General features: G+C 28.2%; 42 protein-coding genes. 38 read left to right on the top strand and 4 right to left on the bottom strand.

Translation table 11 applies throughout. From position 1 onward, the window contains the following. The 19 genes from ACRDDE_RS13030 to galE (ACRDDE_RS12940) all read left to right on the top strand — a co-directional run. On the top strand, positions 1–1,305 hold a 1,305-nt coding region (locus tag ACRDDE_RS13030), incomplete at its 5' end, for a sensor histidine kinase (RefSeq protein WP_438627913.1). A gap of 121 nt (positions 1,306–1,426) precedes the next feature. Beyond that, positions 1,427–2,338, top strand: coding sequence for an LCP family protein (locus ACRDDE_RS13025; RefSeq protein ID WP_438627911.1), 912 nt, complete (start codon positions 1,427–1,429; stop codon positions 2,336–2,338). Positions 2,339–2,628: 290 nt separating this feature from the next. Further along, entirely contained in the window at positions 2,629–3,348 is a 720-nt protein-coding gene (locus tag ACRDDE_RS13020) for a YveK family protein (RefSeq protein ID WP_438627909.1), read from the top strand. Then, the gene (locus ACRDDE_RS13015; RefSeq protein WP_438627907.1) at positions 3,326–4,000 is read left to right on the top strand and encodes a CpsD/CapB family tyrosine-protein kinase; all 675 of its coding nucleotides are present in this window, start codon (positions 3,326–3,328) and stop codon (positions 3,998–4,000) included. The genes ACRDDE_RS13020 and ACRDDE_RS13015 overlap by 23 nt, the downstream gene beginning before the upstream one ends. 123 nt (positions 4,001–4,123) lie before the next feature. Beyond that, positions 4,124–4,825: a hypothetical protein gene (locus tag ACRDDE_RS13010; protein ID WP_438627905.1), complete on the top strand. Its 702-nt coding sequence runs from the start codon at positions 4,124–4,126 to the stop codon at positions 4,823–4,825. 19 nt (positions 4,826–4,844) lie between these two features. Next, a complete protein-coding gene (locus ACRDDE_RS13005; RefSeq protein WP_438627903.1) occupies positions 4,845–5,669 on the top strand; it encodes a stalk domain-containing protein in 825 nt (274 codons plus the stop codon). 344 nt (positions 5,670–6,013) lie between these two features. Next, a complete protein-coding gene (locus ACRDDE_RS13000) occupies positions 6,014–6,706 on the top strand; it encodes a YveK family protein (RefSeq protein WP_438627901.1) in 693 nt (230 codons plus the stop codon). Between the two features lies 1 nt (position 6,707). Continuing rightward, entirely contained in the window at positions 6,708–7,421 is a 714-nt protein-coding gene (locus ACRDDE_RS12995) for a CpsD/CapB family tyrosine-protein kinase (protein ID WP_438627899.1), read from the top strand. 181 nt (positions 7,422–7,602) lie between these two features. Continuing rightward, on the top strand, positions 7,603–9,498 hold the full coding sequence (locus ACRDDE_RS12990) for a polysaccharide biosynthesis protein (protein WP_438627897.1): 1,896 nt from the start codon (positions 7,603–7,605) through the stop codon (positions 9,496–9,498). Positions 9,499–9,506: 8 nt separating this feature from the next. Further along, positions 9,507–10,142: a sugar transferase gene (locus tag ACRDDE_RS12985; RefSeq protein WP_438627895.1), complete on the top strand. Its 636-nt coding sequence runs from the start codon at positions 9,507–9,509 to the stop codon at positions 10,140–10,142. Positions 10,143–10,156: 14 nt separating this feature from the next. After that, positions 10,157–11,293 (top strand): DegT/DnrJ/EryC1/StrS family aminotransferase, encoded by a 1,137-nt coding sequence (locus ACRDDE_RS12980; RefSeq protein ID WP_438627893.1) that lies wholly within the window; start codon positions 10,157–10,159, stop codon positions 11,291–11,293. 13 nt (positions 11,294–11,306) lie between these two features. Further along, entirely contained in the window at positions 11,307–12,305 is a 999-nt protein-coding gene (locus ACRDDE_RS12975; RefSeq protein WP_438627891.1) for a glycosyltransferase family 2 protein, read from the top strand. Positions 12,306–12,318: 13 nt separating this feature from the next. Further along, a complete protein-coding gene (locus tag ACRDDE_RS12970; protein WP_438627889.1) occupies positions 12,319–13,623 on the top strand; it encodes a nucleotide sugar dehydrogenase in 1,305 nt (434 codons plus the stop codon). A gap of 91 nt (positions 13,624–13,714) precedes the next feature. Next, positions 13,715–14,512 carry a glycosyltransferase family 2 protein gene (locus ACRDDE_RS12965; RefSeq protein ID WP_438627887.1) on the top strand — a complete coding sequence of 266 codons (798 nt, stop codon included), beginning with the start codon at positions 13,715–13,717 and terminating at the stop codon, positions 14,510–14,512. 16 nt (positions 14,513–14,528) lie between these two features. Then, on the top strand, positions 14,529–15,719 hold the full coding sequence (locus ACRDDE_RS12960; RefSeq protein WP_438627885.1) for a hypothetical protein: 1,191 nt from the start codon (positions 14,529–14,531) through the stop codon (positions 15,717–15,719). A 14-nt stretch (positions 15,720–15,733) separates the two neighbouring features. Then, the gene (locus ACRDDE_RS12955) at positions 15,734–16,831 is read left to right on the top strand and encodes a glycosyltransferase (RefSeq protein ID WP_438627883.1); all 1,098 of its coding nucleotides are present in this window, start codon (positions 15,734–15,736) and stop codon (positions 16,829–16,831) included. A gap of 22 nt (positions 16,832–16,853) precedes the next feature. After that, the gene (locus ACRDDE_RS12950; protein ID WP_438627881.1) at positions 16,854–17,390 is read left to right on the top strand and encodes an acyltransferase; all 537 of its coding nucleotides are present in this window, start codon (positions 16,854–16,856) and stop codon (positions 17,388–17,390) included. A gap of 355 nt (positions 17,391–17,745) precedes the next feature. Further along, positions 17,746–18,774, top strand: coding sequence for a UDP-glucose 4-epimerase GalE (gene galE / locus ACRDDE_RS12945; RefSeq protein WP_438627879.1), 1,029 nt, complete (start codon positions 17,746–17,748; stop codon positions 18,772–18,774). 263 nt (positions 18,775–19,037) lie between these two features. After that, complete coding sequence (gene galE, locus ACRDDE_RS12940) at positions 19,038–20,039, top strand: UDP-glucose 4-epimerase GalE (RefSeq protein ID WP_438627877.1); 1,002 nt, start codon at positions 19,038–19,040, stop codon at positions 20,037–20,039. A 126-nt stretch (positions 20,040–20,165) separates the two neighbouring features. Here galE (ACRDDE_RS12940) and ACRDDE_RS12935 read toward each other — a convergent pair whose 3' ends face one another. The 4 genes from ACRDDE_RS12935 to ACRDDE_RS12920 all read right to left on the bottom strand — a co-directional run bounded on the left by ACRDDE_RS12935 (position 20,166) and on the right by ACRDDE_RS12920 (position 23,371). Beyond that, positions 20,166–20,699 carry a VanZ family protein gene (locus tag ACRDDE_RS12935; RefSeq protein ID WP_438627875.1) on the bottom strand — a complete coding sequence of 178 codons (534 nt, stop codon included), beginning with the start codon at positions 20,697–20,699 and terminating at the stop codon, positions 20,166–20,168. 415 nt (positions 20,700–21,114) lie between these two features. After that, complete coding sequence (locus tag ACRDDE_RS12930) at positions 21,115–21,858, bottom strand: amino acid ABC transporter ATP-binding protein (protein ID WP_438627873.1); 744 nt, start codon at positions 21,856–21,858, stop codon at positions 21,115–21,117. Positions 21,859–21,869: 11 nt separating this feature from the next. Then, on the bottom strand, positions 21,870–22,538 hold the full coding sequence (locus tag ACRDDE_RS12925; protein ID WP_430080458.1) for an amino acid ABC transporter permease: 669 nt from the start codon (positions 22,536–22,538) through the stop codon (positions 21,870–21,872). Positions 22,539–22,549: 11 nt separating this feature from the next. Next, entirely contained in the window at positions 22,550–23,371 is an 822-nt protein-coding gene (locus ACRDDE_RS12920; RefSeq protein WP_438627871.1) for a transporter substrate-binding domain-containing protein, read from the bottom strand. 373 nt (positions 23,372–23,744) lie between these two features. Here ACRDDE_RS12920 and ACRDDE_RS12915 point away from each other — a divergent pair, with 373 nt between their 5' ends. From ACRDDE_RS12915 to ACRDDE_RS12825, 19 genes are all read left to right on the top strand, one after another. After that, positions 23,745–24,371 (top strand): YveK family protein, encoded by a 627-nt coding sequence (locus ACRDDE_RS12915; RefSeq protein WP_438627869.1) that lies wholly within the window; start codon positions 23,745–23,747, stop codon positions 24,369–24,371. A 38-nt stretch (positions 24,372–24,409) separates the two neighbouring features. Beyond that, positions 24,410–26,242: a polysaccharide biosynthesis protein gene (locus tag ACRDDE_RS12910; RefSeq protein WP_438627867.1), complete on the top strand. Its 1,833-nt coding sequence runs from the start codon at positions 24,410–24,412 to the stop codon at positions 26,240–26,242. An 18-nt stretch (positions 26,243–26,260) separates the two neighbouring features. Next, on the top strand, positions 26,261–26,863 hold the full coding sequence (locus tag ACRDDE_RS12905; RefSeq protein WP_438627865.1) for a sugar transferase: 603 nt from the start codon (positions 26,261–26,263) through the stop codon (positions 26,861–26,863). Between the two features lie 11 nt (positions 26,864–26,874). Continuing rightward, complete coding sequence (locus ACRDDE_RS12900) at positions 26,875–27,510, top strand: acetyltransferase (RefSeq protein WP_438627863.1); 636 nt, start codon at positions 26,875–26,877, stop codon at positions 27,508–27,510. A gap of 2 nt (positions 27,511–27,512) precedes the next feature. Beyond that, positions 27,513–28,646: a DegT/DnrJ/EryC1/StrS family aminotransferase gene (locus tag ACRDDE_RS12895; RefSeq protein WP_438627861.1), complete on the top strand. Its 1,134-nt coding sequence runs from the start codon at positions 27,513–27,515 to the stop codon at positions 28,644–28,646. 10 nt (positions 28,647–28,656) lie between these two features. After that, positions 28,657–29,763 carry a glycosyltransferase family 4 protein gene (locus ACRDDE_RS12890; protein ID WP_438627859.1) on the top strand — a complete coding sequence of 369 codons (1,107 nt, stop codon included), beginning with the start codon at positions 28,657–28,659 and terminating at the stop codon, positions 29,761–29,763. 21 nt (positions 29,764–29,784) lie between these two features. Next, positions 29,785–30,936 (top strand): glycosyltransferase, encoded by a 1,152-nt coding sequence (locus tag ACRDDE_RS12885; RefSeq protein ID WP_438627857.1) that lies wholly within the window; start codon positions 29,785–29,787, stop codon positions 30,934–30,936. Between the two features lie 30 nt (positions 30,937–30,966). After that, a complete protein-coding gene (locus tag ACRDDE_RS12880) occupies positions 30,967–31,512 on the top strand; it encodes an acyltransferase (RefSeq protein ID WP_438627855.1) in 546 nt (181 codons plus the stop codon). A 20-nt stretch (positions 31,513–31,532) separates the two neighbouring features. After that, a complete protein-coding gene (locus ACRDDE_RS12875; protein WP_438627853.1) occupies positions 31,533–32,873 on the top strand; it encodes a nucleotide sugar dehydrogenase in 1,341 nt (446 codons plus the stop codon). A gap of 2 nt (positions 32,874–32,875) precedes the next feature. Beyond that, positions 32,876–33,850, top strand: a complete 975-nt coding sequence (locus ACRDDE_RS12870; RefSeq protein ID WP_438627851.1) for an SDR family oxidoreductase — start codon at positions 32,876–32,878, stop codon at positions 33,848–33,850. A 15-nt stretch (positions 33,851–33,865) separates the two neighbouring features. Beyond that, positions 33,866–35,197 carry an O-antigen polymerase gene (locus ACRDDE_RS12865; protein ID WP_438627849.1) on the top strand — a complete coding sequence of 444 codons (1,332 nt, stop codon included), beginning with the start codon at positions 33,866–33,868 and terminating at the stop codon, positions 35,195–35,197. Next, entirely contained in the window at positions 35,194–36,726 is a 1,533-nt protein-coding gene (murJ, locus tag ACRDDE_RS12860; RefSeq protein ID WP_438627847.1) for a murein biosynthesis integral membrane protein MurJ, read from the top strand. Before ACRDDE_RS12865 ends, murJ begins: the two co-directional genes overlap by 4 nt. 197 nt (positions 36,727–36,923) lie before the next feature. Beyond that, a complete protein-coding gene (locus tag ACRDDE_RS12855; protein WP_438627845.1) occupies positions 36,924–37,364 on the top strand; it encodes a hypothetical protein in 441 nt (146 codons plus the stop codon). A gap of 235 nt (positions 37,365–37,599) precedes the next feature. Further along, positions 37,600–38,574, top strand: coding sequence for a methionine ABC transporter ATP-binding protein (locus ACRDDE_RS12850; protein ID WP_438627843.1), 975 nt, complete (start codon positions 37,600–37,602; stop codon positions 38,572–38,574). Between the two features lie 2 nt (positions 38,575–38,576). Next, positions 38,577–39,242, top strand: a complete 666-nt coding sequence (locus tag ACRDDE_RS12845; protein WP_438627841.1) for a methionine ABC transporter permease — start codon at positions 38,577–38,579, stop codon at positions 39,240–39,242. Between the two features lie 13 nt (positions 39,243–39,255). Then, entirely contained in the window at positions 39,256–40,092 is an 837-nt protein-coding gene (locus tag ACRDDE_RS12840; protein WP_438627839.1) for a MetQ/NlpA family ABC transporter substrate-binding protein, read from the top strand. A 10-nt stretch (positions 40,093–40,102) separates the two neighbouring features. After that, positions 40,103–40,885: a DUF169 domain-containing protein gene (locus tag ACRDDE_RS12835; RefSeq protein ID WP_438627837.1), complete on the top strand. Its 783-nt coding sequence runs from the start codon at positions 40,103–40,105 to the stop codon at positions 40,883–40,885. 230 nt (positions 40,886–41,115) lie between these two features. Continuing rightward, complete coding sequence (locus ACRDDE_RS12830) at positions 41,116–41,943, top strand: DUF169 domain-containing protein (protein WP_438627835.1); 828 nt, start codon at positions 41,116–41,118, stop codon at positions 41,941–41,943. Positions 41,944–42,212: 269 nt separating this feature from the next. After that, positions 42,213–45,799 (top strand): collagen binding domain-containing protein (locus tag ACRDDE_RS12825; protein ID WP_438627833.1); only part of this gene is annotated, 3,587 nt, incomplete at its 3' end.

Below are 45,799 nucleotides of genomic sequence, written 5' to 3'. Positions count from 1 at the left end.
TTTATATCTATAGTAGTAATATTTTTAATAACTTATATATCTCAATTTATAGTATTTAGAGTTTGGACTATAAAATATGAAAAAGAAGAAATTCAATCAAGAGCCAATGAATTAGAAATTTTACTTAATAACAACAGCTCGGATGAAGTGCAAAAAGAAATTTTAGAATCTATGAATTTAAACGCTATTATATATAATTCAGATAACAAAGAAATTTTAAATACAATGGATGAAAAACCTAAACATTTCAATTATCAAAAACCAAGTTCATATATTATAGATACATCTTTGAGCGTAAATAATGACAAGGTAAGCTTAATAACTCCTGTGCATATAGGAAATCAAAAATACTATATGTATTTAGAGCGAGAAAGTGAATTATATGATGATTTCCTGGAAAATACAATCCTTATAATTGTTTTTATGTTGATAATAGGATTAATAATAAGTTTAATAGCAGGAATATATATATCAAGACAGTTTATAAAAAAATTAAACAACTTAAGCAACACTATGAAAGAGGTACAAGAAAAAGGAATAACAAGTAGAGTATATATACAAAACCCAAAAGATGAGTTTGATAAAGTTAATATAATATTTAATGAAATGATGGACTCAGTTGAACATTCATTTGGAGTTCAAAGACAGTTTGTTCAAGACGCATCACATGAACTTAGAACGCCTCTAACCATATTAAAAGGACATTTAAAGATGTTAGATAGATGGGGAAAAAATGATCCTGAAACACTAAATAAATCGCTTAAAATAAGTTTAGATGAAGTTGATAGATTAACAAAACTTGTAAATGACTTATTAGAACTCGGGAAATTGGACAACAAAACAATAGTTGATGAAGAAATAGAAAAAATAAACTTAGAAGCTTCAATCGATCAAGTTATATATGACTTTGAAGTCATAAGAAAAGATGTTGATTTTAAATTTGAGTGTGAAAAAGATGCTTATATTTATATGAACAAGAAACATTTTAAGCAACTTTTCATAATATTTATAGATAATGCTATAAAGTACTGTGAAAAAGATGAAAAGGAAATACAAATAAAAGTGTACAGAGAAAAAAGGAAAATGTATATATCTATAAAAGACAATGGCATAGGAATAGAAAAAGAAGAAATTCCAAAGATAACAGATAAATTCTATAGAGTTGATAAATCAAGAAAATATAACAATAGCTTTGGAATAGGACTATCTATTGCAGCTCAAATAATTAATTTATACAGCTATAAATTGAAAATTAAAAGTGAAGTTGGAATAGGTACAGAGATAATTATAGAATGTAATCAATAAACCAAGGATGAAAAGTAAATCCTTGGTTTTACTTTTTGCTAAAGAAAAATAAGTAGCAACCGATATTTATATGTGCTAATATATGGATATCTAAATTAATAATTAGTATAGGGAGGATTTTATGAGTACTTTCAAAAAAATAGTCATAGGATTAGTTATTTTCATTGTAGCTGTTCCGATGGTGGCTTTTGGATATTTTTATTTTAAGCTAAACTCTATATATGATAGTAGTGCAGCTAAAGATGTAAAAGAAAAGGTTGAAAAAGCTGATGATAAAGATGGTATAACTAATATATTATTAGCTGGAGTTGATGGAAATAATTTAGACAAGGGAAATAGATCTGATTCTATGATGGTTTTAACTATCGATGAAAAAAATAATGATATTAGAATAACTTCTCTTGCACGTGATACTTATGTTCAAATTCCAGGTTATGGAGAAGAAAAATTAACGCATGCTTACGCTTATGGAGGGCCTGCACTTTTACTTCAAACTATAGATAAAAACTTTGGACTTAAAATTGACAAGTATGCTGTTGTAAGTTTTAGCTCTTTTGAAAAAATTATAGATGCTTTAGGTGGAGTTGAAATAGATGTATTACCTAAAGAGGTAAGTTATATTCCAGGTGTAAATAGTGCTGGCAAACAAACTTTAAATGGAGCAGAAGCTCTAGCATACAGTAGAATAAGATATGCAGATGATGCTTATCAAAGAGATAATAGACAAAGAACTGTTATGCAAGCTGCATATAACAAATTATCAAGTAACCCTGGAGACCTTATGGAAATAGGAAACACTATATTAGGATATACAAAAACTAATATACCTCCAATGGAAATATTTAAATTAGCTAATAAAGTTATAAAAATGAAATTTAGTGAATTCCCACAACTTGAATTCCCACTTGAGGGACATAGAGATGGAAAAATAGTAAGTAAAGAAAAAGGATGGGTAATTCTTTGGGATAAAGAATACAATAACGAACAACTTAAAAAATTCATATTTGATTATAAAAATTACACTCAACAATAAGTGAGGGAAAATAAAGCTATCTAAAATATATAGTGGATATGAATAGAAAATATTAAAGTTTTGCTTCCAAAGCTGAAATAATGCTTTAAAGGTAGCTGCAATTTTAATATTTCCTATTCAATTTGATATTTACTATATTTTTAGATAGCTTTTTGCGTTTAGTGAAAATAAAATTTATTTTGGCGAAACGTGTAAAAAAATTGAAAAATTTAGCTAAAAGGTGTAAAGTTTTATAATAAGGCGTCGATACATAAATCGTATGGGGAAAAAAACACCAATAGGAGGGCCAAATGGAAGAAACGATAGACTTAAGGGAATATTTCCAAATAATTAAAAAACGAGCGTGGATAATCGCACTAATAACTGTAATAGCAATGATAATAAGCGGACTTATAAGTTTCTTTGTATTAAAACCAGAATATCAAGCAAGTACAACTTTAATAGTTAATGCAGAACAAAGTGCTGCAACTAATAATATGATAACAGGAGACCAGTTAAATGTTACTCAAAAGTTAACGTTAACATATGGTGAAATAATAAAATCAAAATCAGTACTAAATTCAGTAATAAATAAATTAGATTTAAACATGACTTATGATGAGTTACTTAATAGTTTGAAAGTAGAGACAGTTAAGGATACTCAAATATTATCTATAAGCGTAACAAGTACAAGTCCAAGTAAGGCAATGAAAATAGCTAATGCTATACCTACAATATTTTCTAAAGAAGCAAAAAGGATAACGAATGCAAACAGTGTTGAAGTAATAGACAAGGCAAGAGTACCTGAAAAACCAGTAAAACCTAATAAGGTTATGAATGTAGCAATAGCTGGAGTTTTAGGGTTTATGATAGGACTATTTATAGTATTCTTATTAGAATTTATGGATAGAAAAATGAAAACAACTCAAGATATCGAAAAATATCTAAACTTACCTACACTAGGAGTAGTACCTAATGAAAATATAGAAAAGAAAGGTAGAAAAAAGCATGCTAAAAAGACTAATAACTAAAAGAAATCCAAAATCACCAATATCAGAAGCATATAGAACTATAAGAACTAATATAGAATATTCAAATGTAGATAAAGAAATAAAATCAATACTAGTAACAAGTTCTCAGCAAAATGAAGGTAAAAGTACAGTAATAGCTAATTTAGCAGTAAGCTTTGCTGCTATGGAAGGTAAAAAAATACTAGTAGTTGAGGGAGACTTAAGAAACCCAACAGTACATAGAATGTTTAATATAAGCAACACTCATGGAATTACAGATGTTTTAACTGGACAAAAATCATTTGATGAATGTGTTAACAAAACAGAAGTAAATGGCTTAGAAGTATTAACTTGTGGTAAAATACCTCCAAATCCAGCAGAGATGTTAGCATCAAATAAAATGAAAATATTCTTAGAATCATTGAAAGATTATTATGATTATATATTTATAGATGCACCACCAATAGGAATCATAACTGATGCAGGAATACTATCTACATATACAGACGGAAGTATATTAGTAGTTGCATCAAAAGAAGTAGATATAGAAATGGCACAAATAGCAAAAGAAAGATTAGATAAAGTAGGTGCTAACATACTAGGTGTTGTACTTAACAAGTTTGAAGACACTAATGGATCTTACGGATACTATAACTATTACTATGGAGCATAAAACTTTAAAAAAGTTACCTATTTTGAGGTAACTTTTTTATATTGCGTTCGACAGGTTTAGGCAAAAAAATAAATAAGTAAATGTTATATTATATCAGAGAGTGAAAATTAGGAGGAAATAATGATGAAGTATAAGAAAAATGAAAAACTTGTTATAGTTATAGCTTGTTCTTTAACTGCAGTTGTAGTAGTAGGGTTTACACTCATGGGGGGATCTTTTAAATCAAAAGAAGAACATTATGTATCTAGAGTATCTAGTTCTAAATCAGAAATAAACATATCTAAAGATGATTATGAAATTATAAAACAAGAAGAAAAAGATGGAGTAAACACATTTGTAGTTTTAGAAAAAAAGGACTTTAATAAAGAGGAAATTGGACAGCTTTCAAAAAATATAATAAAGGATATGAATAAAAACTTTAACATATACATATTCGATGATAAAGAAAAAGCACAAGATTTCAACTATGAAGCAGCTAAAACTCAAATTCTTATAAAAGCAGTAGATCAACAACAAGTAGAAATTCAAACATACCACACAATAAAAGAAGAATCTAAAAGCGTACCACAATATTATGCAGTAGAATCTATAAAAGATGCAAACGGGAAAACTCAAATATCATTAAGTCTTGAAAGTATAAAACAACCTGAAAAAGCATTAAGTCAAATGAAGTTTTTAGGAGAAACAATAAAGGATTTAAATAAAGATAAAAAGATAGAAGAATTAGAAATAAAAGCATTTAGTAAAGATAGTCAAGCTCCAAATTGGGAATACACATCAGAAAATAAAAACTTAGTTATACAAAATGAATTAGTAGAAATATAAAATTAGAAAGGAGTACACTATGAAAAATAAAAAAATACTAGCTCTAACAACAGTAATAGCATTATCTACAACAACACTTGCATTTGCAAATGAAATAAAAATAGTTGAAAAAAATGGACAAGATTACGTTCCCTTTAAAACATTAGTAAAAAAACTAGGTGGAGAAGTAAAAGAATCTAAAGAAGAATTAAAAGTAAGTGTAAATTCAAAAGAAGTAATAATTCAAAACAAATCATCTTTTGCAAAAGTAGATGAAAATTACTATCCATTAGAAGAAAAAGAAATAAACGGATACAAAATTCCAATAGATACAAAACCAATATACGAAAACAAAGAGTTATATGTATCTCCGGAATTTTTAAAAAGCGCTAACTTATTAAATTTTGATATTGAAGATGGAAAATTAATAATAAATAACAAAGTTGAAAAACAAACTGTCTCAACAGTAAAGGAAGAACCTAAAAAAGAAATGCTTCAAAGTAGTTCTGAAGTAAAAAAAGAAGAACCTAAAAAAGAAGAACCTAAAAAAGAAACTCAAGAAAAGCCTCAAACAACAAAGCCTAGTAAGCCAAGTAGACCGAGCAATAATCACAGTAATAGTAATAATAATTCGAATAATAACACTACTAGTAAACCGGATAACAATAATAGTTCAAGTAACAACTCAAATAATAATAATAGTAACAATAATAACTCAAATAACAATAATACTGGTTCAAATAATGGATCTAGTGAAGACAACAATAATAATACTGAAAGTAATAACGGAAGCAATACAAATGGGGGAAATACTGGTACTGATAACTCACAAAATAATGATTCTCAAACTAGTACAGGAGAATAAAAAATTCGCTTCGCTTGAGCGACTACGTCTGCGAACCACTTCATGTCGCCAACGACTTCGTCCGTTGCTCAAAATGTCATTTTTTACTTTCACTAATATTTTGATGTGACTATACTTCATAAGTTATCAACAAATATTCGTTAATCATAAATTATTTAAGCATAAAAAATAAGAAATGTCGAAAAAACACTAAAGAATATTCTGAAAAAGTCGATATATGTAAAATAAAGAGAGCCTTTGTAGAAACTATATACAAATATAGCATAAAATGCTAATATATAGCACGTAAAATAGATCAAAATAGGCAGAAAAACGAAGAAAATAAGCAGAAAATGGAGGCAAAAATGGAAGAGACTATCGACTTAAAAGAGTATTTTCAGATTATCAAAAAAAGAGCATGGATAATAGTTTTAATAACATCAGTAGCGGTAATCATAAGCGCAATCATAAGCTTTTTTGTACTAAGTCCAGTGTATGAATCAGATACAACAATTTTAGTAAATAGCGATAAAGCACCTGGAACGGATGTCATAACAACTGACCAGATAAATGTTTCTGAAAAGCTGGCAGTAACTTATGGAGAAATAATAAAGTCAAAGGCCGTATTAGATGAAGTAACAAAATCACTAGGCATAAAAGGTGGTTACGAAGAAATAGCCGATAAAATAAACGTCTCGTCAGTTAATGAAACTCAAATAATTTCAGTATCAGTCCAAGATACAAATCCTCAAAGAGCAGCTGATATAGCAAACGCTATACCAAAAGCATTCACTAAGGAAGTTAAGCGAATAACAAAAGCTAACAGTGTAAAGGTTATAGACAAAGGAATTGTTCCTAAAACACCTATAAAGCCAAATAAAATAATGAATATCGCAATTGCTGCAGTACTAGGAATAATGATATCTTTATTTGTTATATTCTTACTTGAGTATCTAGACAATAAAATAAAAGTACCTCAAGATATAGAAAAACACTTAGGATTACCACTACTAGGAGTAATACCTCATGAAAATAAAGGTAAGAAAGGTGGTAAATAAGATGATAAATATAACAGCATTTAATGATCCCAAATCACCAATAGCAGAAAGCTATAGAAGTATTAGAACTAATATACAATTTTCTAAACTTGACAATGAAATGAAAACGATAGTAATAACAAGTTCTAAACAAGATGAAGGAAAAACAACAGTTGCATCTAATTTAGCTGTTAGTTTTGCTTCTTTAGAAGGAAAAAGAGTTTTATTAATAGATGCAGATCTTAGAAATCCAAGTGTTCATAAAATGTTTAGTAAACCTAATGCATTAGGTTTAACTGATGTTTTAACAGGAAAAAAAGAGTTAAAACAATGTGTTCAAAACACAGAGTTAGAAAATTTACAAATTATAACAGCGGGAACTATTCCTCCAAATCCAGCGGAGATATTAGAATCAAAAAAAATGAGAGAATTTATAAATGGCTTAAGAGATCACTATGATTATATATTTATAGATACACCACCAATAGGAATTATTATGGATGCAGGGGTTGTAGCTAACTATGCAGATGGAACGATTTTTGTAGTTGGAGCTAAAGATGTAGAAACAGAAAGAGCAAAAATAGCTAAAGAAAGACTAGAAAAAGTTAAAGCTAATGTAATTGGTGCCGTACTTAATAAATATATAGAAAAAAATGGTTCGTATGGTTACTATAGCTATTATTATGAACAAAGTGATTCAAGCAGAACTTCTAAACATAAAAAGAAGAAACGCTAAAAATTTATGCACTAAAATCGGCGAAAATTTTAGTGCACCAAACAAGTTTAACATTATGAAAATTTGAAATTTATTGCTTAGGGGTTATGGTAGCACCCTTGTAAATATATATTACGGATGCTACCTAAGAAACTTTATATTAAAATTAAAAAAATTTATATTAAAAAGGGGGATTAGTTTTATGGAGACTGAAATCGCAGCCCCAGAGAAGGAAAGTGTATTAGAAAATTTATTAGGTAAGTACAAGACGAGACAACTAATTTTAGTTGGAACAGATATTGCATGTATAGTGCTATCATTTATAGTTTCTACTTGGATAATCTACTCACAATACGAACTAGAGCATATAGCTATGGGAGCAATTTTAATTTATATATTTGTAAGTATAGTAACTTTATCGATATGTAGATGTTACCACAGCTTATGGAGATATGCAGGAGAAGAAGAACTACTTGCAATAGTAGTTGCGTGTACATTATCAGTAATAGCAACTTGTTTAATACACCTATTAATGGGAATGAAATTTTCAATAACTTTTTACATTTTAAACACCATATTAACTATATCATTAACAGGAGGAACAAGACTTCTTTATAGAACAGGTAGAAGAGTTTTAATAAGAAGTGGTTTGAAAGAAAAATCATCAAATGTACTTATTGTAGGAGCAGGAAGTGCAGGAGATATGGTAATCCAAGAACTTAAAAATAATCCTCAACTTTTAAAAAAACCTATAGGAATATTAGATGATGACGTAAGTAAAAAAGGTAGAAGAATACATAATATACCGATTTTAGGAAATATAAAAGATGTACATGACCTAGTAGAAAAATATGATATTGATGAAATTATAATAGCAATCGCTAAAATAAGTAAACATGAAAAGAAACATATTATAGAAATTTGTAAACAGACAAAATGTAAATTAAGAACAATACCTGGTGTATATGAAATTATTGATGGAAAAGTAGATATAAAAAAAATCAGGGATGTTCAAATTGAAGACTTGCTAGGAAGAGAACCAATAAAAGTAAACTTAGCTGAAATGAGTCAGTATTTACAAAATAAAGTAGTTTTAGTAACAGGTGGTGGAGGAAGCATTGGAAGCGAACTATGTAGACAAGTAGCAAGCTTTAATCCAAAACAACTCATAATACTCGATAACTACGAAAATAACGCATACGCAATTCAACAAGAGTTAATAAGAAAATACGGTAGCAGTTTAAATCTTAAAACAGTAATAGCATCAATTAGAGAAGAAAAGCGTATGGATGAAATATTTAATAAGTATAGACCTGATGCAGTATTCCATGCAGCAGCGCATAAGCATGTTCCGCTTATGGAAAAAAGCCCAAGTGAGGCTATAAAAAATAACATATTTGGAACAAGAAACGTAGCAACACTTGCAGATAAATACAAAGTAAAAAGATTTGTACTTATATCTACAGATAAAGCTGTTAACCCAACTAATATAATGGGAGCAACAAAAAGAGCAGCAGAAATGATAATACAAACTATGAATGAAAAAAGTGAAACAGAGTTTGTAGCAGTTAGGTTTGGAAATGTACTTGGAAGTAACGGAAGTGTTATTCCATTATTTAAAAAACAAATTGAAGAAGGTGGACCAGTAACTATAACTCACCCAGATATTATACGATACTTTATGACAATACCAGAAGCCGTTCAACTGGTTATACAAGCAGGAGCTATGGCAAAAGGTGGAGAGATATTTGTACTTGATATGGGAGATCCAGTTAAGATAGTTGATTTAGCGGACAATTTAATTAGACTTAGCGGATTTGAACCAAATATAGATATAAAAATCAAGTTTACTGGACTTAGACCAGGAGAAAAGTTATATGAAGAATTACTTATGTCAGAGGAAGGTTTAACTAACACTAATCATAAGAAAATATTTATTGGAAAGCCAATAGATTTTGATTCAGAAAGATGCAAGATGCATTTAGAGATTTTAAAGTCTATTGTTGATAAAGAAGAGGTAGAGCTAATTGATAACGTAATGAGAGAGTTAGTTACTACATATATAAGACCGGAAGAAGTGAATAGAAATATAGGGTAGGTGAAGTGATGGAGTATGGAAAAGCAAAAACCTTGCCAGTTAAATTAAGTTTAGAAAAGCGTTGTGCAAAAAGACTATTTGATATAGTTGTTTCGCTTGTAGGATTGATAGTTGCGATTCCAGTAATATTAATAGCGGCATTTTTGGTACGAGTAAAATATAAGGAGAGTGGATTTTTCGCTCAGAGTAGAATAGGTAAGGATGGTAAAGAATTTAAGATAATTAAAATTAAAACAATGTCATCTAAAATAGATTTTAATACAACAGTTACAACAAAATTTGATCCTAGAATAACAGAATTAGGAAAAATTTTTAGAAAAACTAAAATAGATGAATTACCACAACTAATAAATGTATTCAAAGGAGATATGAGTTTTGTTGGACCAAGACCAGATGTTAAGGAATTAGTATACACTATACCAGAAGAGGTAAGAGAAATATTCTTATCTATAAGACCTGGCATAACAGGACCAGCAACGTTAAAATATCGAAATGAAGAAGAAATATTAGCCTCAGTAGAAGATCCTCAACTGTATAATGAGGAAGTTATATTTCCTGATAAAGTAGAAATAAACTTAGAATATATAAGAGGATATAGCTTTATAAAGGATATAGGCTATATACTAAAAACCGTTTTTAAATAGAGGGGGAATTATCAATGACTAAAAGAATATACCTTGCATCACCTCATATGGGAGGAGAAGAAATAAATTATATAAATGAAGCATTTGATACTAATTGGATTGCACCACTTGGGCCAAATGTTAGTGAATTTGAAAAATCAGTATGTAATTATACAGGTGCACAATCTGCTACAGCATTAATTAGCGGAACAAGCGCTATACATCTAGCACTTAAATGTTTAGGAGTAGGACAAGGAGATATTGTATTTTGTTCAACATTAACTTTTTCAGCTACTGCAAATCCTATAATATATCAAGGTGCGGAGCCTGTATTTATAGATTCTGAGTATGAATCTTGGAACATGAGCCCAATTGCACTTCAAAAAGCTTTTGATGATGCAGAGAAAAACAACAAAATGCCAAAGGCTGTTATAGTAGTTAATTTGTATGGACAAAGTGCAGATTACGATAAGTTAAAAGATATATGTAATAAATACAATGTTTCTATTATAGAAGATGCGGCTGAGTCTTTAGGTGCAACTTACAAAGGAGCTCAAAGTGGAACTATAGGCGATATAGGTATATATTCATTTAATGGAAACAAGATAATCACTACTTCTGGTGGTGGAATGATAGTTTCCGATAATAATGAATATACTAAAAAAGCTCTTTTTTGGGCAACTCAATCTAGAGAAGCTGAAAGACATTATGAGCATAAGGAACTAGGTTTTAATTATAGAATGAGCAATATTGTAGCTGGAATAGGTAGAGGTCAGATGAAAGTTCTAGATAATAGAATTTTTAAGAAAAAAGAAATTTATGAAGCTTACAAAGAAGCTTTTAGCGATATAGATGAAATAGAAATGATGGCTATATGTGATTTTGGAGAACCAAATTATTGGTTATCAGTAGCAACTTTAAAGGAAGATTGTAAGGTTAAGCCATTAGATATAATGATGGCCTTAGAAAAATCAAATATAGAGTCAAGACCAGTATGGAAACCAATGCATATGCAGCCAATTTTTAAAAAATTTAAGTTCTTTAGTTCATTAGTCGAAGGAAGTATATCAGAAGATTTATTTAATAGAGGAATATGTCTACCTTCTGATACTAAAATGAATAGCTATGATATAAAAAAAGTAGTTAATGTAATACTAGGATTATTTAAGTAGATAGGAGTTTAGGATGAATGTAATTGTTAGTATAGTTATACCAACCTTGAATGAAGAAAAATATATAGAAAAATGTATAAATTCTATATTAGAAATGGATTATCCTAAGGATAAAATAGAAGTACTATTTGTTGATGGAAGAAGCAATGATAAAACTCGAGATTTAATAAATCTATATGCTAGTCAATATAAATTTATAAGGATTATAGATAATCCAGAAAAAATAGTGCCTATTGCAATGAATAAGGGAATAAGAGAATCTAGAGGGAAATATATAATGAGACTTGATGCACACTCAGAATATCCCAAAAATTATATAAGTAAGCTTATATATTGGAAAGAAAAGTTAAATGCAGATAATGTTGGAGCTGTTTGTGAATCAGATGTTATAAATAAAAATAAAATTTCAAGTTCTATAGCCAAAGTTTTAAAAAATAAATTTGGAGTAGGAAATAGTTTATTTAGAGTAGGCGTAGATAAACCTATGAAGGTTGACACAGTTCCATTTGGGCTATATAAAAGGGATATATTTGAAAGAGTAGGATATTATGATGAGAGGTTAGAGAGAAATCAAGATATAGAACTTAATAAGAGAATTTTAAAAAATGGAGGTACAATATATTTAGTACCTGATGTAAGATTTAAATATTTTGCAAGAGATAATTTAAAATCACTATGGAAAAATAATTACTTAAATGGTAAGTGGAACATATTAACAATTATTTATACAAAAGACTTAAGATCTCTTAGTATTAGACATTTTATTCCGCTAATATTTGTACTATCGATATTAATACCAATTTTACTATCATTTTTTTATGAAAAATTAATAATTATAAGTATCATTTCTTTTATAGCTTATAATTTTTTAGTTTTTATTATTTCATTTAGAATTAATGATAGAACATCATCATTTTGGAATTTAATTAAATCATTTTATATATTGCATATTTCTTATGGAATTGGATCAATAGTTGGAATTTTAAAAGGCACATTCAAAGGTAAAAACTAAGGAGGAAATAAAAATGAACTTATATGAAAAAATTTTAAAAAAAGAGGAAAAAATATCAGTTGTTGGATTAGGTTACGTAGGAGTACCTTTAGCTGTTGAATTTGCAAAGTACGTAGATGTTATTGGATTTGATATAAATAAGTCTAAAGTAGAGGAGTATGTAAATGGGAAAGATGCTACTAAAGAAGTTGGAGATGAAGAACTAAAGAAGAGCAAGGTTGAATTTACAACAGATGAGACTAAGTTGAAAGAAGCTAAATTCCATATTGTTGCAGTACCAACTCCTATAAATAGTGATAAAACACCAGATTTAAAACCTGTAATAGGAGCAACTAAGACAGTTGCACGAAATTTAACAAAAGGATCTGTTATAGTATATGAGTCAACTGTTTATCCAGGTACAACAGAAGAAATATGCATACCTATATTAGAGGAAGTGTCGGGCTTAAAGTATGGTGAAGATTTTAAGGTGGGGTATTCACCAGAACGAATAAATCCAGGAGACAAAGTAAATAGATTAACAACTATAATAAAAATTGTTTCGGGTTGTGATGATGAAACATTAGATATAGTAGCAAAAGTATATGAGATAGTTATAGAAGCTGGAGTATATAGAGCAGAAAGTATAAAAGTAGCAGAAGCTGCTAAAGTTATAGAAAACTCTCAAAGGGATATAAATATAGCATTTATGAATGAACTAGCTATGGTATTTAACAAAATGAACATAGATACTCAAGCTGTTTTGGAAGCAGCTGGAACTAAGTGGAATTTTTTAAACTTTAGACCTGGATTAGTTGGAGGTCACTGTATAGGAGTTGATCCATATTACTTTATATATAAGGCTGAGGAGCTAGGTTATCATTCTCAAATAATACTTTCAGGAAGAATGATAAATGACGGAATGGCGAAATATATAGCAGAAAATACTATAAAAAGTCTTATAAAAGCAGAAAAACAAATAAAAGGATCTAAAGTAGCTATGATGGGATTAACATTCAAGGAAAACTGTCCGGATACTAGGAACACTAAAGTTGTAGATATAATACGTGAGCTAGAAGATTATGGAGTTGAAGTGATAGTATATGACCCTGTTGCGGATAAAGAAGAAACAAACAAAGAATATGGAATAAAATTAACAAATTTAAGTGAAATTAAAAATATAGATGCTATTATTTGTGCTGTAGCTCATGATGAAATTAAAAATATAGATACAAATATTCTAAACAAACTATATACTAATGGCAAAAAAGTTTTAATAGATGTAAAAGGAATATTTGAAAGAGATAAATTAAAAGAATTTTTATATTGGAGATTATAATTTAAGAAATATTTTGAATGAAAAGGAGGATTTTTAGATTCTCCTTTTTAATCTTAAAAAGTTATTAAGTCGTGTATAAAGGAGCATAAAAATGATAAGTATTATATTACCAACTTTGGGGAATAGAGAATATGAATTAAAAAGATTAATCAAAAGTTTGAATCAACAAGACAAAGAGAGCTTTGAACTTATAGTCGTTTCACAAGGTAATCATGAATTGGTATCAAATATCCTAAAAGAAGGTAATTTTGATTGTAAGCATATAAAAATGAATAGTAAGGGATTATCCAAAGCTAGAAATGAAGGGCTAAAATATGTAAATGGAAACATAGTAACACTTGGAGATGATGATTGTTGGTACCCAAATAATATTTTTAAACAACTAGAGAATATTATAAAAAAGGAACAGATTCAAATAGGCTGTTTCAGGATTTTAGATTTAGAAAAGAATGAAATGTATAAAAACTATAGAGATGAGATAAAAAAATCAATAAGTGAGTTAGACATTTTTAAGGTTAGTTCAATTGAAATTTTTATAAATTTAGATATAGTTTCAATTGAGTTTGTGAAGTTTGATGAGAAATTTGGGTTAGGGGCAATTTATAAAACTGGAGAAGAAAATATTTTATTAAATGATTTATATAAAAAAAGGTATAAAATTTCATACATGCCTATAACAGCTGTGTACCATCCTAAAAAAGAATCAAACAATTCATTCAATGAAGAACTTTCATTTTGTAGAGGTGCAGTTTTTAAAAGGATGTTTGGAAATTTTAAAGGGTTAACTTATATAAATTTATTATTAATTAAACATATAAGAGATACAGATAATTTATTAAAATGTATATTATCTGCAAATAAAGGATTCTTGCAATTTAAGAATATATAGGAATGAGGTAAGGATTATGGAAATTAAGCTCACAGAAAAAAATAAAAAGAGTATAAACTCTATATTATTAATATTTACTTTGTATATAGGGATACTAACTTACCCATTAACAAACCTAATTGGAAATAGTGCATTTCTATGGACTTCAATTGCTGTAGTAATATTTACATCAATTTATGTTAATAAAAATATAAATCTGAAATTTACATTTATAGTCATTAGTTTTACTATATTTTTTATTTTGAATTATATAAGTGTAGAATATAAGAACTTAGTATTAGAAGAATTTCTAAATTTTTTTAGATCAGGGATTTTAATATTATATTTAGCTAGTAAAGAATTGGACTATAAGGATTTAATTAAGTATTGGTATAGAACAGCTATTATAAGCTTTATAGTTTGTAATTTAATGTTAAGTTTTTTTGTGAAAAGAAATCTGTATATGGATTTTGGAATTTTTATGACATATAACTTTATTATATTTTGTACATATGTATATAAAAAATACAATAAAAAGAAAATTTTTAATTTAATTCTAGTTAGTATATGCTTTGTAGAAATAATAATATTTGCTAATAGAAGTTCTATTTTAATTTGTATATTTACAATTGCTTATTATGAAATAATAAAAATTAAAAAAAATAAAATTTATATATCTATATTAAAGTTATTTTCTATATTTGGATTAAGCATTATTACATTTATGAATTTAGGTAAAGTTTTAAATAGATTAGTATACATATTAAACAATATTGGAGTATACTCATACTCTATTAATAAGGCTATACTGTCTTTACAAAATGGCTTTATAGCTGAATCTTCAGGTAGAGATGATATACTCAGCTTAACTATGGATATAGCTAAAAATTCATATTATATGCCAAAAGGAGTTCGATATCTAGATTATATAACGCACGGAGAATATTTATATACTCATAACATATTTACAGATATATTACTTACATTTGGAATTTTAGGATTGATTTTATTTGTTTTATATATGACTTATATAACATACAAAATGTGTGTATACTCAAGATTTAACTGTGAATTCAAGTATATAGCATCGATTATATATATATATACATTTACAAGGCTGATTCTTAGCTCTACTCTTTGGAAGGAAAGTTTATTCTGGATGTTGATAGGTATAGTTATTTTTTATAATAAAGATTTAAAAGGCGAAACTAAAAAAGTTATAGTATGAAAAGGAAGGTACAAATGAATATTTTATATATGGGATTTATAGATATAAAAAATGAGGGGCATATAGGAGTAAGGAAGAAAATTTTAAGTCAAATAAAGGCTATGAAAAAAAATGGAATGAATGTTGACTATGTACTTCATGATAATGAAAAACTTATTTATAAAACTTCAGATGAAGAAGTTTTTTTATCCTGCTATAGAAATGGAATAGAGAGAAGATATAATATGCTTCACAGTAGAATAGTAGGAATTGCAAAAAAAAGAAATATAGATACAATTTATATTAGATATCCAATTTCGGATATACTTTTTATAAAGTTTTTAAAAGAGGTTAAAAAAAATGGGATTAAAATTTACTTAGAAATTCCTACATACCCTTATGATAAAGAATTAAAAAGCACAACTTTGATAATAGATAAAATTTTTAGGAAAAAACTAAAACGATACGTAGACTATATGGTTACATCATCAGATAGATATAAAAATATATTTGAAACTCCATGCAAATTTGTAGATAACTGTGTGAGTGTAGATGATATAAAATTAAAAAAGCGCTGTGACTATAGTAAAAATAATCAAATAAATTTAATTGCAGTAGCCTTTTTAAATAATTGGCATGGATATGATAAGGTTATAGAAGGTCTAAAAGAATATTATAGTAGAGAAACTAGAAAGTTTAATATAAAATTTAAAATTATAGGTATAGGAAATGATTATAATTATTTGAAGCAATTAACAGATAAATATAATTTAGCTAGTAAAGTTGAACTTGTAGGATCAAAAAACGGTGAAGAGCTTGATGAAGCTTTTGAGGAAGCTGATATAGCATTAAGTTCATTAGCTATACATAGAAAAGACCTTCAATCAGTATCATCATTAAAATCAAGGGAGTATTGTGCTAGAGGTATACCTTTTGTATATGCAGGAAAAGATCCTGGATTTTCAGGAAAAGAGGATTTCGCACTTAAGATAGAAAGCAATGATGATTATATAAATATGGACAATATAATTGAATTTTATAAGGGTATATCTTCTAAAAATAGCATATGCAATGATATGAGAAGTTATGCAAAGAAAAATTTTGAATGGGAAGCATATTTTAAAGAACTGTAAATTAAAAGTAAGGATGAATTTTATGAGATGGATTGACTATAAGATAAAAAGATACATATATATATTGTTTAAAAAAGATTGTATGAAATTAGATTTAAAATATTATAAGTCATTAGGAGTTAAATTCGGAAAAAATATGAGAGCTTTTTCACCTTTGATTTCGTCTGAACCGTATTTATTAGAGTTTGGAGATAATGTAACTATTTCAGGTGGAGTTAATTTTATAACCCATGATAACTCGGTTATAAAATTATTTAAAGATGCAACAGATGTTATAGGCAGTATAAAAATAGGTAACAACTGTTTTATAGGATATGGAAGCATAATTTTGCCTGGAGTTGAGTTAGGAAATAATATAATAGTGGCGGCGGGTAGTGTAGTAACAAAAAGTTTTAATGAAGACGGGATTATAATTGGAGGCAATCCAGCAAAAAAGATTTCTTCTACAAAAGAATATAAATTAAAAATTAAAAATAACTTATTTGATATGAGAGGGTTATCATACGAAAATAAAAAAAGATTAATACAAAATAATGAAAATAAATATTTAAAGAAATAGAAAAACTTATAATTATTAAATAAATACAGCGGTAAATAAGATTAAACTTTAGGTATAAACATTTATTAAAATCATGTGAATTAACCTTTAAGTAATAATAGTGAACAATTTTCACTTAAGATTTAAACTTAATTATAATGTTTAATAAGTTTGTTAAAAAATTTTAATTAAGGTAAATAGAGAAAAATATAACTAAGTGATAAATTTGAATTTTCAGGATATATAAGTATCATTTTTAGCTTAATAATATAAAATGGAAAGCAAAAGTTAATTTTTCTACATTGAAGATACAATATGCAAAATATAAAAGAGAAACTAAGTTAGTACTAAAAAATATAAGTGGGGAGGTTAGACTATGTCAGTTTTAGTAACTGGTGGAGTTGGATACATAGGTAGCCATACTACAATAGAACTTATACAATCAGGTAGAGATGTAATTATAGTAGATAATTTATCTAATAGTAATGTAGTAGTACTAGATAGAATATCAGAAATAACTGGAGTAAAACCTAAGTTTTATGAGCTAGATGTTCAAAATAGAGAAAAATTAGAAGTAGTATTTAAAGAAAATGATATAGATTCGGTAATTCATTTTGCAGCATCTAAAGCAGTTGGAGAGTCTGTTGAAAAACCATTAGAATATTATTCTAATAATATAAAAAATACGTTAGTATTATTAGAGACGATGAGAAAATATAATGTGAAGAATTTTGTATTTAGTTCTTCAGCTACTGTATATGGAGATCCTCATACTTGTCCTATACTAGAAGATTTTCCATTATCAGCTACAAATCCTTATGGACAAACTAAACTTATGATAGAAAATATGCTAAGAGACATATGTAAAGCAGATAAATCTTTAAATGTAGCTATACTAAGATACTTCAATCCTGTTGGAGCTCATAAGAGTGGGAAAATTGGAGAAGAACCAAATGGAATACCAAATAATTTAATGCCATATATAACTAAGGTTGCTATTGGTCAATTAAAAGAACTTAGTGTATTTGGAGATGATTATAATACTCCTGATGGAACAGGTGTTAGAGATTACATACACGTATTAGATTTAGCATGTGGACATGTTAAGGCATTAGAAAAGTTAGAAAGTAAGCCTGGATTAATAACATATAATTTAGGAACAGGAAACGGATATAGTGTATTAGAAATGGTACAAGCATTTAGTAAAGCAAGTGGAAGAAATATTGCTTATAAAATAGCTCCGAGAAGACCTGGAGATATAGCTATGTGTTATGCAGATGCTAGTAAAGCAAAAAAAGAATTGGGCTGGGAAGCTAAATATAATCTTGATGAGATGTGTGAAGATTCTTGGAGATGGCAAAGTTTAAATCCAAATGGATATGAGAAAGAATTAGAATATGTGTAATATATATTAAAATTTATATGAAATTATAAATAGAAGAAAGATAGCCAAAGTAGTTAGAATATATTAAAAATGTAAGTTGTAGTTACCATTTTTATTTAAATCCTAACGAATACAGGTTATCTTTTTTTGTATACTTTATGATATAATCTTCTATGTCTATAAAGATTAAATATTCTGTAAACTTAAATTTGATAAGCTAATTATCAAATTAGGTAGCAAGAGTATAATTAATTTAATAGTATTATAAATTAGGAGGAATAGAGATGAGTATTCTTATAATTGGGGGGGCAGGATACATAGGAAGTCATACAACTAAATATTTTATTGAACAAAATGAAGATGTAATAGTAGTAGATAACTTATTAACAGGGCATAAAGGGGCTTTATCAACTGATAAGTTTTATAACTGTGATATAAGGGATAAAGAAAGTTTAGATAAAGTATTTAAATCAAATAAAATAGAAGCTGTTATACATTTTGCAGCTAACTCATTAGTTGGAGAAAGTATGAAAAAACCATATGAGTATTATCATAATAATGTATATGGAATGATGTGTTTACTAGATGTTATGAAAGAAAATAATGTAGACAAAATAGTATTCTCATCAACAGCAGCTACATATGGAGAACCTAAAAATATACCTATAATGGAGTCTGATGAAACAAATCCAACAAACACTTATGGGGAAACAAAATTAGCAATGGAAAAAATGATGAAATGGTTTGATAATGCTTATAAAACTAAATATGTATCATTAAGATATTTTAATGCAGCAGGAGCCTATTTTGATGGAAGCATCGGTGAAGATCATAAAACAGAAACTCATTTAATACCATTGATACTTCAAGTTCCTTTAGGTAAAAGAGAATATATAAGTATATTTGGAAATGATTATGATACAAAAGATGGTACCTGTATAAGAGATTATATCCATGTTATGGATTTAGCAGATGCACATTATAAAGCATTAGAGTATTTAAGAAAAGGAAATGAAAGTGATATTTTCAATTTAGGAAATGGTAATGGATATTCAGTTAAAGAAGTTATAGATATAGCTAGAAAGATAACTGATTTTAATATACCTGCAATAGCGGAAGAAAGAAGAGGTGGAGATCCAGCTGTTCTTATTGCTTCTAGTGAAAAAGCTAAAGATATACTTAAATGGAATCCTAAGTTTGATTCTTTAGAAAAGATAATAGAGGATGCTTGGAATTGGCACAAAAACAATCCTAATGGATATTCTAAGGAAAAGTGTAGCATATAAATAATTTAAACAATAAAAAAGAGATGACTAAATAGTTAGCGAAGAACATAAATATAAGTTGCAGCTACCTTTAAAGCTTTATTGTAGCTTTGGTAGCAAAACTTATATTTGTGTTCAAGCGCCCAACTAAGATTGGTCATCTCTTTTTAAATTTCTAAAATAGTTTACAAATTTAATATATATATAAGATCCTAAAAATCCGCCTAAAGTATTTAACCAAACATCATCTATTTCACAAAATCTATAAGGGATAAATCCTTGAATAGATTCTATAAATAAGGTCAATGCCAAACTAGCAAAAACTACCTTTTTAGTATTACAGTTAGTTTTTGCACAAGCAAAGAAACCAAATGGCATAAATAAAACTAGATTTCCTACATTTTGATATAAGAAGTACATTAAGCCACGAGTTAAATATGTACTTATAGGAACTTTTAAAGGTATTAAATTAAAAATCTCAAACTTAGAAAAAGGAACGTCTAATCTAATTGGAAATAATGTCATAGAAATTACTGCAACTATAGACATATATAAACCAAGATTAATGCCTTCATTTTTGAAATTAAAACTTTTACTATTTATAAAACATAAAAGACTTCTAAAAAATACATAAGCCAATAAAAAACATAGTAAAACTACCAAATTAAACCGTATTACCAAAATTACACCCCCTATGTAATAAAATTTAAAACAACTTAAATATTATAACATAACAAAAATCAGTTAGAGAAGAAAAAGCTATAACTGAAAATAGCAACAAACCTCATAGGTTTGGATATATTTAAAATATTTATACCAGTTATGCCACAAGGTGAATCAAGAAACTCTAAGATATTAGAATTCTTAGAATTAAAAGATAGAAAAAATTTGATGAAGAATATATTGCAACAAAAGTTGACAACCGTATAAAAAACAATAAAATTATATGAAATCAAAAAAGATAACCAAAATCAGTTAGCGAAGAATAAAAAATATAAGTTACAGCCACCTTTAAAGATTTACTGTAGCTTTGGTAGCAAAACTTATATTTTTATTCGAGCGCCCAACTAGAATTGGTTATCTTTCATTTTGCTATTTAAGCATACTCATGAGCACTTATATTAGCAAATTGACTTATTCTACTGTTTTTACTAGATTTAAAAAGTTGATCGGGAGAATAATCTTCTACGATAGTTCCATTCTCCATAAATATTATTCTATCTGCAACTTGTTTTGCAAAGTTCATCTCATGAGTTACTATTAACATAGTTATATCAGATTCAGATAACGATTTTATAACCTGTAAAACTTCTCCTACAAGCTCTGGATCAAGTGCTGATGTAGGTTCATCCATAAGTATTATTTCTGGATTAACAGCTATAGCCCTAGCGATTGCAACTCTTTGTTTTTGACCTCCGGATAGTTTAGATGGGTATTCATAAAGCTTGTCAATTAACCCAACTAACGATAACTTTTCAATTGCTATTTTTCTTGCATCTTCTTTTTTTAATTTCTTAACAACTAACAGAGGTTCCATTACATTTTCTATAACTTTTTTATTATTAAATAGATTAAAATTCTGAAAAACCATTGCAGATTTTTTTCTTATTTTAAAAATATCCATCTTAGATAAATTATTTAACTTTACGCTAATATCACCTATATGTAATTCTCCTTTATTGGGCATTTCTAATAAGTTAATGCATCTAAGTAAAGTCGATTTTCCGGTACCAGAGGGACCTATGATAGCAACAACTTCTCCCTTTTTAACTTCTAAATCTACATTATTTAAAACTATATTTTTATTAAACTTTTTAGTCAAATTAGTTATTTTTAGCATATATATCTCTCCTAATAGGCCTTACTCATTTTTACTTCTAATTTACTTTGTATAAATGATAATAATAAACTTAGACTCCAATAAATTATTATTATACATGTAAATGCTTCTAAATATTTATATGAAGCAGCTGCCTCAGATTGTGCGGTTGCCATAATTTCAGTTACCCCTATAGTAAAAGCTAATGCGGATCCTTTTATTATATCAGCGAATGTATTCATCATAGCCGGGATGGCAACTCTTATGGCTTGAGGTAAAATTACTCGTATCATAGCTTGAGTATAAGTCATACCAAATGCATAACAAGCTTCCAATTGACCTTTATCTACAGAGGATATAGCACCTCTTAAACTTTCAGAAAAATATGCAGATGAATTTAGCCCTAGAACTATAACTGCTGCTGTAAAAGAGTCTAACTCTTTCAATGATGGAATTACTTGTATTAATCCAAAATATATAAAAAACATTTGTGCTACTAGCGGTGTTCCTCTAAAAAATGATACATACACTTTTGATAGTTTGTTTAAAATAGGAACTTTACCATCTACAACTAAAGCTATTATTATACCTAATACTAATCCTAGTAACAATGCAAGAAAAGACATTTTTAAAGTTACAGATAGATATTTCAACATAATAGGTACTAAGTTAGTAATAAAATTTAAATCGAAAATTTCCATATTGGCACCTATTAATTTTCTTTAGTTGTATCTAATTCAAACCATTTATTAGATAACTCTGTAAATGTACCATCTTCATGCATCTCTTTTATTGCTTTGTTGACTTTATCTATTCTTTCTTTGCTAGCTTCTTCTTTTCTAAATGGATACTGATTTATTTCATATACACCAGTATCTATATCTGCAACTTTTAAGTTTAAATTTCCTTGTTCTATAGTTGTTTTAGCTTTTACTTCTGAAAGCCAAGCTGCATCTAATCTTCCATTTTCAACGTCTTTTTCCATAGGAACACCGTCAAATGTAATAATTTCTAGACCTAGATTATGCTTTTCGTTTAAATCTTTTAGAGTTTTTTCTCCATTTCCACCTAATACACAACCAACTTTCATACCTTTAAAATCTTCAAAACTATTTAATTGACTATCTTTTTTTACTATAAACTTATATTTGCTGTAGGCATATGTATCACTAAAGTCATATTTTAATCTTCTTTCCTCATTTGTAGACATCTGATGAGCTACAGTATCTACTTTACTTGAATCTAACATTCCCATAAGACCACTAAACTTAGCTGTTTGGTACTCGATTTCAAAATTAGCCCTTTGCCCTATTTCATTCCATACGTCCACTTCAAATCCCTTATTTTTATCATTTTCCTTAAAACACCATGGAAAATATTCAGTTGAAACCCCTACAACCAACTTTTCTTTTCCTTCTGATTTTACAGCAGTTTGTCCTTTTTCATTTTTATCATTTGAACATCCTGTTAAAAATGTCATACAAAGTACTAAACTAAATATGACTGTTAATAATTTTTTCCCCTTAAGTTTCATTATTTTCCCCCATTTTTGATAAAATTTTTACATTAGTAACATGATATCATATATAGAAAATCTTATCTTATCGGAATTTTCTATATATATTATACATATTATTTAAAATTTCTATTTTATATAAAATTAAAAAAGACAACCAAAATCAGTTAGCGAAGAATAAAAACATAAGTTGTAGCTACCTTTAAAGCTTTACTGTAGCTTTGGTAGAAAAACTTATATTTTTATTCAAGCGACCTACTAGAATTGGTTATCTTTTTTAAAATGAAAAAAATAGTCACATAAAATAAATCAATTTAATAAGATAAAGAGGGTAGAAAAAATATGTAGAATAAACAATAAAATTGCAAAATAAAGTCAATGGAGGTCAAATATGGAGGATAATATTGGCATAAAAGGATACTTACAAATTATAAAAAGAAGATCATGGATAATGTTTTTAATAACATTTATAGCAATACTTGTAAGTACAGGTGTAAGCTTCTTTGCAGTAAATCCAGTATATGAAGCAAATACAACTCTTTTAGTAGATATTAACAAAAAACCTGGAGCTGAAATAGTAACAAGTGAACAGCTCAGTGTTTCTGAAAAATTAGCAGTAACTTATGGAGAAATAATAAAATCAAAATCAGTATTAAATGAAGTAGAAGATTCACTAGATTTAAACTGTGGATATGAAGAACTTTCAGATAAGGTAAACGTCTCATCAATTAATAAAACGCAAATCATTTCAGTATCAGTTCAAGATACAAATCCAAAAAGAGCAGCAGAAATAGCTAATGCAATTCCAACAGCATTTCAACAAGAAGTAAAAAGAATAACAGAAGCTAATGACGTTAAGGTCATAGATAAAGCTGTAGTTCCAAGCAAACCTACAAAACCAAACAAAGCAACAATCATAGCTATATCAGCAATACTAGGAATCATGATATCCCTATTTGTTATATTCTTACTTGAATATCTAGGACCTAAGGAAGGTGTCAAAGAAAATGATAAATAAAAATTTATATAAAACTATATTGGTAGTTGGATATAAGTATGTGCAAAATTAGGCAACTAATTTTAATTGCAACAGACATAGCATGTATAGTATTAGCCTTTATAATTTCTAACTGGATAATATATTCTAAATATAATTTACGAGATATAGGGTTATATGAAATTTTAACTTTTATTATTGTAAGTATAGTGATTTTATCTATCTGCAAATGTTATAGAAATCTATGGAGATATGCAGGAGAAGAAGAATTAATAGCAATAGTATTTGCATGTATATTATCAATAATTACAACCTATTCAATCCATTTATTGATAGGCATACAATTTTCACAAACTTTTTATATACTATATTTAATAATAACAACCTCGCTAATCAGTTGGGCAAGACTTACCTACAGAACAGGAAGGCGAGTTTTAATAAGAAGTAGATTAAAAGAAAAACCATCTAAGGTCCTTATTGTAGGAGCAGGAAGTGCAGGAGATATAGTAATACAAGAACTTAAAAACAATCCTAAACTTTTAAAAAAGCCTATAGGTATAGTAGATGATGATATAAAAAAACAATGCAGAAGGATGCACAACGTACCTATTATAGGTATGGTGAAAGATATAGATATTATAGTAGATAAATATGAAATTGATGAAATTATAATAGCTATAGCTAATATAAATAGAAAAGATAAAAAGAATATGATAGAAGTTTGTAAGAAAACGAAATGTAAATTAAAAACTATTCCAGGTATATTTGAAATTATAGATGGGAAAGTAGATATAAAAAAAATTAGAGATGTTCAAATTGAGGATTTACTAGGTAGAGATCAAGTAAAAGTAAACCTAGATGAAATAAGTGGATATTTACAAAATAAATTAGTATTAGTTACGGGTGGAGGCGGAAGCATAGGTAGCGAACTATGCAGACAAGTATCAAGCTTAAACCCAAAACAACTTATAATACTTGATAATTATGAAAATAACGCATACGCAATTCAACAGGAATTAGTAAGAAAATATGGTACGAGCCTAAATTTAATTACAGTAATAGCGTCAATTAGAGAAGAAAAGCGTATGGATGATATATTTAAGAAGTATAAACCAGATGTAGTATTTCATGCAGCTGCTCATAAACATGTTCCACTTATGGAAAAAAACCCAAGTGAAGCTGTAAAAAATAATATATTTGGAACAAAGAATTTAGCAGTTTTAGCAGACAAATACAAAGTTAAAAGGTTTGTGCTTATATCTACAGACAAAGCTGTTAATCCAACTAATATAATGGGAGCAACAAAAAGAGCTGCAGAAATGATAATACAAACTATGAATGAAAAAAGTGAAACCGAGTTTGTGGCTGTTAGATTTGGAAATGTCCTAGGAAGTAATGGAAGTGTTATTCCGTTATTTAAAAAACAAATTGAAGAAGGCGGGCCAATAACTATAACTCATCCAGAAATTACGAGGTATTTTATGACAATTCCAGAAGCTGTACAACTTGTTATACAAGCAGGAGCGATGACAAAAGGTGGAGAGATATTTGTCCTTGATATGGGAGAACCCGTTAAGATAGTTGATTTAGCAAAAAACTTAATAAAACTTAGTGGGTTCGAACCAGATGTTGATATATGTATTGAATTTACAGGACTTAGGCCAGGAGAAAAGTTATATGAAGAGTTGCTTATGAGCGAGGAAGGACTGACTGATACAAGTCATGAAAAAATATTTATAGGAAAACCAATCAATATTAACGTAGAAAAATGTAAGATGAATTTAGAATTTTTAAAAGCTATAGTAGATAAAGAAAAAGTAGAGCTAATTGATATTATTATGAGAGAGTTAGTTCCAACTTATATTACACCTGAAGAAGCAAACAAAATGTAAAAGAGGTGAAAAGAATTTATGCAGAAGTTTATAAAAAGAGCTATTGATATTTTAGGTTCTTTGTTAGGATTATTATTAATTTCTCCTATTTTAATTATCGTAGCTATTTTAATAAGAATTAAGTTAGGATCTCCAATATTTTTCACTCAAGATCGAGTAGGAAAAGATGGTAAGATTTTTAAAATAGTAAAATTTAGGACAATGTTAGAAGCTAATGATAAGCTTGGAGATCCACTATCTGATAAGGAAAGAGTAACTTCATTTGGAAAATTTCTTAGGAGTACAAGTTTAGATGAGTTACCAGAGCTTATAAATGTGTTAAAAGGAGATATGAGTTTAGTTGGACCAAGGCCATTACTTGTTGAATATATAGACTTATATTCTAAAGAGCAATTTAGAAGACATGAAGTTAGACCAGGGATGACAGGATGGGCCCAGGTTAATGGAAGAAATAATTTAGATTGGGATGAGAAATTTAAAATGGATGTTGAGTATGTAGATAATGTGAATCTCTTACTTGATATAAAAATTCTTTTCTTAACTATATTTAAGGTTTTAAAAAGAGATGGAATAAGCAAAGATGGGCATGTAACTATGGACAAGTTTAAAGGTAATCAATAGTAGGTGATTGTATGAAAGAAGTTATAGTTATAGGTGCAGGAGGGCATTCATCTGTAATAATTGAAATTATCGAAGCTATGATAGATTCTGGTCAAGATTTAAAAATCAAGGGTTTATTAGATGACAATGAAAAAATATCAGAATTTATGGGATATAAGATAATTGATAAAATAAAAAATGCAAATCTTTATAATAGTGAAGATACAGAGTATGTAATAGCAATAGGCAATAATCAAACAAGAAAGAAAATATACAGTGAATTTAAAAACTTAAAATATTTTACAGCTATTCATCCTAGTGCTATTGTAAGTAAAAGTTCAGTTATAAAAGAAGGAACTATTGTAATGGCTAGGGCTGCAATAAATGCAAATAGTGAAGTTGGAAGTCATGTGATTATAAACACTGGAGCAATTATAGAACATGACAATAAAATAGGTGATTTTTGCCATATATCACCTGGAGCAACATTATGTGGAGGAGTAACTATAGGAGAAGAAACTCATATAGGTGCAAATTCAACTATTATACAATATAAAAGTGTAGGATCAAAAACAATAATAGGTGCAGGGGCTACAGTTATAAATGATATAAAATCAAATGTTGTTGCAATTGGATGTCCTGCAAAACCAAAACAACAGGGGTTGTGAAAATGGAAAAGAAGATATATCTATCTTCCCCTCATATGGGAGGAGAGGAGTTAAATTATATAAATGAAGCTTTTGAGACAAATTGGGTTGCCCCACTTGGACCAAATGTTAATAACTTTGAAAAGGCAGTGTGTGAATACACAAAGTCAAAATCTGCTACAGCTTTAGCTAGTGGAACTAGCGGAATACATTTAGCACTTAAGTGTTTAGGAGTAGGACAAGGAGATATTGTATTTTGTTCAACATTAACTTTTTCAGCTACTGCAAATCCTATAATATATCAGGGTGCAGAGCCTGTGTTTATAGATTCTGAATATGAATCTTGGAACATGAGTCCAATTGCACTTCAAAAAGCTTTTGATGATGCAGAGAAAAATAACAAAATGCCAAAGGCTGTTATAGTAGTTAATTTGTATGGGCAAAGTGCAGATTACGATAAGTTAAAATCTATATGTAATAAATACAATGTTCCTATTATAGAAGATGCGGCGGAGTCTTTAGGTGCAACTTACAAAGGCGTTCAAAGTGGAACTATAGGCGATATAGGTATATATTCATTTAATGGAAACAAGATAATCACTACTTCTGGTGGTGGGATGATGGTTTCAGATAATGAAGAATATATAAAAAAAGCTTTGTTTTGGGCGACTCAATCTAGGGAAAATGAGAGACATTATGAGCATAAAGAATTAGGGTTTAATTACAGAATGAGCAATATTGTTGCCGGGATCGGCATAGGGCAGATGAAAGTTCTTGATGAAAGAATAGAAAAGAAAAAAGAGATTTATGAAACTTATAAAAGTACTTTTAAAGATATAGATAATATACAAATGATGAATGTATGTAACTTTGGGAAGCAAAATTACTGGTTATCTGTAGCTACGATAAGTGGAAACTCTGAAATTAAACCATTAGATATAATATTGGCTTTAGAGAAAGAAAATATAGAAAGTAGGCCAGTATGGAAACCAATGCATATGCAGCCTTTTTTTAAAGAATATAAATTTTTTAGTTCTTTAGATATAGAAAGTGTGTCAGCAGATTTATTTAATAGAGGCATATGTTTACCATCAGACACAAAAATGAACGAAGAGGATATAAAGAAGGTAATAAATATAATTACACAAATGTTTTAAGGAGTGTATTATGAAAAAAATTCTAATTTTAGCTAACAATGATATAGGATTGTATAACTTTAGAAAAGAATTACCTCAGCGATTGTTAAGGCTCGGATATGATGTAACAATAGCTTTACCATATGGAGAAAAAGTTGAAAAGTTTAAAGATATGGGATGTAATTTTATAGAAACTCCTATGAACAGAAGAGGTATGAATGTTATACAAGATTTAAAGTTATTGATTCAATATATAAAAATTATAAAGAAAATCAAACCTGACTTGGTTCTTACTTACACTATAAAGCCTAATATTTATGGAGGAATAGCTTGTAGAAGTTTAAACCAAAAAGTAATTCATACAGTTACAGGTTTAGGTAGTGTATTTATACGAGATTTATGGATAAAGAAAATATTAATAAAATTAAATAAATTTTCATTCAAAAACGCATGTCATATATTTTTCTTAAATAAAGAAAATCAAGATTTTTATAAGAACATAAAGATAATAGCAAATCAACAACAGATAAGTGTTGTTCCAGGATCAGGAGTAAATCTTAAAGAATTTCAATTCAATGAATACCCTAATAATGAAAAAATTAAATTTACCTTTATAGCTAGAATTATTAAAGATAAAGGAATAGAAGAGTTTTTAGAAAGTGCTAAAAATATAAAAGATAAATATCTAAATGTAGAATTTGATGTAGTTGGAGCAATTGATGAAGATATATATCTAAATAAATTAAAGGAATATGAAAAGTTAAAAGTTATAAATTATTTAGGTCATAGGTCAGATATCCAAGAGATAATGAAAAAATCATCATGTATAGTATTACCATCATATGGAGAAGGAAGAGGAACTGTACTTCAAGAGGGTGCAGCAATAGGAAGACCATTGATAACTTGTGACACATATGGGTGTAAGGATAATGTAGATGATGGATATAACGGATATTTGTGTAAAGTTAAAGATTATAAAAGCTTACAAAACTCTATAGAGAAATTTATAAATCTATCTTTTGAAGAAAAGAAAGAAATGAGTTTAAATAGTAGGATTAAAGCAGAAAAAGAATTTGATAGAGATATAGTAATAAAAAGCTATATTAATAAGATAAATCAAATTACACAAATGTTATAGATAGAAAGAGGTTTATAAAATATGAGTCTTTTATTTATACATGATCATAAATTTCCTAAGTTTAAAGACGAGTATTTTTGTTCATATGGATTTGATGATAAATTTTGTGATAGATATATTCAAAACTTTGGAAAGATCAAAATTATGGCTTGTCATACTAAAGCAAATATAAATGAAAAAAAGTTTTCAGATACAATAAGCGAAAATATATCATTTATTACTTTTAATAGTATAAAAGATATACTGAAAAGAAAAGTGAGAAAACAGTTAGAAGAAGAGATAAGTCAAAGTGAATATTTAATTGTAAGATTGCCTAGTTTTATAGGGTTAATGTCTTTGAAATATATAAAGAAATTAAATAAACCTTATTTAGTTGAAATGGTAGGTTGTCCATTTGATGCTTTATGGAATCATAGTATATATGGAAAGGTTTTAGCTCCAATAATTTATATGCTGTGTAAAAAAGAAATTAAAGAAGCTCCTTATGTTGTTTATGTAACTAACGAGTTTTTACAAAACAGATATCCAACTAAAGGAAAAAGTATATCTTGTTCAAATGTTATGTTACCTAAAAATGATGAAGATGTATTACAAAATAGATTGAAAAAAATACAAAGGGAAAAGTTAAATAAAAAAATTATCTTAGGTACTTGTGCAACTGTGGGATCTAGATATAAAGGACAACAAAACGTAATTAAAGCAATAAAAGTTTTAAAGGAAAAAGGATATGAAGTAGAATATCAGCTAATTGGAGGCGGAGACAATTCCTACCTAAAAAATATAGCTAAAAAATACGATTCTTATGAAAATGTTAAATTTATGGGAGTATTAACACATGCTGAAGTATTTGATTGGCTAGATACTATAGATATATATGTCCAACCAAGTTTAACAGAAGGGCTACCAAGAGCATTAATTGAGGCATTAAATAGAGGATGTCCGGCTATAGGAAGTGATGCAGGAGGAATACCTGAGCTACTTGTAGATAAAAGTATATATCCAAAAAAATCATATAAAGAATTTGTAGATGCTTTTGAATATGTAAATATGCACAGAGAAAAACTAGCAATTATAAATTTTGAAAAAGCAAAAAAATATGAAAATAATAAATTAGAAGCTAGAAGAAGTGAATTTTTAAAAATGTTTAAAGAATCTGCTTCTATATTGAATTAAATAAATTTAGTTTAAGTAATGGAGAATATTATGAGATTAAATAATAAACTATCAATATATTTAGACTTTATATTCAGAAACATACCAATACACATGGTGTTTTTAATTACATCATTGCTTCCAAATCATTTATATACAAACCTAATTAGAGGATTTTTAATTAAACCATTTATAGGATCAAGCGGTAAAAGGCTACAAATCGCACCTCGAGTTACCATAAATAATCCAGAAAATTTACATGTGGGAAACAACTGCTATATATCTCACAATGTTTATATAAATGCTAAGGGAAAAATTATATTAGATGATGATGTTATTATTGGACCTATGAGTGTATTAGCTACAACAAACCATATATTTGAAAATGGAACTGTAAAAAACAAAGGAATAAGTAAGCCTATTCATATAAAAAAAGGGACTTGGTGTGCATCTCATGTTGTTGTAACAAGTGGGATAACAATAGGTGAAGGAAGTTTAGTAGCTGCAGGATCTGTAGTAACTAAAAATGTAGAAAATAACATTATAGTAGGCGGAGTTCCCGCTAAATTTATTTCAACTAATGATAATATATCATAAGTTGAAAGGAGGATTTTAAATTGACATTAGAATTGTATCATAAAATAAAAGATAAAAAAGAAAATATATCAGTAATTGGATTGGGATATGTAGGTATGCCACTAGCAATTGCCTTTGCGAATAAAGTAAATGTAATAGGATTTGATGTGAATAAAGAAAAAATAACATTATATAATCAGGGAATAGATGTTACTAATGAGGTAGGAAATAAAGCTTTAAAAGAAACAACAGCTTTAATGACATGTGATGAAACTAAATTAAAACAAGCTAAGTTTCATATAATTGCAGTTCCAACTCCAATAAATGATGATAAAACTCCAGATTTAAGACCAATAATTGGAGCAAGTAGGGTTTTAGGAAAAAATTTAACTAAGGGATCTATAGTAGTATATGAGTCAACTGTATATCCTGGAGTTACTGAAGAGGTATGCATACCTATACTAGAAAAAGAATCTAATATGAAGTGTGGAGTTGATTTTAAGGTTGGATATTCTCCAGAAAGAATAAACCCAGGAGATAAGCTTCATAGATTAGAAAATATAACTAAAGTAGTATCTGGAATGGATGAAGAAAGTTTAGAAAATATAGCTAGTATGTATGAATTAATTATAGATGCAGGGGTTCATAGGGCAGAGAGTATAAAAGTAGCAGAAGCCGCTAAGGTTATAGAAAACTCTCAAAGAGATATTAATATAGCCTTTGTAAATGAGTTATCTATGATTTTCAATAAGATGGAAATAGATACGAAAGCAGTTTTGGAAGCATCAGGGACTAAATGGAATTTCTTAAAATTTTATCCTGGATTGGTTGGAGGACACTGCATAGGTGTTGACCCTTACTATTTAACGCACAAAGCTGAACAAATAGGATATCATTCACAAGTTATATTATCGGGAAGAAGAATAAATGATGGAATGGGAAAATATGTAGGAGAATCTACAGTTAAGAATCTAATAAAAGCTAATAAGCAAGTAAAGGGAGCTAAAGTAGCAATTTTAGGTATGACATTTAAAGAGGATTGTCCAGATGTTAGAAACTCTAAAGTTATAGATATAATAAATGAATTAAAAGAATACGGAATAAATGTGTTTGTTGCTGATCCTATAGCAGATGAAAATGAGGTCAAAAGAGAATATGGGATAGAGCTAACTAAGTTTGAAAATATAAAAAATATGGATGCAGTTATAGTGGCTGTAGGACATAAGGAATATATGGAATTAAATTTAGAATCTATAAAAAAATTATATGAAGAAAATCCTGAATTATTAAATAGTGAAGATAAATTAGTGTTGGTTGACGTTAAAGGTATATTTGATAGAAAAGAAGCTCAGTTAAAGAATTACTTATACTGGAGGTTATAAAGTTGGGATACCAAGACGTGCAATTTCCTAAAGGAACTAAGTTTTTAGTAACAGGTGGAGCTGGATTTATCGGCTCCAACCTTATTGAAGCACTATTAAATAAAGGTTATTTTGTAAGAGCTTTAGATAATTTTTCAATAGGAAAAAGAGAGAATATAAAAGATTTTATGGAAAATGAAAACTTTGAGTTTGTAGAAGGCGATATAAGAGATATACAAATATGCCAAGAAATTTGTAAAGATATAGATTATATATTGCATCAAGCAGCTTGGGGTTCTGTTCCTAGATCAATAGAAATGCCTTTGTTATATGAAGAAATAAATATAAAAGGAACTCTAAACATGATGACAGCTGCTAGAGATAATTTAGTTAAGAGGTTTATATATGCATCATCATCATCTGTTTATGGAGATGAACCTAATTTACCTAAAGTAGAAGGAAGAGAAGGCAAGTTATTATCTCCTTATGCTATAACAAAGAAAGTTAATGAACTATACGCTAGAAATTACTTTGACTTATATGGATTAGAGACTGTTGGAATGAGGTACTTTAATGTATTTGGTAGGAAACAAGATCCAAACTCTTATTACTCAGCAGTTATTCCAAAGTTTGTTAAATTACTTTTAAGCGATGAATCACCTACTATAAATGGAGATGGAGAGAATTCAAGAGACTTTACTTATATAGATAATGTAATAGAAGCTAATTTAAGAGCTTGTTTAGCTCCAAAAGAAGCTTGTGGAAAAGCTTACAATATAGCCTATGGAGGTAGAATTTCTCTAAATGAATTATATGAAACTTTAAATAAACTATTATGTAAAGATATAAAACCTATATATGGACCATCTAGAAAAGGTGATATAAAACATTCAAATGCAGATATATCAAATGCTATAAAATTATTAAATTATAATCCAAGTTATAGCTTTGAGGATGGAATAAAATTGACGATAGATTGGTACAAAAAAAATTTATAATAAAGGAAAATTACTATGGAATTACTATTTACTATAATAATATTTATTCAACTAGTAATAGCTATTATCATATTAAAAGAAACTTTACATCCGTTAGTTATTTTAAAAAGTGTAGTATTTTTAGGGTCCATAGGATTATTAATATTTCATAAAGAATGGGGTATTAATATTTCAGCTATGACAGTTTTTATATTGAGTACTGCAATTATGTGGGTGGACTTAGGTTTTGCATTTACGATGATGATAGCAAATACATCAAATAGAGGAAATTTATATTTAAAAAACAATGAAAATTTACAAAATAAGAAGTATGAACAAAAGATATTAAATATATCAACAAACAAAGCAATTTTATCAACTATATTAATTTTAATAACTATTATAGTGTATTTAAGTATTGGTAGTGATTATATAGTAGGATCGGACAATATAAAAGAGTTTACTAGAAACTTGATGATATACAAAGGAGAAACTAGATCTAATGGGGCTGTGGACTTAGGGGTATGGACATATATCATATTAGTATGTCGTATGTTAGGTGTAGTATATTTATACTTTGCAGTCAAGGAATACATGACTAGTGGATGGAGTAAAAAAGTTAGTATTTTATTAATGCCGTCCATATCTGTATTTATAATGGGGTATATTTTAGGAATAAGATCTATACTTGTAATATACTCACTAATTATTGTGTTTGTAGCATATAAAATTCAAGTTAAAAGCGATAAATATGAAAATGATAGAGATAAAAAAAGATTAGAAATTAAGTACTTTATCATGGGGATTTTATGTATAGGGCTCATTTTTTCTTACTTTTTTATAGCGGGTAAACTAGCAGGAAAAATAGATCCTAACGAAGGATTGAATAATATTGCTATTTATATAAGCGGTGGTATAGGTGCATTTGATAATGTGTATAAAAACTTAACATTTACAAGCGATTTATTTGGGCAACAGACATTTAGGATAGTATATAAAGCTCTTAATATAATGCCACTTTTTAATTTTGAGACTCAAAATACTATAAATACTACTATATATGGAATAGGTGGATTCAGAACCAATGTATATACCGCCAACCTAAACTTTATTGCTGACTTTGGATATATAGGCGTTATAGTATGTAATATGTTAATAGGAATGTTTCATGGATTATTATACAGTAAATCAAAAAATGAAATTGATGCGGGAGTATGGACTGTGTTAAATGCATTTTTTATGATGCCACTAGTATCGTATCTAAATGCAGAAAAATACTTTGCAGCTATGCCTCTAAATGCAATATATTTCTTGGCAATATACCTTCTTATAAAGCTACCAATTTTATATAAAAGGCGAATAAGATGAATAAAGTAGCCAAAACCACATTGATGTTAATGATAATAACTATAATATCTAAAGTTTTGGGTTTTGCAAGAGAACTAGTGCTTGGGGGTATTTATGGGACTACATTTTACAGTGATGCATATATAGTTGCTATGAATATACCTGGAACACTATTTTCTTTAATAGGAATTGCATTAGCTACAACTTTTATACCTTTATATTATGAAAATAGTAATAGCATAAAAGAGAGCAATAAATTTACAAATAATATTTTCAATATAACTTTAATTTTAAGTTCGGTACTAGTATTATTAGTTTTGTTATTTACAGATCAAGTAGTAAAGATATTTGCAATGGGATTTGATGGTTATACTTTTAAGTTAACTGTGGAATTCACAAGAATTATGATATTTGGGGCATTGTTTATGGGAACAAGCAGTATAATAACATCTTTTTTACAAGCTAAAGAAAAATTTATGATTCCAGGACTTGTAGGAATTCCATTTAATATTATTATAATAATAGTTATCATACTGAGCCTTAAGATAAATATATATATATTGCCAATAGGCACTGTAATTGCTATGGCAAGTAGATTGGTGTTTCAAATTCCAAGTGCACGTAGATATGGATATAAATATAAATTTGAAATTGGATTAAAAGAAGATTATATAAAAGAAGTTATATGGTTAGTAGGACCTGTATTTATTGGGGTTGCGGTGAATCAAATAAATACAATGGTAGATAGGACCTTAGCATCTACATTATTGGAAGGAAGTATTTCGGCTTTAAATTATGCTAATAGATTAAATTCTTTTGTAATGGGGTTGTTTATAGCATCGATAGGAACAGCTATATACCCAGCACTATCAAAAATGTCGTCTGATAGTAATAAAGCGAGCTTTACAAAAACTGTTTATAAAAGTGTTAACAGTGTAATACTTTTAGTTATTCCAATATCAGTAGGTGCTATGGTTTTAGCTACACCTATAGTGAGTTTATTGTTTGAAAGAGGTGCATTTGATGCAAATGCTACTAAAACTACAGCAAGTGCATTGATATTTTATTCTATAGGAATGGTTGGATTTGGGCTCAGAGATATATTGGGTAAGGTGTTTTATTCATTACAAGATACAAAGACTCCTATGATAAATGGAGCTATGGCTATGGGAATGAATATAATACTAAACTTAATATTAGTTAAATTTATGGGTCATGCAGGATTAGCATTTGCTACAAGCTTGTCAGCGATTATATGTATATTGATTTTATTTAGAAGTCTTAAGAGAAAGATTGGATATTTTGGGCAAGATAAAATAATAAGAACTACAATTAAATCAATAATAGCATCTATTTTAATGGGAATCACAACATATGTTATATATAGCATGTTATCAGGTATGCTGGGAATTGGCACAATACAAAAAGCTATATCATTATTTGGATCTATAGGAATAGGTGCTTTAACATATGGAGTATTAATAGTAATATTAAAAGTTGAAGAAGTAAGTATGATAATTGATTTTGCAAAAAAGAAATTGAACATGTAGTTTGATATAAAAATAAAGTAAAAAAGATGGCCAAGTTATACATCAACCTCGGTCATCTTTTTAAAAATTTGTTACTATAAATAAGTAAATAGTTTAGATATATACCAAGTAAAATATGAATTTATATTAGCAAAAATATGTAGTATAATATAATAAATATAAAAATTAAAAATTTAACAATCAAGGGGAAAAATTATATGAATGTAAGATTAGCTAGTATAGGGATATTATTGATATTATTTATATTTACGGTGGGGTGTAGTAAGTCAAATAAAACTATAGAAGATACTCAAGAAACAGCAAACGAAAATGAAATTGAAAATCAAGAAAATGAAGATTTAAAAGAAATCAATATACAAGAATTGGAACAAAAATTAGCTGAAGCATCATATAGTAGTGAATCAGAACCTATACAACGTAGTATGGAAGGTTCTATAGAATATGTAAAAGGAATTTTACCAAAAGGTGTAAAAGAGATTGATAGAACTTATGAAAGTGAAGTTGGAGTAACTGCAGTTACATATAAAGCAGATGATATAGAGTTTGAAGTTAGATATATGCATCCATATAAAGACAACGGAAATAGTGATGAATATGATTTAAGCAAAACTGCAGGAATAGCTTTAACATTAAAATAAATATTGGAAAAAGCTCATAGATTATAATCTGTGAGCTTTTTCACGCTTAAGGAAATTATAGTTCGCAGACGTAGTAGCTAAATCTTTTATATTAAAAATGTGTATTATAAACAAAATCAATGTCATTCGAAAAATATATAGAAAATAACTATAAGAGGAAATAATTACTAAATGTTATAATTAAAAAGGTAATTTACATTATAATTGATAAAAATGATGGGATGATAAATCGAAAATGATAGAAATAAAAAACTTGAGCAAGAAATATGGAGAAAATGAAATATTAAAAAATATAAATCTAACTATCAATAGTGGAGAAATTTTTGGATTAGTTGGAGCTAGTGGAGCTGGAAAATCAACGATACTAAATTGTATAAATGGGATAGATGAATACCAAAATGGATCTATACTAGTGGATGGAACTCAGATAGAAAGTTTAAGTTCAAGTGAACTTAGAGAGATGAGAAAGAATATTGGCGTTATATTTCAAAATGCTTCATTACTAAAAAGAAAAGATGTATTTCAAAATATTTCATTGCCATTAGAATGTTGGGGATATGATAGAGCATTTATAAAGGATAGAGTATACAAGCTAGCTGAAATGGTTGGAATAGAAAATAAACTAAATTCAAGACCTGATGAGTTAAGTGGAGGTCAAAGGCAGAGAGTGTGTATTGCAAGAGCATTAGCCTTAGAACCTAAATATTTATTGTCTGATGAGTCAACGTCTGCCCTAGATCCAAAAACAACTTTATCTATTTTAGAATTAATAAAACAAATACATAAAGATATTGGGATAACAGTAGTTTTTGTTACTCATGAAATGAAAGTAATACAAAACATATGTGAAAAAATGGCTATTTTAGAAGATGGAAAAATTTTAGATTGTGGATATGTAACAGAAATGTTTCTTAATAAACCTAAATCATTACAGCGTTTATTAGGAAAAGATGAAATAGAACTTCCTAAAGAAGGGATTAATTTGAGTTTTAATTTACTGTCAGATACTGTAGATATGCCCATTTTATATGATCTAGTTAAAATATCAGAAAATAATATATCTATAGTTGATGCTAAGTTTTATAATTCTGCTTCGGGTAAAATATGTAATATAACTATAAATCTAGTCAAAGAAGATTTATACGTTACAACAAACTATTTAAAAAGTAAAAATATTTTATTTAAAATAATTGAAAATGGAGGGAGGTAGTTATGTTTACAAATACGAGGTTATTTAAATATCTTCCTAACATAATTATTCCATCAATAATTGTTACACTTAAAATAATGTTTTTTTCAGCTATACTATCTATTACCTTTGGAATTTTTTTAGGTATAGTACTAGTTATTACAGATCGTGATGGGTTGAATCCAAACAAAATCATTAATTCAATAATCAATAAAATAATAGATATTATTAGGTCCTTTCCAGTTTTAATATTAATTGTAGCTCTTATGCCTTTAACTAGAATTATAGTTGGAACAACTATTGGGGCTAATGCCGCAATTTTTACGATTACAGTTGCATGTACTCCATTTGCAGCGAAAATGACTCAAAATTCACTGCAAACTGTTGATAATCAAGTTATAAAAATGGCGAAGTCTTTTGGTTTGAAAAATTGGCAAATTATTTTAAAAGTTATGATTGTTGAAGCATTACCAACATTAGTATCAAATTTAACTATACTTTTAATTAATATGTTGAATGTAACATCAATTGCTGGTGCTGTTGGAGCAGGTGGATTAGGAGCTGTAGCTCTTACATATGGATATCAAAGATTTGATGATGCAATTATGTATTTCGTAGTTGCTATTTTATTAATATTTGTAGCAATTATTCAAGGTATAGGAAATAAATTATATAAATATTTACAATGAAGGGGTATATAGAATGAATAGAACTAAATCTAAAAAAATAATTTTAGCTATATTGAGTATCATTTTGTGCTTACCATTAGTAGCATGTAGTAATGATAAAAAGGAAAGTAAAGATAAGGTAATTAAAGTTGGAGGAACTGAAATTTCTCAAATATCTTATGAAGCAATGAATAAAGAGTTCGAAAAAATGGGTTACAAAACAGAATTTATTTGTTTTGATTCAAATCCAGTAGTTTTAGAAGCTTGTAATAATGGAGATGTAGATATTGCATTAGGGCAACATAAAAAATTTGTAAAAAGTTTTGATGAAAATAACAATGGGGATTTAGAAATGGTAAAACCATATGGTTATTATACAGGAATAGGGTTGTATTCAGAAAAATATAATTCTGTGGAACAATTCCCAAATGGAGCAACTATAGCTATTATGAATGATGCAATGAACATGGATATTGGATTAAGAGTATTGCAAAAATCAGGACTTATTAAATTATCTGATAAGGATACAGGAGCTTATACTATAGCTGATATTGTAGAGAATCCAAAAAAAGTTAATATAGTAGATATGGAACAAGCACAGACAGTTAGAAGTTTAGAAGATATGGATGGAGCTTTAGTATTTTTTACTCATATGAATAATGCTGGGAAAGATCCAAAATCTTATATTATAAGAGATGAAGAATCTATCAATTGTCCTATGGGGCCTACTGTTAAAAAAGAAAATGTTGAAACTAAATGGGCAAAAGATTTTGCATCTTGTTTAAAAGTTGAATCTGTTCAAAAAGAAATAGATGGAGAATTACCGGGAGTTTTTACTTTTTATAAAGATGATAGTGAAGTAAAGGAATAAGTGAAAATATATGTGTGTAAATTGGAAAAAATCAATAGATATTATATATGCATCATTAGAATTAAGAAGAAAAATAGTTGGAGTTAAATTTATACAGTCAAAGACTGAATTTGAAAATACAGATGCTATTACACCTAAAAATCCTATGAACTATTGCGGTATGATTAAAAGTGCAACTTGTGGATATAAAGTTAAATTAAATGAAAATTTAATAGCTTGTAAAAGTGGAGTAAAGGTACTTGGGATCAACTCTTTAGATTTGGAAAACTCTAATGGAGAAAACTGGACAAGGCTTGGACTATATAAAGATAAAAAAATTAGTAAATATGTAAGAGAAAATCTAGTTTATAAGAGCGATAAAGCTTATGGAGTTATAGCTCAACCCATAGAAAATTTTGAAGAAAAACCAGATATTATTATTATAGTAACTAATCCGTATAATATTATGAGATTGGTACAAGGATATTCATATCATTATGGAATAGCTAAAAGCATAAATTTTGTTGGGAATCAAGCTATTTGCTTAGAGTGTACTGCTCGTCCGTTTGTGCTTAAAGACTTAAATATTTCAGCTTTGTGCATTGGAACAAGGCATAGAGCTGGATGGTTAAATGATGAGTTAGCAGCAGGTATACCGTTTAATCAATTTGAAAATATAGCAGATGGTATTTTAAAGACTATAAACATAATGGAAAGCAATGAGAATAAGAAAAAAATTAAAGAAAAAATGAAAGAGTATAATATTGAAGATTTTGATGTTAAATATAATTACAATTATTATAATAATATTTAAAAAGTATAGGGTATGTGCATATAACCGAGGGATTAAGGTCAAGAATACTTAATTTCAGGTGAATAGTACACGAACATATTATAGAAAGTTAGTATTACATAAAAATGAGGTTATAGCATCTGGAGTATATATAGTTTTAATAATATCTATAACAATTATATATTCTATGAATAATTTAACTAATATTGGATTTGAATTTTTAGGGTAGTATAAAATAAGGAGGAATTAATATGCCATTTAAGCATAAGTCTATATCTTACGGGTTACCACAAGATAAGTTTGATTATGAAATTATAAAAGAATATTGTGAAGACTTAAATTGTATTTTAGATTTAAGTAGAAAACCAGTAGGAATTAAGTTGTTTTATTGTGAGAACGAATACAATGATTTAAATTGGGAAGAGCCAAAATCACAACTTGCTTATTGTTGTATGGTTGAAAAAGCAACAAGAGGAAAAAAATTAAAAGCTAGACTAAAGCATATTAATTGTGATGGAGGGACTACAGCTTTGGCACTAGAACCATCAAATACTAAAATTGAATCTGGAATGGAGTATTTTTCATACAACTTGTATGCAACTGTTGGAGCTGCTAGAAGAACTAGAGAAGGGGTTGCTGGGTTATACAGGACTCAAGCTGTTACATATGGAGTAGGTGTGGGAGCATTAGAAGATTTTGAAATAACTCCAGATATAATTATATTTATAGTTAACCCGTATCAAGCTATGAGGTTACAACAAGGATATGTTTATCATACAGGAGAAAGGATAAATGCTAGCTTAGCAGCTATGCAAGGAATTTGTTCGGAGGTAACAGTAGAACCATATTTAAGTGGCAGAATGAATATATCTACATTGTGTCCAAGTACTAGATTTTTAGCTAAGTGGAAAGATGAAGAAATGGCAATTGGTATTCCATTTGAAAGATTCAAAGATACTGTTAAAGGAGTATTGGCAACTTTAAATACTACTGATAATCTTAAACAAAAGGAAGCAATAGCTAAAAGATTTAAAGAAAAAGATAAAGAAGCAAATTTTATAAATTTCACATCAAAATAATATATAAACTTAAAAAATGAAAAGGATATACACCTAATAAAATACTTTAAAGTATTTTGTTAAGCGTATATCCTTTTTTTATCTAAAAGAAAAGTAAATTATATACTACTAAAGGCTTAAAAAGTAGAAGAAAATGTATACTACCGTATAATATTAATCTCCTATAAAGCTCTATAAAATTATACATGGACTTAGACTAAATATGTATGCTATGGGGGTGGCAATTTGAATTATTAGTCTAAGAATATATAGAATCTTAGGAGGGGCAATTGTTTAATAAGAAAAAACGTAAACAAAAAATAAGTATAGCTACATTCTTTATAGTTTTGTTGAATATTATATTTACTTCGGTAACTCAAATGGGTGTAGCTTATGCAGCGGGGACTCCATTTAAACTTAACTCAGATGTAGTTATGAAGGTAAATGGAAATCCTGTAAACTTAGGATCTGTAGTTGAGCTTGCACCGGGAAATAAAGTTGATTTTGAAGTTACATATAGTGCAGATAATGAAGCTCCGGTGCCGCAAGAGGGAGACGAATTTAAATTTGTGCTACCTAGTGTATTTAAGGATATAAAACCTGTTTATCCAGAAAATCATTTTAAAGATATGACAATAGAAGAACAAAATGGAGAAACGGTAGTAACTTTAATATGTGGACCAGATATAGACACTGCAATAGGAGGATTTCTTAAAATCAGTGCAACTGTAAGTCAGGTAGAGGTAGAGGTTCCTGGGAAAATTATAATCGAGATAAATGGAAAAGAGATTGTAATAGATACAGAAACAAATCCACCAGGTTCTAACGATAAGTTAATAGATAAAAAGGTAAATGGTCAAGATAATGACTATACTATAAACCCAGGTAGTAATGGAGATGTAGTTGGCCAAGAAGTTCCATACTCTGTAATGGTAAATGAAAAATATACACATATGGAAAATGCTGTATTTACAGATGATATACCAGAAGGCATGGAATTAGTTGAGGGAAGTGTAAAAGTAGAAAAAATAGTAAATGGAGCATCTCAAGTAATAAAAGATTATGAAATTAAAAGTACAAATCCATTAGTAATTAATTTAAATACTATAAATCATAAGCATAAGATATCATACAAATTAAAAGTAACGGAATTTAAAAACGAATATTTAAATAAAGCAACTATCACATCAAGCACTACAGGGTCAGAAAGTGATTCTGTAAAAGCTATTCCGAAAGAAGATGCTAAAGGGGATTCACATATAAATAAAACTATACGCTATCCAGGAAGCTATATAAGTCCAAATTCAGATGGAACTATTATAGGACAGAAGGTTGGTTATAGAGTAGAAGTAAACTCTGTTAAAGAGTCTAAAGAAAATGTTGTATTTAAAGATAATATACCAGACGGAATGAATCTTGTAAAAAATAGTGTGAAAATTTTAAAAGAAGTTAGAGGTCAAAATATTGATGTAACTTCTGAATTTTCAAGCAAGATAACTCAACAGGATAATTTACTTAAAATAGCATTTGGAGATATAAGTAATAAGTATATAGTTGAATATGAAACTATAATTGTAAAATATAAAGAAGAATATAAAAATGATGCAACTATAACTTATAATGGAAGTGAAAGTAGCGGTAGTAGTACTGTTACAAAACCAAGACCTCCAGGAGAAGGTAGTTTAAATAAAACTGTAAATGGAAAAGACAATATAAGTTTAAAACCTAATTCCAATAATGAACAAGGTTTTATAGGACAAAAGCTTAAGTATTCTATATTAGTAAATAATGAATTAAAACAGAAGAATAACTTGGTATTAAGAGATGTTATTCCAGAAGGAATGAAAATTTTAGAAAATACTATAAAAGTATATATTGATAATGGATACAACTCATTTAGTGAAGTAAATGCATCTAAAGTTCCGAGACATGTTAAAGTTATTGATGGAAAACAAGTTCTTGTTGTAGATTTCGGAGATACAAATAGAAGGTATAGAGTTGATTATCAAACAGAAATAACCGAGTTAAAAGATAGTTATAAAAACACTGCTCAAATAACTTGGGATGGTGGGGAAAAAGATGATTCATCTACAGTTACACCTATCAAGCCTACACCTGGGAAAACAGATTTAAATAAAAAAGTTAATGGAAATTCAAGTGTAACAGTATCATATGACAAAAACTTTATAGGAAGAACATTTGATTATGAAATAATTGTAAATGATAAAATGCAACAAAAGGATAATGTAGTATTAAAAGATAGTATCCCAAAAGGAATGGAATTAGTTGATAAGAGTATAAAAGTTTTAAAAGACTATGGATCAGGAGTATATAAAGATGTAACATCTGATTTAAAAGTAGAAAGTGATAAAAACTCATTTACTATAAATCTTGGTAATATAACAGATAGATATAAGATTACATACAAAACTAAGGTTACAGAGTTAGTAGAAACTGGATATAAAAATACTGCGGTATTAACACATAGCAAAGACCAAAAAGAAGAATCTAGTGCAGTTGTAAATATAAAAGCGGGAAGTATAGATCCAGGTGAAAATGAGAAAGTGGTAATAAAAGGATCAGATAAAAATACTATTTCAAAGGTTGGAGACAAAGTAAAATATCATGTGGATATAAATCCTAACAATAAGAGAATTTTTGAGTTAGTATTTGAGGATACAATTCCAACTGGAATGAAATTAATAAAAGATGGATTTAAAGTTACAGAAACAGACAATAGTGGTAAAGTTATAGATCGTACACAGGAATTCCTGAATAACTGGGATAAAATATGTGGAAAAGATGAGTCAGGTAAAAATGATAAACTTACAATAAACTTTGGAGACACATATAGTAAATATAGAATTGAATATATGTGTGAAATAACAGCATTAAAAAAATCTTATGAGAACACAGCTAAAGTAACAGGAAGAGATATCGATAAGGTATCTAAAGACGAAGTAAACTATGCAGTAAGTGCAGGTGGAATAAATGCAACTAAATATGCTAACAAAACTGAGCTTAAAGATGGAGATTCTCAAATTGTAGATTATACTATAAAAGTTTGGAGTAATGCTGTTTTCCCAGCTGAATACTTAAATATAGTAGATAAGTTAGATTCTAGAGTTGAGTACAAAGGCTGTGAAGCTCCAGATTTTATGAAAGTCGATTATGATAAAAATAGTCATACTATAAGCATTGTGAATACAGATGATATACCTACATCTAGTAAGGATAAACCAGTAGAAGTTAAGCTTAAAGTAGATTTTACAAAAGTTCCTAATGGGGAAACAGTTAAAAATGTGGCTAAAATAAATGATAAAGAAACACCTCCAGCAGTAGTTACAAAAGGATATAAGTTTGAAGCTGTAAAAGTTGATGGGGATAACAATAATGCTCCATTAAAAGGTGTAGAATTTGATTTATACAAAGTAGAGCAATCTAAGCTGTTCAATTTGATTCCTTATGGGTCAAAAAATTTAGTTCATATTAAAACGCTTGTTAGTGATGATAAAGGATTAATTTACTCAGATTTAAAAGATGCAGGCAATTATGTACTAAGAGAAGTAAAAGCACCAGAAGGATATAGTAAACTTGAAAAAGATATTGAATTTGAAGTTAAAGATGATTCTATTGGAAGCGTTGTAAAATTACCTTATATAGTTAATAACAGATACTATGAGTTTGGAGCTCAAAAAATAGACAGTGAAACTGGAAAAGTATTACAAGGGGCGGAGTTTAGATTAGAAGATGCAAAAGGAAAAGTAGTGATAGAGAAACTAGTAAGTGACAAAGACGGAAAGATATATGGAGCAGTAGAAAGAGAAGGAAAATACTATCTAGTAGAAACAAAAGCACCAGAAGGATATATGTTAAG

The sequence above is a fragment of the Paraclostridium sp. genome (assembly GCF_051656405.1).
Classification (GTDB): domain Bacteria; phylum Bacillota; class Clostridia; order Peptostreptococcales; family Peptostreptococcaceae; genus Paraclostridium.
The sequence above is the reverse complement of the archived record's forward strand: the minus strand, read 5'-3'. Positions and strand labels throughout refer to the sequence as shown.

Coding starts and splice junctions, on each gene's coding strand:
- ACRDDE_RS12900 (WP_438627863.1), top strand. CDS start 26,875: ATGAAAGAAGTTATAGTTATAGGTGCAGGAGGGCATTCATCTGTAATA.
- ACRDDE_RS12950 (WP_438627881.1), top strand. CDS start 16,854: ATGAGATGGATTGACTATAAGATAAAAAGATACATATATATATTGTTT.
- ACRDDE_RS12995 (WP_438627899.1), top strand. CDS start 6,708: ATGATAAATATAACAGCATTTAATGATCCCAAATCACCAATAGCAGAA.
- ACRDDE_RS12885 (WP_438627857.1), top strand. CDS start 29,785: ATGAGTCTTTTATTTATACATGATCATAAATTTCCTAAGTTTAAAGAC.
- ACRDDE_RS12990 (WP_438627897.1), top strand. CDS start 7,603: ATGGAGACTGAAATCGCAGCCCCAGAGAAGGAAAGTGTATTAGAAAAT.
- ACRDDE_RS13005 (WP_438627903.1), top strand. CDS start 4,845: ATGAAAAATAAAAAAATACTAGCTCTAACAACAGTAATAGCATTATCT.
- ACRDDE_RS12965 (WP_438627887.1), top strand. CDS start 13,715: ATGATAAGTATTATATTACCAACTTTGGGGAATAGAGAATATGAATTA.
- ACRDDE_RS12925 (WP_430080458.1), bottom strand. CDS start 22,538: ATGGAAATTTTCGATTTAAATTTTATTACTAACTTAGTACCTATTATG.
- ACRDDE_RS12855 (WP_438627845.1), top strand. CDS start 36,924: ATGAATGTAAGATTAGCTAGTATAGGGATATTATTGATATTATTTATA.
- ACRDDE_RS12880 (WP_438627855.1), top strand. CDS start 30,967: ATGAGATTAAATAATAAACTATCAATATATTTAGACTTTATATTCAGA.
- ACRDDE_RS12850 (WP_438627843.1), top strand. CDS start 37,600: ATGATAGAAATAAAAAACTTGAGCAAGAAATATGGAGAAAATGAAATA.
- ACRDDE_RS12910 (WP_438627867.1), top strand. CDS start 24,410: ATGTGCAAAATTAGGCAACTAATTTTAATTGCAACAGACATAGCATGT.
- ACRDDE_RS12980 (WP_438627893.1), top strand. CDS start 10,157: ATGACTAAAAGAATATACCTTGCATCACCTCATATGGGAGGAGAAGAA.
- ACRDDE_RS12890 (WP_438627859.1), top strand. CDS start 28,657: ATGAAAAAAATTCTAATTTTAGCTAACAATGATATAGGATTGTATAAC.
- murJ (WP_438627847.1), top strand. CDS start 35,194: ATGAATAAAGTAGCCAAAACCACATTGATGTTAATGATAATAACTATA.
- ACRDDE_RS12960 (WP_438627885.1), top strand. CDS start 14,529: ATGGAAATTAAGCTCACAGAAAAAAATAAAAAGAGTATAAACTCTATA.
- ACRDDE_RS12970 (WP_438627889.1), top strand. CDS start 12,319: ATGAACTTATATGAAAAAATTTTAAAAAAAGAGGAAAAAATATCAGTT.
- galE (WP_438627879.1), top strand. CDS start 17,746: ATGTCAGTTTTAGTAACTGGTGGAGTTGGATACATAGGTAGCCATACT.
- ACRDDE_RS12845 (WP_438627841.1), top strand. CDS start 38,577: ATGTTTACAAATACGAGGTTATTTAAATATCTTCCTAACATAATTATT.
- ACRDDE_RS12985 (WP_438627895.1), top strand. CDS start 9,507: ATGGAGTATGGAAAAGCAAAAACCTTGCCAGTTAAATTAAGTTTAGAA.
- galE (WP_438627877.1), top strand. CDS start 19,038: ATGAGTATTCTTATAATTGGGGGGGCAGGATACATAGGAAGTCATACA.
- ACRDDE_RS12840 (WP_438627839.1), top strand. CDS start 39,256: ATGAATAGAACTAAATCTAAAAAAATAATTTTAGCTATATTGAGTATC.
- ACRDDE_RS12975 (WP_438627891.1), top strand. CDS start 11,307: ATGAATGTAATTGTTAGTATAGTTATACCAACCTTGAATGAAGAAAAA.
- ACRDDE_RS13010 (WP_438627905.1), top strand. CDS start 4,124: ATGAAGTATAAGAAAAATGAAAAACTTGTTATAGTTATAGCTTGTTCT.
- ACRDDE_RS12905 (WP_438627865.1), top strand. CDS start 26,261: ATGCAGAAGTTTATAAAAAGAGCTATTGATATTTTAGGTTCTTTGTTA.
- ACRDDE_RS13000 (WP_438627901.1), top strand. CDS start 6,014: ATGGAAGAGACTATCGACTTAAAAGAGTATTTTCAGATTATCAAAAAA.
- ACRDDE_RS13025 (WP_438627911.1), top strand. CDS start 1,427: ATGAGTACTTTCAAAAAAATAGTCATAGGATTAGTTATTTTCATTGTA.
- ACRDDE_RS12955 (WP_438627883.1), top strand. CDS start 15,734: ATGAATATTTTATATATGGGATTTATAGATATAAAAAATGAGGGGCAT.
- ACRDDE_RS13015 (WP_438627907.1), top strand. CDS start 3,326: ATGCTAAAAAGACTAATAACTAAAAGAAATCCAAAATCACCAATATCA.
- ACRDDE_RS12865 (WP_438627849.1), top strand. CDS start 33,866: ATGGAATTACTATTTACTATAATAATATTTATTCAACTAGTAATAGCT.
- ACRDDE_RS12835 (WP_438627837.1), top strand. CDS start 40,103: ATGTGTGTAAATTGGAAAAAATCAATAGATATTATATATGCATCATTA.
- ACRDDE_RS12930 (WP_438627873.1), bottom strand. CDS start 21,858: ATGCTAAAAATAACTAATTTGACTAAAAAGTTTAATAAAAATATAGTT.
- ACRDDE_RS12830 (WP_438627835.1), top strand. CDS start 41,116: ATGCCATTTAAGCATAAGTCTATATCTTACGGGTTACCACAAGATAAG.
- ACRDDE_RS12895 (WP_438627861.1), top strand. CDS start 27,513: ATGGAAAAGAAGATATATCTATCTTCCCCTCATATGGGAGGAGAGGAG.
- ACRDDE_RS12920 (WP_438627871.1), bottom strand. CDS start 23,371: ATGAAACTTAAGGGGAAAAAATTATTAACAGTCATATTTAGTTTAGTA.
- ACRDDE_RS12915 (WP_438627869.1), top strand. CDS start 23,745: ATGGAGGATAATATTGGCATAAAAGGATACTTACAAATTATAAAAAGA.
- ACRDDE_RS13020 (WP_438627909.1), top strand. CDS start 2,629: ATGGAAGAAACGATAGACTTAAGGGAATATTTCCAAATAATTAAAAAA.